Genomic DNA, 56,105 nt, shown 5'->3' with positions numbered 1-56,105 from the left:
TGCGAGCTGTTAATTTGCATTAAACCGACATCGCGCGTTCCGTCATGATTAATGCCAATGGCGTACGGGTTCATTCCCGATTCCACATTGGCGATGGCATAGAGTAAAAACGGATCAATATGATAATAATGCGCCGCTTTATTCCAGCAATTCGCAAATGCGCTTTGGCTTAATATCAATAACAGAAACAAAAACCTTTTCATGATTCACCTGTGTGGCCGTTTATTATTCTCCTCAAACACGTCCTGTTAAAGTATTCGAATTTACTGACCACACCCGAAGCGGGGTGTGGTCAATGATTGTGGATGGATATCACACCCACAATTTCAGGTTCAGAAGATTATTTGCACTCTGAGGATGCGCCTTCTTTCACCCATACATCGCTGTTGCCTGGTTTGTCACCTTTTGTCCACCATTTCGCGCGGTACTCGAAACCTTGATAGGTTGTCTTGTCACCACCGAGGTAAACCATATCGGCACGCCAGTTCATTTTCACCTGGCTGACCAGTTCCCATGCGTCGGCGTTGAAGCCAGGTTTGTTGCCCTGAGTCCAGTACTTCGCTTTCCATACCAGATTATCGGAGCTGAACATATCGCCGTTGTTGTAGATTTTGCTGGATTCCCATGCCGCGTATTTGCTGGCGTTGGCGTCTACCGGGTTATCACAGCTGCCGGTTGCAGTGCCTTCATCAGACGGAGTATTACCTTCATCAGATGGCGTGTTACCTTCGTCAGACGGGGTATTGTCTTCATCAGGCACAACCGGGGTGGCTTTCGGCGTTACGGTAACCTGTACGTTAGACTGTACGCTGGTTTTGCCGTCGCTCACGACAACGCTCACGGTATAGGTAGAGTCCGTTGTCACGTCCGGCGCGGTGATCTGTACGCTGGCGGTATCAGTACCGGTCGCGTGCATATCCGATGGCACGCTCCAGGCGTAGGTCAGTGCATCACCGTCTGGATCTGCCGCCTGCACGTTCAGGGCGTAGGTCTGACCGGCTTCCAGAGTGACGTTCTGCATCGGGTTAACCACCGGGGCCTGGTTCGCTTTCGGTGCTTTGTTCACAACCTGCACGTCAGCGGTGCTGCTCAGGCCTTTCGCATCGGTCACGGTCAGACGGAATGCCAGGGTCTGGTTGCTGGTGACAGCGCCGACGGAGAAGGTCGCTTTCGCTTTGGTGCTGTTGGTCAGCGTGACGGTTGGGCCAGAGATTTGGGTCCATTTGTAGGTCAGCGCATCGCCATCAGGGTCGGTGGAGGCAGAGCCATCCAGGGTCACGGTCGCCGGGCCGGTCACGGTTTGATCCGCTGCGGAAGCAACCGGCGCATGGTTGGTCACCACCGGCTCTGGCGTGGAGCCTCCCAGCAGGCTTTCGTTCATCGCATTGAGGATATCGCCGTTATCGGAGTCGATAGACCATGCGAACAGGCCGCCCAGGTTTTTTGCCAGAACGTATTTACCTTTTGCGGTTGCAGAACGGGCATCTTCATAGGAGATCAGCTCGCCGGTAGATTTGTTGAAGACATATGGCGCTTCAGCGTCTGCATCATAGCCATATTCCCAGCCCGGTTTGCCTTTGTACTCGTTCACAATCTGACGATAGTCAACAACGCCGGGTTCCCAGGTACCTTTCACGCCGTCGGTCGCCGTACCGGTGAACGGGTTGTCGCCGGTATAGCCGTGAACGCCAGTCCAGCCACGACCGTACATGCCGGTACCCACCACGATTTTGCCTGGCTGTACGCCCTGCTCCAGCAGCGCGTTAACGCCATTTTCCGTGGTGTAGTTGGTGTCCGGACGCCATGCTGGCGCACGCAGCGCCGCCTGGTGACCCAGATCGGTCATGCTCCACGCGCCGTAGAAGTCGTAGCTCATCAGGAAGATGTGATCGAGATACTGCTGCGCCGTGGTGTAATCCACGTCTTCAATCTTATCTTTACCTGCACCGATGGCGCTGGTCAGTTCATAGGTGCGTCCAGTTTCAGCAGACAGCTCGTTCAGCATGGTACGCAGATCGTGCATCAGCGCGGTGTAGGTTGCTTTATCCACCTGCGGGTTGCCCAGCGATTCATTCACGCCGCCGCCGCCCGGGAATTCCCAGTCGATATCCACGCCGTCGAAGAATTTCCAGGTTTTCAGGAAGTCTTTAACAGAAGCGACGAAACGAGCGCGGATTGCGGTATCGTTCATGTGATGGAACGGATCGGACATGGTCCAGCCGCCAATGGATGGCAGGATCTTCAGGTCAGGATGGGCTTTTTTCAGCGCCATCAGCTGGCCGAAGTTACCTTTGTACGGGTCGTCCCAGTTAGAGACGCCGGACTGTGGTTTTTGCAGCGCAGCCCATGGGTCGTGGATCGCCACGGTGTAGTCAGGGCGGCCAGCACAGGCCTTTTGCAGGTTGGCGAAGCTGTTGCCGTTTTCCACGGTTTTCAGACCGTCGTTGATGCCGTCGCCGCCACAGATTGGAATGAAGCCGTACAGGATATGGTTCAGGTTAGCGGCTGGGATTTTGTCTACCGGGAAGTTACGGCCGTAAACGCCCCACTCAGGGAAGTAGGCGGCAACCACTTTATCGGTATGTTTTGCAAAGGTTTTGTTGTTTTCCTGCAGAGGCGCATTCAGCGGCAGCAGGTGGCTACCGTCAGTATCCGCCACGATGATCAGCTTGCTTGCGCTTTTGGTGCAGCCGCTGTTGTTACAGAGTTCAACCTGCTCCTGGTAGCGACCGCCTTTTTTCACTTTAAAGGTGGCAGAACCGGATGCACCGGCAGCACCGGACCAGACGGTCTTGCCGTCCAGCAGCACTTTACCGGAAGTCGGCGCGTCGCCGCTCCAGACGTTCCACTCGACTTTTACGTCGACACCGTCGTTGTGAACCTTAACAAGATTACCGTAGTCCACTACGGCCTGGTCCACTTCAACGATGGCAAATTTATCGTTACCGCTGCTGATTGAAGGCGTACCTGGCGCTGCGGCGAACGCGGAGCCGGAAACGGCTGCGACAAAGAGTGCCAGATAAGTTGGCTTCATAAATTTCATTATTAATTCCTGATAATCTTATTTGTGACAAATGAAAAGAACCATGTATTCCATATAACATGGGCGAGTACTGAATACGTTATTTAACTAAAACCACGAACCATATTTAATTTTACTAAACATGTATTTTGCTAAAACACCCTCCATAAATAGACATGAGCAGTAATTTTTACAGCTTATGTTTATTACAATACTCCGGGAATGTATTTATGTCCTTTCATTCCCTCAGCGAAAAAATTTCAAAAAAAACTTGACCGCAAAAATCAAAATATGAATTGAAAGGTCTGAAGGATAAAAATAACCAAACCTGCCAGTGACAACAGCGGGCCAAAAGGAATAACGCTATTTTCTTTAACCGCTTTATAAAAAACAAAATACAACGCGATACCGCTTAACGCAGCCGCCAGTAACAATGATGGCAAAGCCTGCCAGCCGCACCACGCGCCCAGCGCAGCCAGCAGCTTAAAGTCACCGTAGCCCAGTCCCTCGCGACCCGTCGTCAGGCGAAACGCCCAGTAGAGAAGCCACAGCGACAGGTAGCCCGCCGCCGCGCCATACAGGGCGTCCGACAGGGGTAAGGAATGAAAAAACGCATGATTCAGCAGGCCCGCCCACAGCAGCGGTTGCGTCAGACAGTCCGGCAGCAGCAGGTGTTTTGCGTCTATCGCCGCCAGCGGCAGCAGCCCGCACCAGAGGATCCACAGCGACATCAATGCGGCCGCAGACGGGGCATACGCCGCCGTCAGGGCAAAAAACAGGGCACTGGAAAGCTCAAGTAACAGCAGACGCAGCGGGATCGCGCTTTGACAGCAGCGGCAGCGTCCACGCAGGCAACACCAGCTCAGAACAGGGATATTTTCCCACCAGGAGAGCGTGTGGGAGCACGCCGGACAGTGAGAGGCCGGAAACAGCAGATTTCCGGCTCCCGCCTCCTCTTTAATGAGCGGGGGAATGCGTTCGACCACCACGCCCAGAAAGCTGCCGATAATGCCGCCAAGCGCACCGCTCAGCAGGCAAAGGGCGGGCATCTGGCTGCCCTGAAGCAGCGTCAGCGAGTTCATGCCACTTTCGCCCAGGAGAGTTTAATCTGGGCCTTTACATCGCTAAGGTGATCAACCGGCGTGAGATCCATTTTCTCCAGACGAACCCCGGTGGTTAAATTGACCTCCCGAAGCCAGTTTTTAAGCTCATAGACGTTGACCCGATCAATATTAAACGTCAGAGTTTGCCCGTCCTGCTGAATATTACTCAGCGCAACGTGGATCTCTTTGGCACTCTCTTCCACCACGCTTCTCGGGTTACTGTTTTTTAATACTTTGGCCTGAAGGTGATTTTTATTAATTTCCGCCCGCATCCAGTTCAGGGTCTGTTTCTGTTTTTGCAGCGTGCTTTTCTCATTTTTAATAATATTATCCAGCGGGGTCATTACACCGTACCAGATAATGGCGCAACAGAGCGCCGAACCACAGATTTTAATCAGCGTTCGTTCGCGCGGGCTGTAACCCAGATAGCGTGCTTTTAATTGCCCTATTTTTTCTTTCATTTATATTTCCCTGTGATGATAGCGGTATAAGGCGCTTCACTGGAGACCGGCTGCAGCGTAAAGTCGAAGGTATCACTCGCCTTATTAACGAACGCCTGCAACGCCGTGGGATCCATCGAACGGATGTTCAGCGTAAGCTGATTCCGGGTGTCGTCGTATCCCACTTCACTCAGTTCGACCGCCGGGAGCGATTGCCTGATCTGCTCCAGCGCGTCCAGTTGAAGAAAGATCCCTTTCTTCTCTTTCCTGATGTTCTGCCCGAAGTGGTACTTCAGGTTGGTGGTCTGGCGCAACGTGGGGAAATAGTGCCGGGCCAGCTCCACCATCTGCTGCTGGGCCAGGTTTTCCTGGTTAGAGAGCATCCAGGCCATGCCGATGCGAGGGCCAATCAGCAGCCCGAGGCTCAGCATCGCCATGGCGGCAATGGCCGGTTTTGCATAACGGAACTCGGAGTGGGCGCCACAGGCAGCAAAAACGCCGTGCAGCAGGTTCGCTTTGCAGCTTTTCCACTGGGGCTGGATCAGCACCAGCGGATGCTGCCAGACCCGTTGCTCATCCACCTGCACGCCTGCGGGCGCCTCGCCGTAGCAGACGAGGTTACTGGCGCACTGCTGGCTCAACAGCAGCGGCAACAGCGCGGCGTCGGTTTCACAGGCACCAGACGGCGAATAGCGCATCCAGTAGCCGCTGTCGGTGGAGACCAGCGTGCTGCCGCCCTCAGTCACCGGCAGAAGAATGGCATCGGGCAGCACCTGCACCACCGTCAGCCCGGCATCGGCACAGCGGTCCAGCCAGTACTGCAGACGCGCCGCCTCAATGGCCACCGCGTCCACTTCCCGCCCTTTCCTGTTGAGCACCGTCCAGTGCAGCGTGTCCACGTCGCCAATCAGCGTCTCCTCTGCCAGCCAAGAGAATTCAACGCCGCCTTTTTTGGGCAACGTGAAGTGACGGAAGATCATTTCGCTGGCCGGCAGGAGCAGGCAGACGCGGGCGGCTAACGCGTGACCGGCAAGCGCCGCCAGTGACGTCCCACCCTGCCGTTGCTCAACCTGGTCGCTACCGGACTCACACCACATTATGTTCCCGTCCTCATGCGTGTCGGGACGAATAAAAAGCACCTGTTTCATAGAGTTCGTCTTGTGTTATTCAACCATTCGGTAGCGACGTTGCCAGGTAATCACCTTCCCGGCTTCATCATCAACATGAAGCTGGCTGACGACGCGCAGCGTTAAATCATCGGTATTGCCGGTACTGTTGACCCGGAAATAGTGACTGTTGACCGCAAGAAACGCCTGTACCTGCTTCAGCGCGTCTTTGGTCTGCGGATAATTTGTCTCAAGCGCTTTCTGGAACGCCTCCATCGACTCCCAGCCCTCTTCCGGGCGGGAGGCGATCAGGCGGGCGGCCTCGTCCTCGCTCAGCGAGCCGATAAACAGGGCTGCCAGTAGCGGTGCCTGTTCTTCAGTCAGGGTGTTTACATCCACCTTGCTGGCGGTGTCGGGTAAGGCGCAGAGCACTTTACTGACCCTGCCGTAAGCCGCCACCGGAAACGCGGGCAGCAGCTTCAGCTCGCCCGGGGTGCGCATCATCTGATTCGCAGGCAGCCGTGCGGGCTCAACGCCGGCCCAGGCATCCGATTCCATCCCCTCTTTGGCCGTTGTGGTATCGCCGTCGAGATAGTCCATCAGCTGCTGGTAAATCTCTTCTGCGTCACCAGTGGAAATACCGCTGTCGGTCAGGAGCTGTTCGACGATGCGCGCTTTGACCGGTTTTTCCGGCAACGCCCCTGCGGTCTGTACCGCGGGGGTCGGATCGGCCGCCAGCAGGTTATTGACGTTAAAGCAGGTCTGGGCATCCTCAATCTGGCTTACCACGGTGTAGTGTTCCCCCTCTGTCTCCACCGGCTCTGTCCACTCCCCTTTCGGCGACAGGCCTTTGCTCTCGCCGCTGGCGTAGGTCTGAAGCAGACCTTCAATGGTTTTTTGCTGGCTCTGAATGGCCCAGCGCAGCTGCTGCTGACTCACCTGATAGCGGGTTTTCTGCAGATTGCGGCAGAACTGCTGGCTGATTTTGGCCGCCAGCGCCGACATCATGACCAGCAAAATTAGCACCACCAGCAGCGCGACACCGCGCTGTTTTCGAACCGATTTTCCGCTCATTTGTTCTCTCCTGACGGAGCGGGCACCGGCTGCGCTGGCGCGACCGTATCGCCAGGTGGCGCTGGCGTGTGTTCGGTAGGTGCCGCCGGGGCGACTGGCATATCACCCGGCGTGGTAAATACCCAGCGCCAGGTCTCGCCATTCTCCATGGTCAGCAGAAGCGCTACGCCGTCCGGCTGATGCGCCGTGTCGGTCCATTTGTTCTGCCAGCTCGCTTTCCAGAAGCGCCACGTCATCTCTTTTACATCGCTGAGGATCGGCACCTCTTCCGGCTTCACATCGGCAGGGCTGTCGATAACCGGCCAGATATCGCGCCACAGTTTTTTGTCCTCAAGCCGCCAGCGCACGCGCTCCAGCTGGATCTGACCGCTCACGCCGTTCAGCGTGGTCAGCTCCAGCGCATCGTCATGCTGGACAAAGACATCAGGCTCGTTGCGTGGCGCGCGTGCCTGAAGCTGAAAGAAATCCCGCTCCAGCAGGTTATAGGCGCGCTGAAGCTGGTTGAGTTGCGTCGCCGCCACGTCGGTGGCGTTCGAGGTGCGCATCGCCCCGTCCAGGATTTGCCAGGCAAGCAGGCTGATAACCGCGAAGATGGTCAGCGCAATCATGATCTCCAGCAGCGTAAAGCCCTGCTGACGCTGAATGTGCTTACTCATTTCACCTCTCCGGGTTCTGGTATCTGCAGGGTCAACACCGGTTTGTCTTCATCATCCTCGGCGTAAACCCGCACTTCATCGGCAAAGCGATTTTCAGCGGTTTTCACCCGCTGCTTGCGCCAGATCCAGCTTCGTCCCCCCATGATTTCTGTGCCCGTCTGCAGGGCATCCGGGAACGGCGTGTTGCTCAGCTTTGCTTCCGCCAGCTGGTTTTCCGCCACCCAGCTCGCCTGCAGCGAATCGCCCAGGCCATGGGTAAAGCGCACGTTCAGCGAGACGGAGTTCATCAGCGCCAGCGCGGCGGTGGAGAAGATGACCAGTGCGACCATCACTTCCAGCAGGGTCATCCCCTGTTCTTTGCGTTTAGTCATCGTTCTCTACCGAAACCGGTGATGCCCCCTGCGACACCACGCGAAAGCGCTGCTTTTTATCGACACTCTGCAGGGACAGCGTGAAGCGGCTTATCTCCCCGTCCGGCAAAAAGACAATCTGCGGCGTAGCGTCGGTTGTGGCAGCAATGCGCTGCGGTGAGAGCGACACGTGCATCTCTTCCGGGAACTGGCCGTGGGTGACAATGCGCCCGGCGGTTAAGGGTTCCCAGTGTCGTTCGCCCTCTTTTTCGGCCCAGGTCACCAGCTGATATTCTGAGGTGGTGATCACCAGCCCAACGATATTGCCGTCCATTACCGCACGGTCTGAACCATATTCAACGAGGGCTTTTAACTGCTGACCGAAAATATCCGCGCCGCTACGCGAGGGGATTGTCGACACCACCATCATGGCGCAGGAGGCAAATATCACCAGCGCCAGAATAATTTCCAGTAAGGTAAACCCACGTTGCTTATTCATTACTTCTCTTTTTTATCTAAAGACCAGTTGGTAATATCATCCGCGGTATTCGCTTCGGCATCCGGGCCCGCAGAGAAAACATCCACTGCGCCATGTTCACCCGGGCTGACCAGAATATAATCATTGCCCCATGGATCTTCCGGCAGTCGGCGAATATAGCCATCATCACGGTAGTTTTTCGGGATTGGCGCGATATCAGGTTTGGTGACCAGCGCCTGCAAACCCTGCTCCGTCGTGGGGTAACGGTGGTTATCCAGCTTGTACATATCCAGTGAACCTTCCAGCGCCACAATATCGCTGGTTGCTTTCTGGGCATCGGCTTTTTCTTTATTCCCCATTAAATTTGGTACCACCATACTGGCGAGCACACCGAGAATAACGATCACCACCATTAATTCGAGCAAGGTAAAACCAGCCTGACCTTTCAGGCTATTTCGTTTTAAAGACATATTTAACCCACCATATTATTGAGCTGAAGAAGCGGTTGTAATATTGACAGCACGATAAATAAAACCACTGTCGCCATTGTCACCACCAGTGCCGGTTCAAATACCGACAGCGTTAACGTAATGCGATGCTGTAATGCCGATTCCTGGTTTTCCGCGGCGCGATCCATTAATGAACCCAATTCCCCGCTCTCTTCGCCGGAGGCAATCATGTACAGCATGGTCGGCGGAAAGAGCTTCGCCTGGTCCAGCGCGTTATACAGAGAAGCGCCCTGACGTACAGTATCCGCCGCCTGCTCCAGCACCTGCCGGGCATAGAGGTTTTCGATCCCGTCCATCGCGATATACATCCCCTCCAGCAGCGGGACGCTACTGGCCTGCAGGATGCTGAGCGTGCGGATATAGCGGGCGCTGTTGATGGCGCAGACCAGCTTTTTGATCGGCGAGCCATTCACCAGCCAGCTGTGCCAGCGAAAGCGGTTCGCGGTTTTCTTCACCCACGCCTTAAAGCCGACGATTGCGCCGAACAGCCCCCCGGCAATGTAGATCCCGTACGCCTGCAGAAAATCGCTTACCGCAATCAGCGTGCGGGTGGTGATCGGCAGCTGCTGTTTCATGTGCACGAACTGCTCGATCACCTGCGGCACCACCGCCACCAGCAGGATGCTGATCACCGCCACGGCGACCACCGTCAGGGTGATCGGGTAGACCATCGCCTGCGTCAGCTTGCTTTTCATCTTCTGGCGCTGCTCGTTGTACTCCGCCAGTTTCTCCAGCACATCGCCGAGGTGGCCGGTCTTTTCCCCGGCCATCACCAGCGTGCAGTACAGCTTGTCGAAGGTGCGCGGAAACTGGCTGAAGGCATCAAACAGCGTATGGCCTTCCACCACTTTCTCGCGGATCTCTGTCACCATCGCCGCCAGCTTTTTGTCTTCCGTCTGCTTTGAAATGGCCTTGAGGGCGCTTTCCAGCGGCAGCGACGCGTTAACCAGCGTTGACAGCTGACGGGTGAACATCGACAGCACCGGCACAGAGAGTCGGGCGCCGGTTCTGGCTTTAGCGCTGGCTGCATTTTCACGGGTTTCGGTGATGGTGAGCGGCATCAGCTTCTGCTCACGCAGCGACTGGCGCACCTGTTTTGGTCCTTCCGCCTGCAGCGTGCCGCGCCGGGTTTTCCCGGCGGCATCGGTCGCGGTCCACGCGTAGAAAGCCATTACTCATCGCCTCCACGCTCGGCGGTCACGCGCATCACCTCTTCAAGGGAGGTGATACCGCTGATAACCTTCATCAGCCCGTTTTCGCGCAGGCTGTAGGCCTGCCTGAACAGCTCGGTCTCAATGGACATCTCATCTTTATCTTCATGAATGGCGCGGCGCATGGCGCTGTCGACCACCAGAAACTCGTGAATGCCCGCGCGTCCCTGATACCCGCTCTGGCGGCACTGGTCGCAGCCGACGGCGCGATAGATGGCCTTTGGTGGCTTATCCATAAAGCTAAACAGCGCTTTTTCATTGTCATCCAGCGGACTGGTGGTACGGCAGTGCGGACACAGCCGACGCACCAGACGCTGGGCAATGACGCCGAGTAGCGACGAACCGATCAAAAAGGATTCCAGCCCCATATCCCGCAGACGGGTGATGGCCCCCGCCGCACTGTTGGTGTGCAGCGTCGACATGACCAGGTGACCGGTGAGCGACGCCTGCACCGCGATTTGCGCGGTTTCGCCGTCACGAATTTCTCCGATCATCACCACGTCCGGATCCTGACGCAAAATGGCGCGCAGGCCGCGGGCAAAGGTCATGTCCACGCGCGGGTTGACCTGCGTCTGCCCCACCCCTTCCAGCTCATACTCAATCGGATCTTCGACGGTCAGAATGTTGCGTTCATGTCCGTTCAGGGCCGACAGAATGGCATACAGGGTGGTACTTTTACCGGAGCCTGTCGGCCCGGTGACCAGGATGATGCCGTGCGGGCGGTTAATCAGCCCTTTCAGTTTTTCCAGCTCTTCATCAATGAGTCCGAGCTTGTTGATATCCGGTTTCAGGTTGCTCTTGTCGAGCAGACGCATCACCACGCGCTCGCCGTACTGCGACGGAATGGTCGAGACACGCACATCAATCGCCTTGCGGCCAATGCGCAGGGAGATACGGCCATCCTGCGGCAGACGTTTTTCGGCAATGTCGAGTTTTGACATCACCTTAATACGCGAGACCAGCAGCGGAGCCAGTTTACGCGCGGGCTGGAGCACCGGGCGCAGCACGCCGTCAACGCGAAAACGGATGCTCAGCGTGCGCTCAAAGGTTTCGATATGGATATCCGATGCGCCGTCTTTTACCGCCTCGCCGAGAATGGCGTTGATCAGGCGGATCACCGGCGAGTTTTCGTCGTTATCCAGCAGATCTTCGTTGTCCGGGATCTCCTCGGTTAACGCCATCAGATCGATATCCGCATCCATATCGTCCACCAGCTGCTGCGACACGCCGCTGTTCTGCTGCCAGATTTTGGCCAGCATCTCATCAAACGCTTCCGCGCTCAGCGTCTGGGGCACAAAGGTGCGCCCCAGTACCCGGCGCATCTCCAGCAGCGCAAACGCGGGGACGTCGTCACGGATATAGACCGTGTCGTTCCAGAACAGGATGCCGTTCTCCTTCGCAAAGCCGCTGGTACACAGCTGTTTTGTCAGTTCATCCACGCGTCACCTCCCGTTACTCTTTGAAGGGGTTGCGCGTGGCGGCAGGTGCGCTCACGCCGACCGGCATGGAATGGTCCTGCTTTGGATAGGCAGGCAGGACGGCGTTATCGGTGTTCTCAACGATGCCGAGTTTTTTCTCCTCCAGACGCTGCTGTTGACGGGCGCGGATCTGGTCGTATTTCTCCTTCGTCGCCGCGCTGTAGTTGTCGTCATCACGCAGGACGGTGGTATGGATAAAGACCATCAGGTTGCGCTTCGACGTATCCTCCGAGGTATAGCGGAACAGCTGTCCCACCAGCGGCAGATCGCCGAGCAGTGGCACTTTCGACACGTTCTGTTTGCTGACGTTTTCCATCAGACCGCCCAGCACCACCGTCTGGCCACTGTGGACCATCACTTCGTTGTTGATGGTACGGGTGTTGAAGGTTGGGCCGAGGCTGGCGTCTTCGGTGGCGCTGGCATCGACGCTGGAGACCTCCTGTTCAATCTTCAGGTGGATCATGTCCCCGTCGTTGATCTGCGGAACAATCTTCAGCTTGGTACCGACGGTTTTACGCTCAACCGAGTTAAACACGTTGTCGCCGCTGGTGGTCTGAGAACCCGACAGCACCGGCACATCCTGGCCCACGTTGAATGACGCCTCTTTGTTATCCAGCGTCACCACGCTTGGCGTGGAGAGAATATCGTTCTTGCCGCTGGTGGAAAGCGCGGTCAGCAGTGCGCCATAGTCACCGTTGAAGAAACCGGTCGCGAGGCCAGTAAAGGAAGCTCCTTTGATCGTGCCGTTTTTGATCTGGCTAATGGGCAGACCGGTCGAGCCGAACTGTACGCCGCCGTGTTTGCCGGTCCACTGCACGCCGAGATCCATGCCGTTACCGTCCTGCACTTCCGCGATGATGGCTTCCACCAGCACCTGCGGGCGGCGTATATCCAGCTTGTCGATCACCTTCTCCAGCGAGTTCATGACGTTTGGCTGGGCGGTGATCACCAGCGAGTTGGTTGACTCATCGGCGGTGATATTCAGTTCGCTGTTGGTTGTCGCAGTTTTGCTTTTCGCCGCACCGGCTTTGTCTTTCAGCTGTTCACCGATACCGGTCAGCACCGGCACCACTTTCGAGGCGTTGGCGTATTTCAGGTAAAAGACGCGGGTATTGCCCTCGTTGTTCTGCTCGCGATCGAGCTGGCCTATCAGTGAACGGGTGCGCGCGCGCGCATCTTCGGTCCCGCTGATCACCAGGCTGTTGGTTTCATCATCGGCCACCACTTTGGTCGCCAGCTGCGGGGCGTTCTGCCCTTTCTGCTCTTCATTGTTGAGGTTGTTCAACATATCGGAGAGCTCTTTGGCCGAGGCATAGCGCAACGGTACGATTTCACGACGCTGCATACCGGAACGGTCCACGCGCTCAACCAGATCCACCAGGCGGTTCACCACCGAGGCTTTACCGGTTAACAGCAGCACGTTAGAGGGTTCAAAATGGACCACGTTGCCGATCCCCGAGGCGTCGTTCAGCTGGCGCAGCAGCGGGGCCAGCTCGCGTACCGGCACGTTCTCCATGCGCACCACGCGGGTGATGATCTCATCCCCTTTGCCCGGGTTTTTGCTGTCGGCCACCGGCACGCCAGCGGTACGCGCCACGCTGGAACGCACCACTTTGATCATGCCGTTATCCATTGGGATCACCGACAGACCGTAGAGATCCAGCACGCTCAGGAAGAACTGATAATATTCATCTTCCGACAGCACGTTATAGGTTCTCACCGATACCGTGCCCTGAACGGAGGGATCGACGAGAATCGTTTTATTCAGATTGCGACTTACCGTATCGATAAATTCGCGAATATCGGTATTTTTAAAACTGGCGCTAAAGTTGGCTGCAAACAGCGAACCGGAATATAACGACAATGCGGTCAGCGCCACGCACGCCCATGGAAATTTCTTCATGATGTACACTTGTTAATTGTTTAAAACATTAACCCGAATATTTTCAAGGTGAGCATGCCGCCTGACGACGACGTCCGCCTCTTTCATTTTCGACCAGTTGGCGATGATATTTTTCGCCTGCGCTTCTTTCGTCATATCGACGTCATTGACTCTCACCACCACATCGCCTTTTTCCAGTCCTGCGTCACGGTAAAAAGGAGACATATTCCGTGGATTAATATTAAAGCCTTCCAGTTGGCCATTATCGATTAACGGTTTTAACACCAGATAATCATCGAGATGCAGACTGTCAGCGCCGGCATCATTTTTCGATTTCGTCACCGGGCTATTGCCTGCATCGCCCTTAAAATAAGGCGGCTGTTTGAGGGCGAGCGTTTGCTTCGTGCCTTCATACTGAACAACCACGTTATCTTTATTAATTTCATCCACATAGGCATCGTCGAACCCCACCAGCGGTTCCCCTTCCCGGTAGCTCTGCTGCCCGGCGGGGGTCTTAATCACGGCGAACGACAACCACGACTCATCGCTGCGGATGATGCCTTCAATTTCTGCAGACAGCGGCGCTTTTACCGCCGCCGGAACATCGGCCTGACGGACCGCAGCCGTAAAAAGACCAAACGTTTTGTCACTGTTACGCGGTTTTAGCGGCGTCTTATCAGCATTCGCTAACTTATTCGTAACCTTTTTATAATCTTTAAAAACGACATAACCCTGCTGGCTGCAAAATATCAGCATGAGAAGCATGATGCAGGGCGTCATTAGCCTGGAAAGGAATGCGTTCCTCATTATTATCGGGCCTTTTAGCAAAGCAGGAATTCGCAGCGGTATGCTGCATAACTGAGTGAGCAAATAGTAATAAGCGTGACCAGTGCAAACCACCGGCTTCGCTATTAACTTTAATGAAGAAAATGATTGACCGGAAAAAAAGGGAATGTTAGATGCAGCCAGAAAGGTTATTTTTACTCTGGTGTTAAATTGACCATGACAGGGGCTTACCGTACTTTTCGCCCATTGCTATTAAAGAGAAGAGACGGTAAGTCGTTATGTATCAGAGCCATTTTAAATTCAGTACCCCGCCGTTCAGAAATATCACCCGCAAGTCGGGCGATTTTCTGGTGCCTTATCATCAGGATGTATTTAATCTTCTGAAAGAGAAAAGCCAGCAGGCAGGGATCACCGGGCTCTTTTACCACGACAGCGAACTGCTGGGGCAGTTCAGCGATGCCCTCAAAGCCCACAGCAAATCGGTGCTCTGTATTAATGCCTTTCCAAAGCTGAGCGCCAGTAGCCTGCTCTTCAAACTCAACCCGGTAGCGAAAGAGAAGAACAAGCTCCAGGCGGTTGACGCCATTATTCGCCAGTGGCGCGATACAAAGCCGACCCACAAGGTGCTGGTGATCTCTCAGGCGCAGGCGATGAAAGCCAGCGGCTATGACGTGCTGGGTATACTGCTTACCCGTGCGCAGGAGCTGGATGTTCGCCTGTCGATTGTGCTGATGGGTACGGCCGACCAGGAAGTGATGCTGAAAGCCTCTGCCCTGCAGGAATATGTGCTGACCTGCCATACCCTGCGCAACCTGACCTGCCGTGAGTGCCTGAGCTACGTTGACGCCCAGTGTGAAGAGCACGGCGCGGACGTCTCTCCGTTGACGCCCGCTCGCGTGAAAAAAATCCACGCCCTGACCAAAGGCCACATCAGCAAGCTGAACGAACTGGCCCATCTTTCCCTGCTGGCCGCCTGGACCGAACGCGCGCCCAACGTTGGACCGCGTCATTTGCGTCTCGCGAGCGGTGAAGCCCTTCCAGCGGCAAAACGTGGTAAAACGCTGGCCTCCATCGGGTTATTGGCCTCTGTCCTGTTCGCCGCCTGCGGCTGGATGATGACGTCCTCTATTACGGCAAAACTGCCGGTGGCGCTGCCGGTACCGGCCAGCTGGAAACAGCAGGTTAAAACGCCAGACGCACCGGTATTACCGGTAATCGACAACGAGGTGGTAAATCAGCCCGATGCCATGCACCAGCTTTACGCCATGTGGGGGTATGACGCTTCTGCCGACGATGCGCTGTGCCAGAATGCCGCAAAAGTGAATCTGATGTGTAAACAAGGCAATGCCCCCCTGGACGCGCTGGCAAATGACGGTTACCCGTGGGTGAGCGAGATTAAGACCGGCGATCACATCAATTACGCCGTCGTGGCGCGTGCCGGGAAAAATTCCCTCGATCTACTGATGAACAACCGCACCTGGCAGGTGAGCCGCACGTGGTATAACCAGCACGCGACGGGCAATTACACCCTCCTGCACCGCCTGACACCGTCAGGAAAAGACGAAATCACCGCCGCCAGCGACCCTAAAGATCTTGCGTGGCTGGATCAGCAGCTGAGCGTGGCGCTGGGCGAAAGCGAAACGCACGATAAGAACTGGACGGCGGAGCTGATGAAACGCACCCGCGAATTCCAGGAAAAAATGCACCTTCATGTTGACGGTATTGCGGGTGAAGACACCCTGATGCAGTTGATGCGCGAAACCCATACGACGCCGAGCGTGCTGATCCAGACCACCCAGGCTACCCCGACTACGCAAGAGAAACACGCATAATGTCTACCATCTGCCTCGCTGCCCAGCGCAGCTATACCACCGGCGAACCGGTCTGGTTCTCATGGCGTTTGCCGTCATTCAGTAAAATACTCAGCGTGGTGACGCTCTGGTGTCTGGGGCTGTGCGCGCTGATCGTCGCCGGGCTTTATGCCCATGTGTACTGGAATTTACGCCATCCGGCACCGGTGGTGAAAAAAGTGAGCGTCGTAAAAGCACAAACCAGTCTGTCGGATATGCACTATGTGTATGTGACAAAACCATTCCCCCATCTGCAGCCTAAACCGCAGCAGGTGAAAGTGCAGGACGATTTACCGCCGATGGAGAATATGCCGATCAACAATGATGAAAATGACTGGCAGCAGGCCCCGGAGGGTGCATTACCGGATAACCCCGTCACCCAGGATACCTCACGCGATACTTTGCCCGGCACCGGGGCACACGAACAGGCGATGAAATCTGACGATGAGGGTTCGTTAAAAGCCCTGTTTATGCAGGCGCTAAAACAGCAGCAGGATGATATGGCGAAGGGAAAAATGCCTGCGCCACCGGTTGATGAAACGCCGAATGCGTCTCCTTCCATAATAAAAGGAGACGCCGGAGGAGATTAATATTTTTCCGGTAAATTGGTCAGGCTAATCAGTCGTCCTTTTTCGACCACTATGTATTGCCCTTTTTTCAGATCGGAGAGGATTTTAATAATGGTGCTGCGTGCCAGGTTGGTGTATTCCTGAATGTAATCATAAATATTAATATCGCGCTGATGCTGAATAATCAGTTCATTAATTTCAATCAGGAATTCACGTACAACGGAATAGGCACTACGGGCAACTAAAACATCATCGCGTTTGCTGAGCAAACAGATATACCATGCCAGCACTTTGGTAAGCTCAGGCCACAGCCCGAGCCGGGACATTAACTGCTGGAATTCATCTTTATGGATGGTACGCACTACGGTGTTACTGCGCACCACGCCCTGCATATGTGCGGAATTGTAGAATATGGCGGAGAGACCGAAGATGCATTGTCCCTGCAGCGTAAACATACATAAATCATCAGAACTTCGGCGGAACTCCACTTCACCGCTGACAATAATGTGAATATTATCTGAGTTGCAGGTGGATATTTTTTGCCATTTCCTCAACGTTTTTTCTTCATAACCAACCGTTGCAGAAATAATGGCTTCCATTTCATGATGGGGACGTGTTTTTTTACCAAAGATGCTTAACATTATTATACCCAATTAAGATGTTTAAATAAGAAGTGATCCGGCACAGTGTTACATTGCCGTAAAAATGAATTCTGTATTTTTTAAATTAATTAAATCAGCCCGGAACGGGGGATTTATATTTGATTCATGCTGTGAATCGATGAAGCAATCTTAATTGAGGGCGATTTTAAATCAATTTACTTAAAATGAATTGAGAATGTACTTAAGATTAATCTTACGACTGATTCCGTTAAAGTGAGGCGTTCGGGGGTATCCGAAGGATTACCCCTGCCCGTATTTCTCTAAAAGTGCTTCGGCAATGGCCATCGTTTCCACATCCGCGACACCGTTCCACAGCTGCGGCCTGAAGTGCATCTGGAACACCATAATGATGCGCTTCTGCTGGGCGGGAGTGCTATTGGCCGGTACGTCGTAACCGTAACGCGCGAGCAAATCGAGTAACGCTGCGGTGTCCACGGCCTGATACCGTGGCCGTCCGTTCATATAGAACGCCACGCGGGACGCGTCTGGCCAGGCACCAATCCCCTGCTCTGCAAGCTCGCGCCACGGGAACAGCGGGCCGGGATCGTCCTTACGCTGGGGCGCAATATCCGAATGGGCCACCACATTCTCGGGCTTAATGTTGTAGCGGGCGATAATGTCTTTTGCGAGCGGCACCAGGGCCGCAATTTGCGCAGTCTCAAACGGCGTAAAGTGCTTCACCCCGGCCGTTTTTTGCCAGCCACGGTTCTCCAGCTCTATGCCGACCGACGTATCATTAATACGGTTGGTGCCGCGCCAGAAGCTGATGCCCGCATGCCAGGCCAGTTCGTTCTCAGGTACCAGCTGCCAGATGCGCGGCTTGCCGTCCGGTGCGGGCGGGTTGGCAGGGATCAAATAGTGGGAGCTGACGTTTTTGTCCGTTAGCGTGGCCAGCGAGCTGTCAAAATCATCGGCAGTATAGTGGATAACCAGCACCTTAATACGCGGGTACGCCGCCTGCGCCTGATGACGGGTATCGAGCTCATAGGCGCCTTTATCGACAATGCCTTTTTCCGTGGCGCACCCTGCCAGCAACAGCGCCAGCAGGAGTGTTGAAAACGCGCGTTTCATCGACGGGTTTTCACCGCCGTACCGCTTACGCTCACCATCAGCATGCTGGCATCTTTACCGACGGTTTCGTAGTCGATATCAATCCCCACGACCGCATCGGCCCCCAGCGCTTTGGCCTGCTCGCCCAGCTCTTTAAAGGCAATTTCGCGGGCTTTACGCAGCTCTTTTTCATAGGCCCCAGAGCGACCGCCGACGATATCGCGGATCCCGGCAAAGAAGTCGCGAAAAATGTTGGCCCCCAGGATGGCTTCCCCCGTGACCACACCGCAATACTCGGTAATCGGCTGCCCTTCCAGGGTTGGCGTTGTTGAAAACTGCATGGTTTCTCTCCTTCTTTAGCGTTCAATGCCTTAGCCCATAACTTCACCAGCATTATCGGTCCGTTACGCTATGATTGAAAGGATAGTTAATAAATAAGGAAATCAACATGCGCTACTCTGCTTTAACGCTTTTGGTGCCCTGCGCGCTGGTGCTCAGCGCGTGTACCACCACGGTCACGCCAGCCTTTAAGGATATCGGTACCCGCAGCGGCCCCTGTACAGAGGGTGGCCCGGATACCGTGGCGCAACAGTTCTATGATTATCGCATTCAACACCGCAGCAACGATCTCACCGGCCTGCGTCCGTACCTGAGCGATGGGCTGGCAAAACTGCTGAACGATGCCTCGCGCGATCCGCAGCATAATGCGCTGCTGAAATCCGATCCGTTCTCCAGCCGCGCCACACTGCCGGACAGCGCCGAGGTGGCCAGCGCCTCGACCATCCCGAACACCGATGCGCGAAACATTCCTCTGCGCGTGAAGCTGACCCAGGGAACCCAGACCTGGCAGGATGAAGTGCTGATGATCCGCGAAGGTCAGTGCTGGGCGGTGGACGACGTACGCTATGTCGGCGGCAGCGTTCATGCCCCGGCAGGCACGCTGCGCCAGTCGATTGAGAATCGTTAAACCTTCTGTTTCAGAATTGTAAACCCCGAAAAATGTGCGGCATTTCATGCGGAATGCCGACATTTATACTCGCCGCCCCTGGCCTTCGCTATTTTGTGCTATGTTTAAGGGGTATTACGGGTTATATTTAACTTTTAACGCAGAAATATTGCATAACTATTCTGTCAACGGTACTATCTGCGGCCTCAATTGCTATAGATTGCCTGGATGAGTAAAGACTGCCCCGATGAGTATTAAACTAAACGGCATTAACTGCTTCTACGGCGCACACCAGGCGCTGTTCGACATCACGCTCGAGTGCCCCGAAGGCGAAACGCTGGTTTTGCTTGGCCCAAGCGGCGCGGGTAAAAGCTCCCTTCTGCGTGTTCTTAATCTGCTTGAAATGCCCCGTTCGGGTACGCTGGCGATTGCCGGTAACCATTTTGATTTTGCGAAAACGCCGTCCGATAAAGCGATTCGTGAACTGCGTCAAAACGTTGGCATGGTCTTCCAGCAATACAACCTCTGGCCGCACCTGACTGTCCTGCAAAACCTGATTGAAGCGCCGTGCCGCGTTCTCGGTTTGAGCAAGGATCAGGCGATGGCGCGGGCTGAAAAGCTGCTGGAGCGTCTGCGCCTTAAGCCCTACAGCGATCGTTATCCGCTGCACCTCTCCGGGGGTCAGCAGCAGCGTGTGGCCATTGCCCGTGCGCTGATGATGGAGCCTGCGGTGCTGCTGTTTGATGAACCCACCGCCGCGCTGGACCCGGAAATCACCGCCCAGATCGTGAGCATCATTCGTGAGCTGGCGGAAACCAACATTACTCAGGTCATCGTTACCCATGAAGTGGAAGTGGCGCGTAAAACCGCCAGCCGTGTGGTCTACATGGAAAACGGGTATATCGTTGAGCAAGGTGATGCGAGTTGCTTTACCAACCCGCAAACTGATGCCTTCAAAAACTACTTATCTCACTGATTGTGCTAGGGAAAATGATAATGAAAAAAGTATTGATTGCCGCGCTGCTCGCTAGCGTCAGCCTTTCCGCTACCGCAGCCCAGACCATCCGTTTCGCCACCGAAGCGTCTTATCCTCCGTTTGAATCTATCGACGCCAACAACAAGATTGTGGGCTTCGATGTCGATCTGGCTAACGCGCTGTGTAAAGAGATCGACGCGACCTGTACCTTCAGCAACCAGGCGTTTGACAGCCTGATCCCAAGCCTGAAGTTCCGCCGTATCGACGCCGTGATGGCCGGTATGGACATCACGCCAGAGCGTGAAAAGCAGGTGCTGTTCACCACGCCGTACTATGACAACTCCGCCCTGTTCATTGGTCAGAAAGGGAAATATACCTCTGTTGACCAGCTGAAAGGCAAGAAAGTCGGCGTGCAGAACGGCACCACCCACCAGAAATTCATCATGGATAAACATCCGGAAATCACCACCGTGCCTTACGACAGCTACCAGAATGCGAAGCTGGATCTGCAGAACGGCCGTATCGATGGCGTGTTTGGTGACACCGCGGTGGTGACCGAATGGCTGAAAGCCAACGATAAACTCGCGCCAGTGGGCGACAAAGTGACCGATAAGGACTACTTCGGCACAGGTCTGGGGATTGCCGTACGTCAGGGCAACACTGAGCTGCAGCAGAAATTTAACGCTGCGCTGGAAAAAGTGAAGAAAGACGGCACCTACGAAACCATCTATAAAAAATGGTTCCAGAAGTAATTCCTGATGAATGAAATTCTTCCTTTAGCAAGCGCCGCCGGGATGACCGTCGGCCTTGCCGTTTGCGCACTGATTATCGGCCTGGTGCTGGCGATGTTCTTTGCGGTATGGGAATCTGCAAAATGGTTCCCTGTCGCCTGGACCGGCTCCGCACTGGTCACCGTGCTGCGTGGGCTACCGGAGATTCTGGTGGTCCTGTTTATCTATTTCGGTTCCTCACAGCTGCTGTTAACGCTGTCGGACGGCTTTACCCTCAATCTTGGCGTCGTGCAGATCCCGGTGCAGATGCAGATTGAAAACTTCGACGTCAGCCCGTTCCTCTGCGGCGTCATTGCCCTTTCCCTGCTCTATTCTGCGTATGCGTCGCAAACCCTGCGCGGTGCGCTGAAAGCGGTACCGCAGGGACAATGGGAATCCGGCCAGGCGCTGGGGATGTCGAAAGCGGCGATCTTCTTCCGTCTGGTGATGCCGCAGATGTGGCGTCATGCCCTGCCGGGTTTAGGTAACCAGTGGCTGGTGTTGCTGAAAGATACCGCGCTGGTGAGCCTGATAAGCGTTAACGACTTAATGCTGCAGACCAAAAGCATCGCCACCCGCACCCAGGAGCCGTTTACCTGGTACATTGTGGCGGCGGCTATCTACCTGGTGATCACGTTGCTGAGTCAGTACATCCTTAAGCGTATTGACCTGCGTGCGACGCGCTTTGAACGGAGACCAGGCTGATGCTGGAGTATTTACCCGAGCTGATGAAAGGGCTGCACACCAGCCTGACGTTGACCGTGGCGTCCATCATCGTGGCGCTGATCCTGGCACTGATCTTTACCATCATCCTGACGCTGAAAACGCCGGTGCTGGTGTGGATTGTGCGCGGCTATATCACCCTCTTTACCGGTACGCCGCTGCTGGTGCAGATCTTCCTGATTTACTACGGCCCGGGTCAGTTCCCGTCGCTGCAGGAGTATCCGGTTATCTGGCACCTGCTCTCTGAGCCGTGGCTGTGTGCCCTGATTGCCCTCTCACTGAACAGCGCGGCGTACACCACCCAGCTGTTCTACGGGGCGATCCGCGCCATTCCGGAAGGGCAATGGCAGTCCTGCGGGGCGCTCGGCATGAGCAAGAAAGACACGCTGGCCATTTTGCTGCCGTACGCCTTTAAGCGCGCCCTCTCCTCTTACTCCAACGAAGTGGTGCTGGTGTTCAAGAGTACCTCGCTGGCCTACACCATCACCCTGATGGAAGTCATGGGCCACGGGCAGTTGCTGTACGGGCGCACCTACGACGTGATGGTATTCGGCGCCGCAGGCGTGGTCTATCTGGTGGTTAACGGACTGTTGACGCTGATGATGCGCCTGATCGAGCGTAAAGCGCTGGCGTTTGAGCGCAGAAATTAATCACGCGAATGCATAAAACGCAATTAAGGGAGCGGGTAACCTGATGGGTTATCCGCTTTTTTTTATTCTTTAATAAATATTTAATCATTTATATTGAATACAAATTCATTAAATGGCATTGTACCTTCATAAGACCTACAGACGGGAGTATGATAATGAAAAAGTTAGTTCTGGCCGCATTACTGGCAACCTTTGCCGCAGGCGCAACAGCAGCAGATAAAATCAATTTCGGCGTTTCTGCCACTTACCCGCCATTTGAATCGCTGGATGCCAGCAATCAGATCGTGGGGTTTGATATCGATCTGGCGAAAGCGCTGTGCAAACAGATGCAGGCCGACTGCACATTTACCAACCACGCCTTCGACAGCCTGATCCCGTCCCTGAAATTCAAAAAATACGACGCGGTGATCTCCGGTATGGACATCACGCCAGAACGTAGCAAGCAGGTAGCCTTCACCGACCCGTACTACGCCAACTCGGCGGTGGTGATTGCGAAGAAGGGGGCTTATAAATCCTTTGATGAGCTGAAAGGCAAACGCATCGGGATGGAAAACGGCACCACGCACCAGAAATACCTGCAGGACAAACATCCTGAAGTGAAAACCGTGGCCTATGACAGCTATCAGAACGCAATCATCGACCTGAAAAATGGCCGTATCGATGGCGTCTTTGGTGACACCGCCGTGGTGAACGAGTGGCTGAAAACCAACCCGCAGTTGGGTACGGCGACCGAGAAAGTAACCGATCCGCAGTACTTCGGTACGGGTCTGGGCATCGCGGTACGTCCGGATAATAAAGCATTGCTGGCAAAACTGAATGGCGCGCTGAAGGCGATTAAAGCTGACGGTACGTATCAGAAAATCAGCGACCAGTGGTTCCCGCAGTAATGGTTTTTGCCGGGTAAGGCGCTGCGCCACCCGGCACTCTCTCACAACGGCACGAAGAACCTGAACCGCGCCCCACTCACCGACTCCATCAGCCTGATCCCGCCCCCGTGCAGCTCCAGCATCCGTTTGACAATCAGCAGCCCTAACCCGCCGCGATTTTCCCGCGACGCCTGCAGATTTAACGCCGAAGGCCGCTGGAACAGATCGTCACGCAACGCGGCATCCACCCCTGTTCCTGAGTCAGCCACCTCAACCTGCAGCTTTTCATTCTCCTGCCACACGGCGAGACGGATCCTGCCACCGGTTGGCGTGTGGCGGATCGCGTTATCCAGCAGATTGGTCACCACGCGCTCAATCATTGAAACATCGGCGTACACCAGCGGCAGCGGCCCGGGAACGTCAATCTGCAGCTGTAGTTCGCGGGTGCGCGCCGTGAGCTCAAACTTTTGCGCCACGTCGGAAATAAGCTCTCCCATTGCGAAGCGTTCACGCTGCGGTTTAATGCCGCCGTGCTCAAGACGCGCCAGCTCAAACAACTGTTGCGACAGATGACGCACCTTCTGCCCCTGACGCAACGCCGTGGCGAGGTATTGCTGATGCTCCTGCGGTGTCAGCGTGGCGGATTTCAGCGACAGCGTTTCCAGATAGCCCAGCAGCGAGGTCAGCGGCGTGCGTAAATCGTGCGAGATGTTGGCGATAAACTCCCGGCGCTGACGATCGCTGTCGGCCAGCTGATCCCACTGGGAGGTGATTTTGCGCGCCAGCTCAATAAAGCTGTTACGCAGCAGCGCCACTTCATCCTGTGCCGCGACCTCCAGCGGCTGTGCCGCCAGCTGTTTGATCGTACTGATGCTGTCCTGGTCCAGCCCGGCGACCTCCTCGGTGAGACGTTTAACCGGACGTGTCACCCAGTACCAGACCAGCAGCCCCGCCAGCAGGCCAAACAGTGCCACCCACAGCAATGACCAGAGCAGCGTACTCCACAGCGCCTTGTGCCACGCCATCTGGGCCAGCGCGTTCGACTCTTCGCCCTGCAGAACAATATACAGATAGCCTTTAAGTTCGCCGTCCTGACGTAACGGCGTCGCGCTGAACACTTTTTTGTTCTGGCTGCGCGGATCGTCGCCAAAAACTGGCATCGCCGCCCCGCTGAGGAACTCCTGTACCGGCGCAAGATCGATGCTTTGTCGCTGAATATGGCCCGGCGGTGCGGCATCGGCGAGGATATCGCCATCCGGGGAGACGACGTACAGCTCAACGCTCGGATTGAAGGTCATCAGCCTGTCAAACAGCGGTTTCAGCGCGTTGCGATCAACCCTGCCCTGTGCGTTCAGAATCGCTTCGCGCTGCACGATCTGTTGCGCCAGGCCACCAGAGAGACGCTGCACCATGGCGTTGCCATACTGCATGCTGCTGTAGAGCTGTACCGCGCAGGCGACGGTGGCACAGAGCATCATCAATAAGATGAACAGCAGCGTCAGGCGCTGGCTCAGACTAAAGCGGCGCATCTGGGTTCAGCTCCGCGAATTTGTAGCCTTTGCCCCACACGGTGCGAATGATCTCCGGCTCGGCTGCGTCTTTTTCAATCTTGATGCGCAGGCGATTGATATGGGTGTTAACGGTATGCTCGTAACCTTCGTGCTGATAGCCCCACACCTGCTCCAGCAGCGCTAGGCGCGAGAAGACCTCGCCAGGATGGCGGGCAAAGAAGTACAGCAGTTCAAACTCGCGCGGGGTGAGATCCACCATCTGGCCGTGAAGCAGCACGCTGCGGGCCAGCGGATCGATCGTCAGGCCATGCGCCTGAATATTCCCGGTACTCTGCGCCTGCCCCATCGCCTGCTGGCGGCGGAACAGTGCTTTGATGCGGGCAATCAGTTCCTGCACCGAGAACGGTTTTGCCAGATAATCATCCGCGCCGGTTTCCAGTCCGGTAATTCGATCGGTTTCGCTGCTGCGAGCGCTGATAATGATCACCGGCAGGTAGCGCGTCATCTGGCGAATACGACGGCAAATCTCCAGGCCGTCGACGTTAGGGAGCATGAGATCGAGGATCACCGCGTCCCACGGCTGTTTTTCAAGGCACTGTAACGCGTTGCCGCCGTCGGGCTCGTGGGTGATGGTGTAGCCTTCATCTTCTAAATTGAGTCGCAGAAGTGCCGCGATATCGTGGTCATCTTCCACCAGCAGGATCTGCTTCATGGGTAAGCCTTATTTCATCTCTTATGACGTAAGCTTACCTGATTTCGCAGGGTTGAAGAGTTCACATTTTGTTGAAGATTTTGCGGATGTCATGCCGGGTGGCGGCTACGCCTTACCCGGGATGCGGATCAGCAACGTCAACACTTCATAATGCGCAGTATGCGGGAACATATCGAAAAGCTGAACGCGTTCAACGCGGTAGCCCGGCAGGTGAGCGATATCTGTCGCCATGGTGCGGGCGTTGCAGCTGGAGTAAATAATGTAATCCGGCGCCATCTGGCTCAGATAGTCGCACAGCACCTTGCCAATGCCCCGGCGTGGCGGATTGACCAGCACCAGCTCCGGCACGTTGCCCTGCCCGGTCGCGAACTGCGTGGAGTCCAGCGCCTGGAAGTGCAGATTGGTTAATCCGAGCTCAGCGGCAGACTGTTTTGCGCAGGCAATCGCTTCGGCGGAGATCTCAATCCCGGTCAGCTGCATCTCCGGCGTGGCGCAGTGCAGACCAAAGCCCCCGACACCGCAGAACAGATCCCACATATGATGGATGTTTAACACCCGAACCCAGTCGCGGGCGGTGGCATATAACGCACTCGCCACCGTCGGGTTGGTCTGGAAGAAACTTTGCGGGCGGATCCACAGCGGCACATCGTTGAAGGTTTCCGCCAGTGCATGCTGCCCGGTGAAGAAGATCTCTGTCTCCCCCTCCATGATCGCCATATGCACCGGCTGAATGTTGGCGGTAATGACCTTCAGCTGCGGAAGCTGCTCCTGCAGCCATGGCAGCGCCGCGCGAAGCTGCTCCAATTTAGCGTCCGAGCGCAGCACGAAGCGCAGCATCATACCGCCGTCCATCTGGCTTTCGGTCAGCAGGAGGTATTTCAGCTCGCCGCGCTTGCGGGCAACGTTATAAGGGGTTAATCCTGCCCGGGCAATAAACGGTTTTAACGCCGCAAAGACCGGCTCAAACGAGGCAGGATACAGCGGGCAGCCGGTGAGATCTTCCGGCGTGCCGTCGCGATGCAGCATGCCCAGCAGCGGTTTTTCAACGCTGCCGCTGACCACCATTTTGGCTTTATTACGAAAACCCTGCTCCGGGCCGCTGACGGGTGCGCACCACTCGCCCACCGCGTATTCAGCCAGCAGTTGTTGCAGGTCGGCCATTTTGGCGGTGAGTTGTTGAGAGACCGGCTGTTCTATCCACTGACAGGAGCGACAGCGTCCGGCGTCATAGAGTGCGCACTGCATAGGAAAACCTTAAGAATAACGAGGGCTGCGATTATACACATTATTGCAGGCGGAAGAACCGTCGGCTGGACGCAGGAACAAAGAGCAGGCAGAGCACCAGCAGATCTGGCAGTTTTTGCATAAACAGCGCGCGCAGGATCTCGCGTTTCGATTCGCCCGCGATGCTGAACAGCTCAGGGTAGCCGTAGCCCAGCGAGGCGGCCCACAGATAACCCGCCGCAATCACCTGCGTCAGCAGATAAATCCAGCGCGCCCAGTTGCGCCCTTTCACCAGCGAAAACGCGCAGTAGATTTCGATAAATACCAGCACAAGGCTGCTGAGGAAAACCAGCGTCAGGTTCCAGGTTTGCACGCTGCGGTGAATGAATTCACCGATGCCGCGCGCCCCCAGGGTGTTGAGGATCATCAGAACATCAAGACAGCGGATCATAATAATAGCGAGCGCCGCCACCTGCACCAGCGCAGGAACGTTTGGACGAGCGTGCGTAAGACGTGATTTTTTTAATAATCCCAATGTTTTACTTCCCTGAAAAACAGTGCCGCGTCATGCGCGGCACATCACTGGAAATAATAATTCCTTCAGCCGCGTCTTGCACGCTGGATATCGCGCACGCGCTGCTTTTCCGCGCGCGCCATCAAATACCAGGCGATAAATCCGACAATTCCGACCACGCCGAGGATAATCGACGCCAGGGCGTTGATCTCCGGGTTCACCCCCATGCGCACGCTGGAGAAGACCAGCATTGGCAGCGTCGTCGCCCCTGGCCCGGAGACAAAGCTGGCGATCACCAGATCGTCGAGCGACAGGGTAAAGGCCAGCAGCCAGCCGGAGATCACCGCCGGCATAATCATCGGCAGCGTAATGATGAAAAAGACCTTCACCGGCGTGGCACCGAGATCCATCGCAGCCTCTTCAATGGAGCGATCCAGCTCGCGCAGACGCGAGGAGATGACCACCGCCACGTACGCGGTACAGAAGGTCACATGCGCCAGCCAGATGGTGAGCATGCCGCGATCCGCCGGCCAGCCAATGGCATGCGCCAGTGCCACAAACAGCAGCAGCAGCGACAGCCCGGTGATCACGTCCGGCATCACCAACGGCGCGGTGATCATAAAGGCAAAGCCGTTCGAACCGCGAAAACGTCCGAAGCGCACCATCACCAGCGCGGCGATGGTCCCCAGCACTACGGCCATCGTGGCCGCCAGCGCCGCGATGGTCAGGCTCAACCCCACCGCGCTCATCATCGCATCGTCGTGGAACAGTTCGCTGTACCAGCGTGTCGACCAGCCAGCCCATACGGTGACCAGTTTGGAGCTGTTGAACGAGTAGATCACCAGCATCAGCATCGGCGCATACAGGAAGGTAAAGCCGATCACCAGAATCGCAATTCGCCACGGAGAGCGCACTACCGGTAAGTTGTTCATCCGTGATCTCCCATCTGTTTCTGCTGATGCTTGTGGAACCACATGATCGGCACGATCAGCAGCAGCAACATCACGATAGCCACCGCAGAGGCCACCGGCCAGTCGCGGTTATTGAAGAACTCCTGCCACAACACGCGGCCAATCATGATGCTGTCCGGGCCGCCGAGCAGTTCAGGGATCACAAACTCCCCCACCGCCGGAATAAACACCAGCATCGACCCGGCGATAATCCCGCCTTTGGTCAGCGGCACAATCACGCTGAAGAAGGTCTTCAGCGGACGGGCGCCCAGATCCAGCGAGGCTTCCACCAGCGAGTAGTCGATACGCGTCAGCGCCGTATAGATCGGCAGCACCATAAACGGCAGATAGGCGTACACAATCCCGATATAGACCGCGAGATTGGTATGCAGGATCGTCAGCGGCTGATCGATAACCCCTAACCACATCAGGAAGTTATTCAGCACCCCGTTATTTTTCAGGATCCCCATCCACGCGTAGACGCGGATCAGGAACGAGGTCCACGACGGCAGGATCACCAGCAGCAGCAGAATGTTGCGCGTCGAGGGCTTACTGTGCGCCACCGCCCATGCCAGCGGGTAGCCCATCAGCAGACAGCAGAGCGTGGAGATCGCCGCCACCTGCAGCGACTGCAGATAGGCCTCGAAATAGAGCGGATCCTCCGTCAGCTGCAGGAAGTTGCCAACATTTAGCGTCAGCGTCAGCTGACCGTCGGCCCAGTCCAGCAGGTTGGTATACGGTGGGATGGCCCGCGCCATTTCCGCCAGGCTTATCTTGAAAACGATCAGGAACGGCAGCAGGAACAGCAGGATCAGCCAGATATACGGCATGGCGATCACCAGCTTACGGCCGTGGTTCATCTGCATGCGCGCCAGCCAGTGGGCAAAACCGCCCGGTTTTTTGACGCGGGCTGGAGGTTCAAGTGTACTCATTGGCCGCTCCTTAAACCGTCAGCACAACACAACTGTCCGCATCCCAGCACAGACGCACTTCGTCGCCCCAGGTCGGCAGTCCTTTACGGTAGCGATGTTCGTTTTGCAGCTGGGCGCTGAGCATCTGCCCGCTCTTCAGACGGACATGGTAGATAGAGAGATCGCCCAGGTAGGCAATGTGCACCACTTCGCCCACGGCAAAGTTAAAGCCATCGGCCGGAGGGTCTTCACAGAGCATGATCTTCTCCGGACGCAGGGCGATATAGACCGGCACGTTGTCCACCACGGAGTTATCCGGATCGACCTTCAGCGGATGCTGCAGCCCTGGCGATTCAATGATCAGCCCGTCTTCTTCACGCGCTTTCAGCAGCCCTTCGAAGACATTCACCGAGCCGATGAACTCCGCGCTGTAACGGGTGGTCGGGTGTTCATAAATCTCTTCCGGCTCGCCAATTTGCACGAACTTACCGCGGTTCATGATCGCGATACGCCCGGCCATGGTCATGGCCTCTTCCTGGTCGTGGGTGACCATCACGCAGGTCACGCCCACGCGCTCGAGGATATCCACCACCTCGAGCTGCATACGATCGCGCAGTTTTTTATCCAGGGCACCCATCGGCTCATCAAGCAGCAGCAGTTTCGGGCGCTTCGCCAGGCTTCGGGCCAGCGCCACGCGCTGACGCTGGCCGCCGGAAAGCTGGTGCGGTTTACGCTTCGCGAACTCCTGCATATGGACCAGATTCAGCATCTCGGCCACGCGCGCGGTGATTTCGGCTTTCGGCAGCTTGTCCTGCTTCAGGCCAAACGCGATGTTCTGCTCCACCGTCATGTGGGGGAACAGCGCGTAAGACTGGAACATCATGTTTATCGGACGCTGATACGGCGGTACGCTGGAGAGATCCACGCCATCCAGCACAATCTGCCCGGCGGTAGGTTGTTCAAACCCGGCCAGCATGCGCAACAAGGTTGATTTACCGCAGCCAGACGCCCCCAGAAGGGCAAATATTTCGCCTTTGTAGATAGTCAGGCTGACGTCGTCCACGGCATGCTGGCCATCGAAAGATTTGGTGAGGTTACGAATTTCAAGTAGCGGGGTCAGCGCTTTACGGACTTTCGCCTGCGGGCGGGGGATCGCGTCATTCACGGGGTGTTCTCCGGCATAGATCAAAACTGGTGCAAACGCACCGTCAGGGTGCGCATCGCCGGGCGGCGCGAACGCTTGCCCGGCCTACGGGTTGCGTAGGCCCGGTAGGCGATAGCGCCACCGGGCAACGTTACCAAACGCCGTTATTTACCGCTTTTCACCTTGGTCCACGCACGGGTGCGTACACGGTCAATTTTTGGATCCTGAACTTTCAGGGTGAACAGTTTGGCAAACACATCCGCTGGCGGATAGATAGCCGGATTTTTACGGATCTCTTCGCTGATAAGTGGCAAAGAGGCCTTGTTACCGTTGGCGTAGTAGACATGGTCGCTGATATGGGCAATCACTTCCGGACGCATCAGGTAGTTAAGGAACTGATACGCTTCGTCTTTGTTTTTCGCATCGGCAGGCATGGCGAAGACATCAAAGAAGGCCAGCGCCCCCTCTTTAGGAATGAAGTAGGAGACATTCACGCCGTTTTTCGCCTCTTTCGCACGGTTAGCCGCCTGCCAGACGTCCCCTGCCCAGCCAATTGCCACGCAGATATCGCCGTTTGCCAGGTCGTTAATGTACTGTGAAGAGTGGAAGTAACGGATATTCGGACGCAGCTTCAGCAGCAGATCGGTCGCCGGGCCAGTGTAGTCATCCGCCTTGTTGCTGTTCGGATCTTTGCCGAGATAGTTCAGCACGGTGGCAAAAATCTCTTCCGGGGCATCCAGGAAGGAGACGCCGCAGCTTTTCAGCTTCGCGAGGTTTTCCGGCTTCAGCACCACGTCCCAGCTGTCCAGCTTGACGTCCGGGCCCAGCGCCGCTTTGACTTTATCCACGTTGAAGCCAATACCGGTGGTTGCCCACAGATACGGCATAGCGTATTTGTTCTCCGGGTCATGCTTGGCCACCAGCTTCAGCACTTCCGGGTCGAGGTTTTTCCAGTTTGGTAATTTGCTCTTGTCCAGCGGCTGGAAAACGCCTGCGGTCAGCTGACGCTCAAGGAAACTTGCGGACGGTACCACCAGGTCAAAACCGGTGCTGCCTGCCATCAGTTTGCCTTCCAGCACTTCGTTGGAATCGAACACGTCATAGACCACTTTAATACCGGTCTCTTTTTCAAAATTAGCCACCGTGTCCGGTGCAATATAGTCAGACCAGTTATAGACATGCAGCGTTTTTTGTTCCGCAGCGAGCGTGCCGGCAGAGACGGCCATCAGAGCACCCGCAACCAGACCCGATAACCATTTTTTATTCAAGGCGATCATAGTGTTATTCCTTCTGAAAGCTCGTTAACAAACGAACTAAAACTGTGCAATCTGGATATATGCAAAAATCATGCATAGTTTGTCGCTCTGCTCAAAATAAAAAGAAACCTCTTTACCCGGCAGGATCCGCTCGCTTTTTTAAGCATCGCAAGAATAACTGTAGCCCGTGTCTCCGGCTATAGCCCAGACGAAAAAACGCCTTTTATCAATTTTTTATGCAGGTTATGTCTACGTGATAAGCCGAAATGGCCTTTGAGGAGGTGAAAAATTCTTTAAAGAAAGGTTAAAAGCAGCAGAAAAAATGGCGTTATGCAGCCGCTCTGGCAGCGACTGCGCAAAAGTCAGACAGGCTTAGTGAAGAAAATTGGGAGATGCATCATTATTCTCTGCATCGTCTTCCGCGCTGTACAGCAAATGATGTGCATTGGCTTCCATCATTACCATCGAAATTTGCTCTTCACTCAAACGCATAAACCAGGCGAACTGCTTGAAGGAGAGGCCAGCGCCGGAGAACAAAGACTGGCAAACGACCAGTTTTGGCAGATTATCATCCTGTATATCGAGAAATGCTTTCACCGTCAAAGAACTGGCGTTGATCGCAGAGAGGTCAGAGGCCAGCGCCAGCAGCGCAGACGGCTTAACTTCTGCCAGCGCAGAGAAGAGGATCACGTCGTTAATGAGATCGATTTTGGCATCAAAAATACCATCGAAATTCTGCATGTGAGGCAGATGCAGCGCCTGGCAGGAATCACATTCAAAGAAGGTGATCCCGGCATCATCAAGCCATTGACGTAACGTATCCAGTGTAGGAACGACCTGTAAATCCATCGCGGTGGAGCCTCTTTAGTAAAAACTTCGCATAGGGTACTCAAAAAGTGCGCGGTAATCCATTTAACCACCCGTTTTAAGACAGTAGCCCGGGGTGGCATGACGCTCAATCCATGCGATCATTTTACCTGCAATATCGACACCGGTGGTTTTTTCTACGCCTTCCAACCCGGGCGAGGCATTCACTTCCATCACCAGCGGCCCGCGTGTCGCACGCAGAAGATCCACACCCGCCACATCCAGCCCCAGCGTTTGCGCGGCCTTTACCGCTATTTCCCGCTCGCGATCGCTGATCGTCGCGACCCGTGCAACGCCCCCACGGTGGAGGTTGGAGCGAAAGTCACCCTCTTTCGCCTGGCGTTCAATCGCGGCCACCACCTCATTGCCCACGACAAAACAGCGGATGTCGCGCCCTTTGGCTTCTTCGATATACTCCTGGACCAGGATATGCGCATTCAGGCCGCGAAAGGCGTCAATCACGCTCTCCGCCGCCTGTCGCGTCTCTGCCAATACCACGCCAATGCCCTGCGTGCCTTCCACCAGTTTGATGACCAGCGGCGCGCCGCCGACCATGTCGATCAGATCGCTGGTGTCGTCCGGGGAGTGGGCTATTCCGGTGACCGGGAGATCGATACCCTGGCGGGCAAGCAGTTGCAGCGAACGCAGCTTATCCCGGGCGCGGGAAATGGCGACAGATTCGTTGAGAGGATAGCTGCCCAGCATTTCAAACTGGCGCAGCGCGGCCGTACCGTAATAGGTGATCTGCGAGCCGATGCGGGGGATCACCGCATCAAAATGCGGTAGCTTACGGCCTTTGTAATGAATCGAGGAAGCCGCGGGGTCAATGTTCATATAACAGGACATCGGGTCGAGGATCTCAACCTGATGTCCGCGTTTTGCCGCCGCTTCTCGCAGGCGTTTGCATGAATAGAGCGTTCCATCCCGGGACAAAATGGCAATTTTCACCCTGCACCTCTCTAAAGACATGGGAAAAGCCTGCGTATCATACCGAATGGACTATCGCGTCGCCCAGCCCTGTTTATGCAGATAATCGAGAATAAACGGGCGATTTTCTTTAATGATGGTGCGGCGGATGTGGTCGCTCCAGGTATCGCGGCGGTTATTGCTACCGCGCGTCATGTAGTAATGCGCCAGCTCTTCATCGTATTGATTCAGAACCTCCTGGTCGACCGGCTGATAGTGGTTTTCATGCACCAGCATCGCCGCAGGCAGACGCGGCTTGAGATCCGGGTTGTCAGCCGGCCAGCCGAGGCAGAGGCCGAACAGAGGCAGAACGTGTTTCGGCAGCTTCAGCAGTTCGGTTACGCTTTCAATATTGTTACGCAACCCGCCGATATACACGCCGCCTAATCCCAGTGATTCCGCCGCCGTAAAGGCATTTTGCGCCATCAGCGCGGTATCGACCACGCCCAGCAGCAGCTGTTCCGCCAGCCCCAGTTCAGCTTCGGGGCAAATTTGCAGGTGGCGGTTAAAGTCAGCGCAGAAGACCCAGAACTCGGCGGCCTGCGCCACATGCTTCTGGCCGCCCGTGAGCGTCACCAGCTGCTCGCGCATGGCCTTGTCGGTAATGCGAATAATTGAACTGCACTGCAGGAAGCTGGAACTGGAGGTGGCTCTGGCGCTGTCGATAATGGCTTCACGCTGCGCCTCGGTGATGGGCTGATCGGTGAAGTGGCGGATGGAACGGTGGGAACGGAGCAGGTCAATAGTTGGCGTCATCGTCTCTCTCTTTGTCTTGCTTAACACATGTGGCAGCCAGTATAGGCAATGATGCACGGCATGTAATTGGCGAAACATAGCTCAAGGGTATTAAAGCGACAGGCGAAACCTACTTTTATGACGGCAGGTTATGGTGCACTATACCTGTCATTCGCCGTCAGGCTTGTTTTTTGAGGAGAGAGAAATGTTTGCAGTAATTTTTGGTCGTCCAGGATGCCCTTACTGTGTGCGCGCAAAAGAGCTGGCAGAGAAACTGACTGAAGAACGTGATGACTTTAACTTCCGCTATGTGGATATCCACGCCGAAGGTATCACCAAAGCCGATCTGGAAAAAACCGTGGGTAAACCGGTTGAAACCGTACCGCAGATTTTCCTCGATCAGAAACACATTGGCGGCTGCACTGATTTTGAAGCCTACGCCAAAGAACATCTGGGCCTGTTTGCCGCTCAGTAATGTGACGTTAAGACGCCCTCAGCACGAGGGCGTTTTTATTTGTGGTGCCTGCGGTGGTTTATCACGCTTTGCACAAATAAAAAGCACAGCGCGCCAAGCGCGCACCAGAACACGGCACTCAACAGCCACGCCAGCTCCTGCCAGAAACTTCTCGTCGATACGTACAGTAACCGCATCAGCAGCAGACATAGCGGCGCCGCCAGCATTGCGCCGATAAGCGGCTTGACCACCTCCCCTTTACGGGAGAGAAAACTGGCTGCCGCTCCCGGCAGGGTAAAAAAGAGCAGCCCCAGCTCCGGGTGACCGGCAGCTCTGAACGCTCCTTTCACATTAAAAGCGAGCGACATGCACACGACGATAAACAGCAAAAAGCAGCTGATCACCCCCGCCCAGTTCCGTTTAATGTTCAAACTATCCTCCTGACTTCATCTCTATCAAATACAGCTTCGTCCAGTGGACGCCCGGTCAGATAAAGCAATGCGGCAATCCTTGCCAAAGCCCGCACAGGGTTATGCGATAATAGGTAGCTGTCAGTAGCTAATACGATTAAACTATCGGCCAGCTAATGTTTTAGGGAATAAATCAGGAAACAGGGAGTGTTAGACGCGTTCCCTGACCCAGAAAACAGTAGCCCAAAATGTCCTTTCATTCAACAACTTACTGGTAAACAAGAAGTTAGCCTCCGTGAATATAAACGTCGCAGACTTGTTAAATGGGAATTACATCCTGTTATTATTTGTGGTACTGGCGCTGGGCCTTTGCCTGGGTAAATTGCGCCTGGGTTCGGTTCAACTTGGTAATTCCATTGGCGTTTTAGTCGTCTCCTTATTATTAGGTCAGCAGCATTTCAGCATTAACACGGACGCGCTTAACTTAGGTTTTATGCTGTTTATTTTTTGTGTTGGTGTGGAAGCGGGTCCTAACTTTTTTTCCATTTTCTTCCGCGACGGCAAAAATTATCTGATGCTGGCGCTGGTGATGGTCGGCAGTGCGCTGCTGATCGCGTTAGGGCTGGGTAAACTGTTTGGCTGGGATATTGGATTAACGGCCGGTATGCTGGCTGGCTCCATGACCTCGACGCCGGTTCTGGTGGGTGCGGGCGATACCCTGCGCCATTCCGGTATGGCCGGGGCACAGCTTTCTACCGCCCTCGATCACCTGAGCCTGGGCTATGCCCTGACCTATCTGATTGGTCTGGTGAGCCTGATTGTAGGCGCGCGCTACCTGCCGAAACTGCAGCATCAGGATCTGCAGACCAGTGCCCAGCAAATCGCCCGCGAGCGCGGTCTGGACACGGACTCCAAACGTAAAGTTTATCTGCCGGTGATCCGCGCTTATCGCGTCGGGCCAGAGCTGGTTGCGTGGGCGGACGGCAAAAATCTGCGCGAGCTGGGGATTTACCGCCAGACGGGTTGCTATATCGAACGTATCCGCCGTAACGGCATTCTGGCGAACCCGGACGGCGACGCGGTACTGCAGATGGGCGACGACATCGCCCTGGTGGGTTACCCGGATGCCCACGCGCGGCTCGACCCAAGCTTCCGTAACGGTAAAGAGGTCTTCGACCGCGACCTGCTCGACATGCGTATCGTCACCGAAGAGATTGTGGTGAAAAACCATAACGCCGTCGGCCGCCGTCTGGCGCAACTGAAGCTTACCGACCATGGTTGCTTCCTGAACCGCGTGATCCGCAGCCAGATTGAGATGCCTATCGACGACAACGTCGTCCTGAATAAAGGTGACGTGTTGCAGGTCAGCGGCGACGCTCGCCGCGTGAAAACCGTCGCCGACCGCATCGGCTTTATCTCCATTCACAGCCAGGTCACCGACCTGCTGGCCTTCTGTGCCTTCTTTATTGTTGGCCTGATGATTGGGATGATTACTTTCCAGTTCAGCAACTTTAGCTTTGGCATCGGTAACGCCGCCGGGCTGCTGTTTGCCGGGATCATGCTGGGCTTCCTGCGAGCGAACCACCCAACCTTCGGCTACATTCCGCAGGGCGCGCTGAACATGGTGAAAGAGTTCGGTCTGATGGTCTTTATGGCGGGTGTCGGCTTAAGCGCCGGTAGCGGCATTGGCCACAGCCTGGGCGCCGTCGGCTGGCAAATGTTGGTTTCCGGACTTATCGTCAGCCTGGTACCGGTGGTGATCTGTTTCCTGTTCGGTGCCTACGTGCTGCGCATGAACCGCGCCCTGCTCTTCGGAGCCATGATGGGTGCGCGTACCTGTGCGCCGGCAATGGAAATCATCAGTGATACTGCCCGCAGCAACATCCCGGCGCTGGGTTATGCGGGCACCTACGCTATCGCGAACGTACTGCTTACGCTGGCAGGTACGCTGATTATCATCATCTGGCCTGGACTCGGATAACTCTTAACTTTGCGCGTAACGAAAAAATTTTTGTTACGCGCAGAACTTTTTTATCAGGGGGCAGTCATAACTAGTGCCACTGCTTTTCTTTGATGTCCCCAATTTGTGGAGCCCATCAACCCCGCCGTTTTGGTTCAAGGTTGATGGGTTTTTTGTTGCCTGAAATTCTCTGCTCCATCATCCCCCTCTTCCCTCCCCCGCCTCAAACATATATGATTAAACAAATATGTATCAACTACCCGCAGGATTCGACCATGCTCCATCCGCTCCAGCTTTTCAAAACCCTCTCCGACGAAACGCGGCTCTCCATCGTCATGCTTCTGCGTGAAGCGGGCGAGCTATGCGTCTGCGATCTCTGTTCCGCAACCACGGAGTCACAGCCGAAAGTCTCGCGCCATATGGCCTTACTTCGCGAGTCCGGGCTGGTTATCGATCGTCGTGAGGGGAAGTGGGTCTATTACCGTTTGTCTCCGAACATGCCTGCGTGGGCAGCTACCGTCATCGATAACAGCTGGAACTGCCTGCGGGAAGAAACGCGTGCCAGGCTAAAGAACAGCCTTCCAGGGTCATGTTAAACACATTCATAAAAACAGATATAACGGAGTAGAAGATGTTTCTGGCAGGGGCAATTTTTCTGTTTACGCTGGTACTGGTCATCTGGCAGCCCAGAGGGCTCAGTATCGGCTGGAGCGCGACGATTGGCGCCGGACTGGCGCTGGCCTGCGGTGTGATCCACCTTAACGATATTCCGGTGGTGTGGAATATCGTCTGGAATGCCACGGCGACGTTTATCGCCGTTATTATCATCAGCCTGCTGCTGGATGAGTCCGGCTTTTTCGAGTGGGCGGCGCTGCACGTCGCCCGCTGGGGAAACGGTCGGGGGCGTTTGCTGTTTACTTATATCGTACTGCTGGGTGCGGCCGTCGCGGCGCTGTTTGCCAATGACGGTGCAGCGTTGATCCTGACACCTATCGTCATCGCCATGCTGCTGGCGCTGGGGTTCAGCAAGCAGGCCACGCTGGCGTTTGTGATGGCGGCAGGTTTTATCGCCGATACCGCCAGCCTGCCACTGATTGTGTCGAACCTGGTCAACATTGTGTCGGCAGACTTCTTTAAACTGGGGTTCGGCGAATACGCCTCGGTGATGATCCCGGTTGATATCGCCGGGATTGCTGCCACGCTGGTGATGCTGCATCTGTTCTTTCGCAAGGAAATTCCACCGGAATATGATCTTGCGAAACTCCGTGAGCCCGCCCGGGCCATTCACGATCTCCCGACGTTCAGAACAGGCTGGATTGTGCTACTGCTTCTTCTCGTCGGCTTCTTTGTGCTTGAGCCTCTCGGCATTCCGGTCAGCGCCATTGCAACAGCTGGCGCGCTGATTTTATTCGCCGTTGCAAAACGCGGACACGCGATTAATACCGGAAAAGTGCTGCGCGGCGCACCGTGGCAGATCGTCATCTTCTCACTGGGGATGTATCTGGTGGTCTACGGATTGCGTAACGCCGGGTTAACCGAATACCTTTCAGGCGTGCTGAATGCGCTGTCCACCCACGGTTTATGGGTAACCACTCTGGGAACCGGGTTCATCACCGCCTTCCTGTCATCCATAATGAACAATATGCCCACGGTGCTGATTGGCGCGCTCTCTATTGATGGCAGCACGGCAACAGGATTGATTAAAGAAGCGATGATTTACGCCAACGTGATTGGCTGCGATCTGGGGCCAAAAATCACGCCTATCGGTAGTCTCGCCACCCTGCTCTGGCTCCACGTGCTGGCGCAAAAAAACATGACCATTACCTGGGGCTACTATTTCCGGACGGGCATCATCATGACGCTGCCGGTTCTGTTTGTGACGCTCGCCGTGCTGGCGTTACGTCTCTCCTTCACACTGTAATGAGCCACTGATATGACCAACATCACCATTTACCACAATCCCGCCTGCGGCACCTCGCGCAACACGCTGGAGATGATCCGCAACAGCGGCACCGAGCCAGAGATCATTCTGTATCTGGACAATCCGCCGTCACGCGATGAACTGATCAAACTGATTGCCGACATGGGCATTTCGGTGCGGGCGCTGCTGCGCACAAACGTGGAGCCCTATGAACAGCTGGGCCTGGCAGAGGAGACATTCACTGACGACCAGCTTATCGGTTTCATGCTGCAATACCCGATCCTGATTAACCGTCCGATTGTGGTGACGCCGCTGGGCACCCGCCTGTGCCGCCCGTCTGAAGTGGTCCTCGATATTCTGCCAGATGTGCAGAAAGGGGCTTTTACGAAAGAGGACGGTGAAGCCGTGGTGGATGCGAGCGGGAAAAAAATCACTCAGAAATAGAGGCGGGCCTGCAGGCTAGCGGTCCCCCTCGCCTGCAATCCTTCCCACCATCGCCCGGATCTCCTCGCGCGTTAGCGGCGCTCTGTCGGTGACAAAGTGCAGCGTCATTCCTTCGATAAAGGCGTCCAGCGCGCGGGTGGTGACCGGGTCGAACCACTGCTCAAGCGTTGTCTGGCTCATCTGCATCCAGTCCTGCATCACCGTTTTCAGCGCCGCGCTGCGGTGCATAAAAGTGTAGAGCTGATACATCAGCGCCATGTTGTGCGGCGTCGTTACCTGCGAGCTGTGGATTAGCATGGTGATAGATTCACACGCCATCTCCGGGCTGGTTACCCCCGCGAAGAAGTCACGGTACTGCTGCGACATCTGCCGGGTAAACCACGTGAAAGCCTCTTCCAGCAGCGACTCCATGCCGTCAAAATAGTAGGTCATCGACCCCAGCGGAACCCCGGCACAGCTGGCGATTTTACGGTGCGTCACGGCATGGATCCCGTGCTCAGCAATGGTGTCCAGCGTCGCCTGCAGGATCTTCTCCCGGCGATGCGGGTCGTTTGGTGGTCTGCTCATACATGCCTCATCTGATTTGTGTACAAATGTACACAAACTTGCTAGTGTTGTCGCTATTGTTGTGCTTCTGGTGCTTATCTCAATGACTCTGACCTCATCCCGTAAGGCCCTGCGGTTGCGCATGTGGGCGCTTTTCATGTTCTTCTTTATTCCGGGTCTGCTGATGGCGTCCTGGGCCACGCGTACCCCGGCGATCCGCGACATTTTGTCGGTCTCCACCGCTGAGATGGGCATTGTGCTGTTTGGCCTGTCGATAGGATCAATGAGCGGCATTCTCTGCTCGGCGTGGCTGGTGAAGCGCTTTGGTACCCGGGCAGTGATCCGCACCACCATGTGCTGCGCAATACTGGGGATGCTGGTGCTCAGCGTGGCGCTGTGGTATGCCTCGCCGGTCCTGTTTGCCCTGAGTCTGTTGATCTTTGGCGGCAGTTTTGGCGCGGCGGAAGTGGCCATTAACGTTGAAGGGGCTGCGGTCGAGCGCGAGATGAATAAAACCGTGCTGCCCATGATGCATGGCTTTTACAGCCTGGGCACGCTGGCCGGTGCGGGCGTGGGCATGGCCCTGACGGCCTCCGGCGTTAGCGCGAATCTGCATATCCTGCTGGCCGCGCTGATCTCTGTTGTGCCGGTGCTGACCGGCATCCGGGCGATCCCGGACGGCACAGGTAAGAACACCTCTGATGAACACAAAACGGCGGAAAAAGGGCTGCCGTTCTACCGCGATTTCCAGCTGATGCTGATCGGCGTGGTGGTGCTGGCGATGGCGTTTGCCGAAGGCTCCGCCAACGACTGGCTGCCACTGCTGATGGTGGACGGACACGGGTTTAGCCCGACCTCTGGCTCGCTGATCTACGCCGGGTTTACGCTGGGGATGACCGTCGGACGCTTTACCGGCGGCTGGTTTATCGACCGCTACAGCCGCGTGGCGGTGGTGCGCGCCAGCGCCCTGCTCGGCGGGCTGGGCATTGCGATGATCATCTTCGTGGATGTGGACTGGATTGCCGGCGTGTCGGTGATCCTCTGGGGCCTGGGTGCCTCACTTGGCTTCCCGTTGACCATCTCCGCCGCCAGCGATACCGGCCCGGATGCCCCGACGCGCGTCAGCGTGGTGGCGACTACAGGCTATCTGGCCTTCCTGGTCGGGCCGCCGCTGCTGGGCTTCCTGGGTGAGCACTACGGGCTGCGCAGCGCCATGCTGGTGGTGTTAGGGTTGGTCATGATTGCCGCACTGGTGGCGCGCGCCGTGGCGAAGCCGGAAAAAGAACAAACGACACTGGAGAAGGGATATGAGCGTTAAACTGATTGCAGTCGACATGGATGGCACCTTCCTGAGCGACGCGAAAACCTACAATCGCGAACGTTTTCTGGCGCAGTATGCGCGTATGAAGGAGCAAGGTATTCGCTTTGTGGTGGCCAGCGGTAACCAGTATTACCAGTTGATCTCCTTCTTCCCGGAGATTACGCATGAGATTGCGTTTGTCGCCGAAAACGGTGGCTGGGTGGTCAGCGCCGGGGAAGATGTCTTTAACGGGGAACTGTCGAAAACGCACTTCGACACCGTTGCTGCCGTGCTAAACGACGTTCCCGGCATTGAGATTATCGCCTGCGGCAAAGGCAGTGCCTATACGCTCAAAGCCTATGACGATGAGTTCAAAGCTATCGCCGCGAAGTACTATCATCGCCTCGAAATGGTAAGTGATTTCGACAACCTGAACGATATTTTCTTCAAATTCGGGCTCAACGTTTCTGATGATGAAATCCCGCGCATACAGGCTATGCTGCACGAAAAACTCAACGACATTATGGTGCCCGTCACGACCGGCCACGGCAGTATTGACCTGATTATCCCCGGCGTGCATAAAGCCAACGGCCTGCGGATCCTGCAACAGCGCTGGGGCATTGACGACAGCGAGGTGGTCGCTTTCGGTGACAGCGGGAACGATGTGGAGATGCTGCGTCAGTCAGGCTTCAGTTTTGCGATGGCGAATGCCAGACCACATATTAAAGCGGCGGCCCGCTTTGAAGCGCCGCATAATAACGAGGAAGGCGTACTGGATGTGATTGATAAGGTGCTCAACAGAGAAGCACCGTTTAATTGACACGTGCGGTCTGGTGCCCTCACCCTGACCCTCTCCCACCGGGAGAGGGAAGAAAGATTAAGGCTGCAGGGCGTTCCCGACGCGTTTGTCTTTCAGGAACATCACCATCAGGATAACCCACAGCACGCCGTTGGCGAGGTTAAACAGGCTGAACAGACCGTTGCCGCCTAGCGCATAAGCGTGTTTGCTCACCTCGATCCCGACGGTAAAAATCAGCATCTGCAGCATCCCCATCGCCGCCGAAACGGTGCCTTTACTCATTCCGCTGGCGAAGAGCGTCAGACGCACCAGCCCCGCATTCGCCACACCAATACCGAAGGCGTAAATACTCAACCCCGCCGTCATCCACAGATAGGCATGAGATGATACCACCGTCGCCACCGCGGCCACGGTAAGGCCCGCCGCAATCGGCCAGCCGCCCATGATGATGAGCGAGCGCACCGTGCGTCGTGATGTCAGACGCGCCAGCACCAGATTACCGATAATCAGTGCACCAAAAATCGGCACCTGCAGCAGCCCGTACTCGTAACTGCTGAGCTGTTCACCGCTGATGATAATGACCGGTGACTGGGCGATCCACGCCAGCAGCGGCAGGCTAACAAAGCCCGTCGCCAGCGCGCCGGCTACAAAGCGGCCGTTTTTCAGGACCGCTTTATAATCCCGTCCCAATTCTTTCAGCGACAGCGTCTCACCCAGTCGGGTGGCCGTTTCCGGCATTGCGCGGTGCAGGCCAAAGAACGCGATGGCGGCCAGCACGGCGAAGAGCACAAACATGCCTTCCCACGGTGCCACATGCACCCACGCGGCGCCCACCAGCGGCCCCAGCAACGGAGCAATCAGCGCCACGTTCGCCATCAGCGCGGTGATTTTGATACACACCGCCTCCTCAAAGGACTCCTGAATGGCGGCATACCCCACGGCACCGATAAAGCACAGACTGACCCCCTGCAGGAAACGCAGCAGGGTGAACTGTTCAATGTTTTGCGCCAACAGCGTGGCGAGACAGGTCACGATAAACCACACCACGCCCGTCAGCATCACCGGACGGCGGCCAATACGATCCGACAGCGGCCCTAACAGCCACTGTAAAAACATGCCGCCAGCCAGATAGGCGGTCATGGAGGTCGGCACCCATTCAATACCTGCGTTGTATTGCGCCACCACGGCCAGCATGCCGGGCTGGATCATATCGTTGCCGATATAGGTAGAGAACTCGTAAAGCACCAGACACAGAGGGAAAAGTAACGCCTGACGACCCAGACGCGTACCCGAAGAAGAACGGTTTAACATGCAATCTCTTTATGATGAAAAAATCGCGATGAGTGTAATGAATTGCCGCTGTCTGAGATAGCAAATTATCCAGAAGAAACAGAAATAAAGCATTTATCGTCGTCGTTTAAGGTTTCCTTAAGTTGACACCAATATGATAGCCCTATTTCATGTTGCCAACCAACTCTATGACCCGCATATCCCCTCGTTCAGAATTGTCTAAGTTACCGACAAATAAGACAAAACAACTTTACCGCCTGCCTGTGCGCTTTTATGGTTATCAGCTTTTAGTGCTGATCGCCCTTGCCGTGGTGTTTACCTGGCTTTCTCGCGGCGAAACGCTTGATAAATGGATCACCGGCTTTTGGTATGACGCGGCAACCCACCGTTTCCCGCTGCAGAAAAACCCGCTGCTGGATCTGCTGAATCACCGGCTGGCGAAGTACCTCGCCATCGCCATGGCGGTTGGGGCGCTGTTTTACGGTGCCTGGAAGCGCAATGCGAGACTGGTTACAGCCGCACTGCTGATGGGGCTTGGCACGCTGGTGGTTGGCGTGCTGAAAAGCCTGAGTCATCACAGCTGCCCGTGGGATCTGGTGGAGTATGGCGGTAAGGCCGTCTCTTACCCCCTGTTCAGTTCCGCTCCGGCAGACAGCGGTCCGGGCCGTTGCTTCCCCGGCGGCCATGCGTCCAGCGGCTTTATGGTGATGGGTCTGTTCTTTGCCTTCTGGCGCGAACGTCCGCGTCTCGCCTGGGGCTTTGTGGCCTTCGGTGTGGTGTTAGGTCTGGCGATGGGCTTTGGTCAGGTCATGCGCGGGGCGCATTTTTTCTCTCACAACCTGTGGGCTGGGTGGTGGGTCTGGTTTTCCCAGGTAGCGGTCTACGGCCTCGTTTCTGCCTGGTTTGCTAAAGAGTAAAAACACTATGTTAGAGAATCTGAATTACCAGCTGTTTTATCTGATCAACGCCACCCCGGCCTCGCCTGAGTGGATGATCGATCTGGCCACTTTCCTGGCAAAAGATCTGATCAGTATTGTGCCGGTGCTGGCGGCCATCCTCTGGCTGTGGGGACCGCGCAACCAGGTCAACGCGCAGCGTCAGCTGGTGATCAAAGTGGCGATGACGCTCGGGGTCAGCGTGCTGGTCAGCTATGTTCTGGGTCTCGCCTTCCCGCACGATCGTCCTTTTGTCGAACACGTCGGCTATACCTTCCTGCACCACGCGCCGGATGACTCGTTCCCAAGCGATCACGGTACGGTGATCTTTGCTTTTGCGCTGGCCTTCCTGTTCTGGCATCGCCTGTGGTCAGGTGCACTGCTGATGGCCATTGCGGTCGCCATTGCCTGGTCTCGCGTGTATCTGGGTGTACACTGGCCGCTGGATATGGTTGGCGGCTTCCTGGTGGGGCTGATCGGCTGCGTCAGCGCGGCGATCCTGTGGAACCTCTTCGGGCTGACGCTGTACCGCGGACTCTCGTCTCTCTATCGCACCCTTTTCGCTATCCCGATCCGCAAAGGCTGGATACGTGACTAACCCCGGTATGACAGGTTACACTTGAGCCCCCGCCCTGCGGGGGCTCACTTTTTCATCCTGAGGATCTATGGAAACACGCCGCGATGACCGCATAGCTCAGCTGATACAGGCGCTGAAGCGCAGTGATAAGCTTCATCTTAAGGAAGCCGCTACCCTCCTCGGCGTTTCAGAGATGACCATTCGCCGTGACCTGAACAGCGAGAGCGCGCCCGTCGTGCTGCTGGGCGGGTATATCGTGCTGGAGCCGCGTAGCGCCAGTCATTATCTGATCAGCGATCAAAAGACGCGCCTGGTTGAAGAGAAACGCAAAGCCGCACGCCTGGCGGCCTCTCTGGTACAACCCCACCAGACGCTGTTTTTTGACTGCGGCACCACCACGCCGTGGATAATCGAAGCCATCGACAGCAGCATCCCCTTTACCGCCGTGTGCTACTCGCTGAACACCTTCCTGGCCCTTCAGGAGAAACCCGAGTGCCGGGTGATCCTCTGTGGCGGTGAGTTCCACGCCAGTAACGCCATTTTTAAGCCGCTCAATCTTCAGGATACGCTCAGCAATCTGTGCCCGGATATTGCCTTTTACTCCGCGGCGGGCGTCAGTACCCGTCAGGGGGCAACCTGTTTTAACCTGGAAGAGCTGCCGGTAAAACACTGGGCGTTAAGCGCCGCGCAATACCATGTGCTGGTGGTGGATCACAGCAAGTTCGGCAAGGTGCGTCCGGCACGGATGGGCGAGCTGGCACAGTTCAATGCCATCGTCAGCGATTGCCGCCCGGATGAAGAATACGTGACCTACGCGAAGGCGCAGCAGGTGAAGTTGATGTATTGAGAGGGGTGCGGTCTGATGCCTCACCCCGGCCCTCTCCCACTGGGAGAGGGTGAAAAGCTGGAAGACTTAACTAAACCAGCTGCCAAACCAGCTATGGAATTTCATCATCACGAAGTCCCACATCCGGCTGAAGAAGCCGCCCTCTTCGACCGCTTCCATTACAATCAGCGGACGCTGTTCAATCGACTTACCGTTTAACTGGAAATCAATCGTCCCGACCACCTGGCCTTTTTTCAGCGGCGCGGTGAGCTGTGGATCGGTCAGGGTATAGCTCGCTTTCAGGTTTTTCAGCTGACCACGTGGAATGGTCACCGACCCGGCTTCACCGGCCCCCAGGTTCACCTCACTCTTGTCACCAAACCAGACGCGCTGGCTGACGAACGTGGCATCCGGTTTAATCGGCGTCACGGTTTCAAAGAAGCGGAAGCCCCAGGTCAGCAGTTTTTCTGACTCGTTAAAACGAATACGGTCGGTTTTGGTGCCCAGCACCACCGAGATCAGACGCATGTCACCCTGGGTCGCAGAGGCCACCAGGTTATAACCCGCCCCGGCCGTGGTGCCGGTTTTCATCCCGTCAACGTTGACGTTGCTGCTCCACAGCAGACGGTTGCGGTTCGGCTGGCGGATTTTATTAAAGGTAAACTCTTTCTCTTTGTGGATGGCATATTCGTCCGGCACATCGTGGATGAGCGCCTTGCCGAGCAGCGCCATATCGCGCGCGGTACTGAACTGGCCCGGCGCATCCAGGCCGTGGACGGTTTTAAAGGTGGTATTGGTCAGACCCAGCTTTTGCGCATAGCCGTTCATCAGGCCAATAAACGAGTCCTGGCTTCCCGCGACATAATCTGCCAGGGCGATACAGGCATCGTTGCCGGACTGGATAATCACCCCTTTATTCAGATCGGAAACGGAAACCTGATCGCCGGGTTTCAGGAACATGACCGATGACCCGCGCAGCGCCGGGTTACCGGTCGCCCAGGCGTCTTTCCCGATAGTGACCATATCGTCCAGCTTGATCTTACCTGCCTTCAAGGCCTGGCCCACCACGTAGCTGGTCATGATTTTGGTCAGGCTGGCCGGGTCGAGTTTCTCATCCGCATTGCCTTCCGCCAGCACTTTACCGCTGGAGTAATCCATCAGGATCCAGGCACGCGCATCTACCGGCGGCGCTTCGGGCGCAGCCTGCTCAGCCGCATAGAGAGTTGGTGCAAACAGGAAAAGGAGCGCAGAGCCTGCCGCCAGGCTGCGCAGAGAAGTCATTTTTCGCGTCATAAATGCCACCCGAGTGTCCATTCAAAAATTACGTCACATCACCGTGTCGCAAGAAGCGATGAGTAATAGCGCACTAAAACGGTTAATGAAACCCAACGAGGGTAAAGTTATTAAAGTTTATGCAATAACATTCAGATACGCTTTGATTAAGGCGATTTTTTTCTCTTCTGTTGCGTAATTGTTAGGTTTATCTCACCATGGCGAAAAGCTGACTCGGATTCACATCTATCGGGAGTAATTATGATTACGCTGTGGGGCAGGAATAATTCGACCAACGTCAAAAAAGTGCTCTGGACGCTGGAGGAGCTGGATTTACCGTTTAACCAGATAATGGCGGGTTTGCAGTATGGGGTTAATAAAGACGCCGACTACCTGGCGATGAACCCGAACGGCCTGGTGCCGCTGCTGCGCGATGATGAGACGGACGCCACACTGTGGGAATCCAACACCATTGTCCGCTATCTGGCCGCCCAGTATGGGCAAGGCCGTCTGTGGGTAGAAAATCCGGCCCGCCGCGCGCAGGGGGAAAAATGGATGGACTGGGCCAACCAGACGCTCTCCCCCACGCACCGCGTGATCCTGATGGGGCTGGTCAGAACCCCGGAAGCCGAGCGCGACTATCCCGCCATTCGTGCGGCGCAGGACGCCTGTGAACATCTGTTTGCGATGATGGACGATGAGCTGGCGAAGCACGCCTGGTTCTCGGGTGCGGACTTCGGCGTGGGCGATATTGCCGTTGCGCCATTTGTCTGGAACCTGACCAACATCGGTCTGACGTGGATGCCGCGCCCACACCTGGATCGCTGGCGTAAACAGCTGAGCGAACGCCCGGCGTACCGTAACGTGGTGATGATCCCGGTAAGCTGATCACGTCCCGGACGGGCTGACTTTCAGCAACTGCCCGTCCGTTTCATCGGTCAGAACATACAGATAGCCGTCCGGCCCGACGCGCACATCGCGGATACGCTGATCCCGGTCGCCCAGGATCCGCCCGTCCTCGGTCACCGTGTTGCCGTTCACGCTCAGGACGATCACGTCCTTCTCCTTCAGCGCCCCGATAAACAGCTTGTTTTTCCACTGCGGGAATACGTCACTGTCATAAAACGCCATCCCGCTCACGGCGGGTGAGACTTTCCAGACAAACAGCGGTTTTTCGGTTCCTTCAACGTGTTCACCTTTCGCCTCAGGGATTTTTAATCCGCTATAGTTGATACCGTGGGTCGCCAGCGGCCAGCCATAGTTTTTCCCTTTCTCCGGGATGTTGATCTCATCCCCGCCCCGCGGGCCGTGTTCGTTAAGCCACAGCGTGTCGCTCCACGGGTTCATCGCCATCCCTTGCGGGTTACGAATGCCATAAGACCAGATTTCCGGCCGCGCACCGGCGGTGTTTACAAAGGGGTTATCCGGCGGGACTTTGCCATCCTCCGTCAGGCGCACCACTTTCCCCTGGAGTTTATCCAGATCCTGCGCCGTCGGGCGCTTGTTGTTTTCGCCCAGCGCAATAAACAGATAGCCTTTGCCATCAAACACCAGTCTTCCGCCAAAGTGGTTACCGGTGGAGAGTTTCGGCATCTGACGGAACACCACCTGGAACGCCTCAAGGCGGGAAAGATCGTCGCTTAAGCGCCCATAACCCACCGCCGTTCCGGCTTTGCCGTCAGCGCCTGCCTCGGCGTAGCTCAGCCAGACGCGGCGCGAGGTGGCAAAATCCGGCGCCAGCACCACGTCCAGCAGTCCTCCCTGTCCGTTGGCCCAGACTTTGGGCACCCCTGTTATCGGGTCTGACAGCCCTTTTCCGGCCTGCCAGTGTTTCAACTGGCCGCCCTTCAACGTCACGAGCAGCCCTTTATTATCCGGCAGGAACGCCAGCGACCAGGGGTGTTCGAGTTTGTTCTGCAATACCTCAACCTTGACCGCATCAGGCGCAGCAAGGAGCGAAAACGGAAATAACAACGCAGGCAGGAAAATCAGCGAGGATCGGTGCATAACGCGCTCCTTTATCGGCATATGGCATAAAGATTAGCCACTACGTCCGGGCGCGTTATCACTTTTACAAAAGCTTAATCAGAAGGGGGAGTTGCCTCCCCCGGAATCAGTGCTGTTCAAGCTTCGCGTGCTCGTTCAGACACATGATGCATAGAGAGAGCGTTGTCAGGCAGTTTTCAAGCTTCTCCGCGTTTACAGCGATAAAAGTTGGGCAGTCATGGCGTCCGTTCATCAGACAAACCCCGGCAATGGAGAGCACCTCGGCGGCGCGGCGCAGCGCAATACATTCGCTTTCGGCGTATTCCGCTTTCAGGATGGGTGCTTTTTCACGCATGAAATTGCAAAGTTCAAAGAAATTATCACGCAGATGTTCGCTTTCGCTGACTGACATATACCCTTTCGCCTTCCTCAGTTGCAGATATGCGGCAAGGTCGATTCGGGCGTTGATCAGCTTGTTCAGCAGATCGCGTTTCAGTCTGTCAACGGACATGCTCATTCCTCCTCTGTCAGCCCCTGTGCACAGTCAGAATAAGGTTATTTTTTGTACAGTTTAATGCCTGAGATCAATTATTCTTAACTGATTAACATTCTTTACAATGTTACAACCTTCGCGGGCACCATCTGCACTGCAAAGAGTGTATAAATCCCCCGCGATACGCTGTAAAATCCCGCCCTGATAACTCCATAATTGATGAATTTTTAACCTATGAGCAATGTTACGCACCCGCCGAAAATCGGCTTTGTCTCCCTGGGCTGCCCGAAAAACCTGGTGGATTCTGAACGCATCCTGACCGAACTTCGCACCGAGGGCTACGACGTGGTGCCAAGCTACGACAACGCCGACATGGTGATCGTGAACACCTGCGGGTTTATCGACAGCGCGGTTCAGGAATCCCTGGAAGCCATTGGTGAAGCCCTGACGGAAAACGGCAAAGTGATTGTGACCGGCTGCCTGGGCGCAAAAGAAGACCAGATCCGTGAAGTGCACCCGAAGGTGCTGGAGATCACCGGTCCACACAGCTACGAGCAGGTGCTGGAACATGTTCATCACTACGTACCCAAGCCTAAGCACAACCCGTTCCTGAGCCTGGTGCCGGAACAGGGCGTGAAGCTGACACCGCGTCACTACGCTTACCTGAAAATTTCCGAAGGCTGCAACCATCGCTGCACCTTCTGCATTATCCCGTCCATGCGTGGCGATCTGGTGAGCCGCCCAATTGGCGACGTGCTGGCAGAAGCCAAACGTCTGGCGGACGCGGGCGTGAAGGAGCTGCTGGTGATCTCCCAGGACACCTCTGCCTACGGCGTGGATGTGAAGCACCGTTCCGGTTTCCACAACGGCGAGCCGGTGAAAACCAGCATGGTCGGCCTGTGCGAACAGCTCGCTAAACTGGGCATCTGGACGCGTCTGCACTACGTCTACCCTTATCCGCACGTTGATGACGTGATCCCGCTGATGGCCGAAGGCAAAATCCTGCCGTACCTGGATATCCCGCTGCAGCACGCCAGCCCGCGTATCCTGAAGCTGATGAAACGCCCAGGCTCCGTTGACCGCCAGCTGGCGCGCATCAAGCAGTGGCGTGAAATCTGCCCGGATCTGACCCTGCGTTCGACCTTCATCGTTGGCTTCCCGGGTGAAACCGAAGAAGACTTCCAGATGCTGCTCGACTTCCTGAAAGAGGCCCGTCTGGACCGCGTGGGCTGCTTCAAGTACAGCCCGGTTGAAGGCGCGACCGCTAACGAACTGGCGGATCAGGTGCCGGAAGAGGTGAAAGAAGAGCGCTGGAACCGCTTCATGCAGCTGCAACAGCAGATCTCTGCTGAACGTCTGCAGGAGAAAGTGGGCCGCGAAATTATGGTCATCATCGACGAAGTTGACGAAGAAGGCGCGATTGGCCGCAGCATGGCGGATGCCCCTGAAATCGACGGCGCGGTGTACCTGAACGGCGAAACCAGCGTCAAGCCGGGTGACATCATTCGCGTGAAAGTGGAAAACGCCGACGAGTACGATCTCTGGGGTAGCCGGGTTTAATCTCGCTGCACCTCATTTTCAGGCCGGGTAAGGCGTAGCCGCCACCCGGCACATTCCACTGCCCTACCCCTTAATCCGCGGATCCAGCGCATCGCGCAGCCCATCCCCCAGCAGGTTGAACGCCAGCACGGTCAGGAAAATCGCCAGACTCGGGAATATCGCTACATGCGGCGCAATCACCATATCTGCCCTCGCCTCGTTGAGCATCGCGCCCCACTCCGGCGTCGGTGGCTGTGCGCCTAGTCCCAGAAACGACAGGCTGGCGGCCGAGATAATCGACACGCCGATACGCATGGTGAAATAGACCACAATCGACGACACCGTCCCCGGCAGAATATGGCTGAAGAGGATGTTGGCGTCGCTGGCCCCCATACTGTGGGCGGATTCAATAAAGGTCTGCTGCTTCAGTACCAGCGTATTGCCGCGCACCAGGCGGGCAAACGCCGGGATCGAAAAGACCGCGACGGCGATGATGACGTTCGCCATGCCGCTGCCCATAATGGCGACAACCGCAATCGCCAGCAAAATGCCGGGAAAGGCAAACAGCACGTCGCAAATGCGCATAATGATCCGGTCCCACCAGCCTTCGTAATACCCCGCAGCCAGGCCCAGGACGGTGCCAATCACCGCACCGATCAGAACCGCAAACACCCCGGCGGCGAGCGATATCTGCGCGCCCATCAGCACGCGGCTAAAAATATCGCGCCCCAGAGAGTCCACACCGAACCAGTGCATCATCGACGGTCCGTCATTCAGGCGGTCGTAATCAAAGTAGTTTTCCGCATCATACGGTGCCACCCACGGCGCAATGGCCGCCACCACAATCAGCAGCAGTACAAACAGCCCCGCCGTCATGGCGACAGGCTGGCGACGAAAGCGCCGCCAGAATTCAAACCATGGGGTGCGGATATGGTCCGGCTTCAGCCCCGGCATAGCGTTTACAATGGCCTGACGACGCCAGTTCAACAATCGCATCTTACTTATACCTGATGGCCGGATTAATGGCGGCGTACAGCACATCCACCACTAAATTGATAAGAATAAATTCCAGCGAGAAGAGCAGGACTTCCGCCTGAATGACCGGATAGTCGCGCATCTCGACCGAATCCACCAGCAGGCGCCCCAGCCCCGGCCAGTTGAAGACCTTTTCCACCACGATAGAGCCACCCAGCAGGAAACCAAATTGCAGCCCCATCATGGTCACCACCGGGATCATCGCGTTGCGAAAACCGTGCTTGAGGATGACCCACTTCTCGCTCACCCCTTTCGCCCGTGCGGTGCGGATGTAGTCCTCACTCAACACGTCAACGAACGAGGCGCGGGTAAAACGTGCCATCACCGCTGAAACGGCCGCGCCCAGCGTCATGGACGGCAGGATGTAGTGCTTCCAGGTGTCGGCTCCGACGGTGGGCAACCAGCCCAGCTCCACGGAGAAAATCTGCATCAGGAGCATCCCCAGCGCAAAGGCCGGGAAAGAGATCCCGGTCACCGCCAGCGCCATGCCAAGCTTGTCCGGCCAGCGGTTGCGCCAGACGGCAGCGACAATCCCGGCGCCAAGCCCAAACACCACCGCCCAGCTCATGCTGGCTATCGTTAACCAGAACGTGGGCATAAAGCGGCTGGCAATCTCTTCCGACACCGGACGACGCGACACCATTGAGATACCAAAATCGCCCTGCAGAACGTTGCACATATAATGGAGAAACTGCATATACAGAGGCTGGTCGAGGCCCAGCTGTTTACGCACCAGCTCTATCACCGTCGCGTCCGCTTCTGGCCCTGCGATCAGCCGTGCCGGATCGCCTGGTAACATATGAACAAACAAAAACACCAGCACCGCCACAATCAGCAGCGTCGGGATAAGCCCGAGCAGGCGTTTACAAACATAATTGAGCATGAGTGTTATTTTAAATCCGCATCGTCAAAGCTAAAGCCCGTATCCGGCATGATGTAGAACCCGGTCAACGCTTTGTTATGCGCAGAAACCAGTTTTTCCACCACCAGCGGTACCCACGGCGACTCTTTCCAGATGATATCCTGAGCGTCTTTGTAGAGGCGCGCTTTCTCGTCTGGTTTCGTGGTTTTCAGCGCATCGGCAAGATCTTTGTCCACCTGCGGATTGCTGTAGAATGCCGTGTTGAACAGGGTCGGCGGCCAGTTCTGCGAGGCGAACAGCGGCGACAGCGCCCAGTCGGCCTCACCGGTAGAGGCCGACCAGCCGGTGTAGAACATCCGCACGCCGCTCTCTTTCTGGCCTTTACCTTCCACTTCAGCCGCACGCTGTCCGGCATCCATTGCGGTGACCTGCACCTTAATACCGACCTGCGCCAGCTGCTGCTGGGTGAACTGCAGCACCTTCTGCGCGGTACTGTGATTATGTGACGACCACAGCGTGGTGCTAAAGCCGTTCGGGAAGCCCGCCTCTTTTAACAGTTCACGGGCTTTCGCCGGATCGTATGGCCACGGCTGATAGCTTTGCGCATAGGCAATAGCCGGCGGCAGGACGCCGGTGGCCGGGGTGGCGAAGCCCGCGAAGGCGACTTTTACCAGCGCCTGACGGTTAATGGCGTAGTTAATGGCCTCGCGCACTTTGGGATTATCAAACGGTTTTTGCGTTACGTTCATACTGATGTAACGCTGCATAATGGACGGACTGGCCACCAGCTCCAGCTTGCTGTTCTTCTGCAGGATCGCCGCCTGCTCGTACGGGATCGGGAAGGCAAACTGCGCCTCGCCGGTTTGCAACATCGCCGCGCGGGTGTTGTTGTCCACCACCGGACGCCAGGTAATGGTGTCGAGCTTCGGCAGCCCCTGCTGCCAGTAGCCGGCGAATTTCTTCACCTTCACAAAGTCCGTCTGGTTCCAGGTAACCAGCTCATACGGGCCGGTCCCGACCGGATGGAACCCAATCTCACTGCCGTATTTTTTCAGCGCAGCAGGCGAGATCATCGCCGTCGCCGGATGCGCCAGAATATTGATAAAGGCTGAGAACGGCTCTTTGAGGGTGATTTTCACCGTTGTCGGGTCAACCACTTCAGTGCTGGCGATATTTTTATAAAGGTTGTAGCGCTTGAGGCTGTTTTGCGGGTTGCTGGCGCGATCGAGGTTGATCTTCACCGCCTCCGCGTTGAAATCGGTGCCATCCTGGAACTTCACGCCGGTTCTGAGCTTGATGGTATACACCAGCCCGTTATCCGATACGGTGTACCCTTCCGCCAGCACATTTTTCAGCTTCATCTCTCTGTCCAGGCCAAACAGCCCCTGGTAGAACGATTTGGCGACCGCCTGCGACAGCGTATCGTTGGCGTCATAGGGATCGAGGGTAGTGAAATTGGAGCCAACGGCAACCACCACATCTTTGGCAGCGAACGCGGGGGACACGGCCAGGGCTGCCGTCACGCTCGCGGCTAACAGCCATGTACGAGCAACAAATTTAACCATTGTGTTCTCCTGCCTGTTATAGGTTATAACCGCGAAAATGCATTGTCCTGACGCGGTGGGGCAACAAAATGACCGGGGCCCACCTCACGCAGCGTGACCCGCTCCATGATCTCGCCCCGTTTACGAATATTGCTCGGCATCTCATCCTGCAGCAGCACGCGCTGGCCGTGACGATGGGCGGGATCAGCAACCGGTACCGCTGCCATCAGCTTACGGGTGTACGGGTGCTGCGGGTTCTCAAACACCGCCCGCCGCGGACCAATCTCGACGATTTGCCCCAGATACATCACCGCCACACGATGGCTGATGCGTTCAACCACCGCCATGTCATGGGAAATAAAGAGGAAGGCAATCCCCATATCCCGCTGTAAGTCGAGCAATAAATTGATGATTTGCGCGCGGATAGAGACATCCAGCGCCGAGACGGACTCGTCCGCAATCACCACTTTTGGATTCAGGGCCAGCGCGCGGGCAATACAGATACGCTGTCGCTGGCCACCGGAAAACTCATGCGGGTAACGCCAGGCATGTTCCGGCTTCAGGCCCACGCGTTCCAGCAGCCACGCCACCCGACGCTGTGCGGCGTCGCCGTCGAGCAGGTTATGCACCCGCAGCGGCTCCATAATCGAATACCCCACCGTATGGCGCGGATCCAGAGAGGCATAAGGGTCCTGAAAAATAAACTGGATATCCCGCCTCACCGCCTGAAGTTTGCTGTCCGCAAGGGTATCGATCCGCTCACCGTTAAAGGTAATGGTCCCTTCCTGCGACGCCACCAGCCGGAGTAACGCGCGCCCGGTGGTGGATTTGCCGCAGCCCGACTCTCCCACCAGCGCCAGCGTTTCGCCTGGCCACAGATCAAAACTGACGTTTTCCACCGCATGGACTTCACGCTTCACACGGTTGAAAATGCCGCTGCGCAGAGGAAAACGGGTCACCAGACCCCGCACTTCCAGTATGGGCTTGCCGGGCACCACGGTGTCCTGCTCGGTTTCGTCTTCCTGACGGCCCGCCGCCTCAAGGGAAATCAGCGGGAAACGGCGCGGTAGCTCGCTGCCGTTCATCGCTCCCAGACGCGGAACCGCCGCCAGCAGCGCTTTGGTATAGGGATGCGCGGGCGCATGGAAAATCTGCTCGACCGTGCCGGTTTCTACCGCCTTGCCCTGGTGCATCACCAGCACGCGATCGGCAATATCGGCGACTACGCCCATATCGTGGGTGATAAAAATCACCCCCATCTCCATCTCCTGCTGCAGCACTTTGATAAGCTGCAGGATCTGCGCCTGGATGGTGACATCCAGCGCTGTCGTCGGTTCGTCGGCAATCAATACCGCCGGACGGCAGGAGAGCGCCATGGCAATCATTACCCGCTGACGCATCCCGCCGGAGAGCTGATGCGGATAGCGCCCGAGGATCGCCTGCGCCTCCGGAATGCGAACCAGCTCCAGCATCCGTTTGGCTTCCAGGAGCGCTTCATCGCCGCTCAGCCCTTGATGCAGACGGATGGACTCAGCAATTTGTTCCCCGACCGGGAAGACCGGGTTCAGCGAGGTCATCGGCTCCTGGAAGATCATCGCGATATCCGCCCCGCGCACGCCCTGCATCTGTGCTGCGCTCAGCTCGTTTACATCAATGACCTGACGATTGCGACGGCGCAGGAGCATCTTCTCGCTGCTGATTTGCCCGCCCGTCTGTTCCAGCAGGCGCATCAGCGCCAGTGCGGTGACCGATTTCCCGGAACCGGACTCACCCACAATCGCCAGCGTTTCGCCGCGGTTGAGCGAGAACGATAAATTCTCAACTGCGGGGATGAACTGCTGCTCTTCCTGAAACGCAATATTCAGCTGATGGACAGCCAGCACTTCGCGGTTATCCAGCTCTTCACTGTGCGGCACGCGTTGCCCCCTTATTCACGATAGATCCCGGTACTGGGTTCGTCACCAG

General features: G+C 56.1%; 58 protein-coding genes and 1 pseudogene (2 of these 59 running past the window's edge). 20 read left to right on the top strand and 39 right to left on the bottom strand.

Annotated elements, in window-relative coordinates; genetic code table 11:
- The 14 genes from iagB to gspC all read right to left on the bottom strand — a co-directional run.
- Positions 1-203, bottom strand: partial view of a type III secretion system invasion protein IagB gene (iagB, locus tag ACTJJI_RS03295; RefSeq protein WP_323281501.1) — the start only. 250 nt of this gene lie to the left of the window's left edge; 203 of the gene's 453 nt are visible here — the first part of the coding sequence; its start codon is at positions 201-203; the stop codon falls past the left edge of the window.
- A gap of 137 nt (positions 204-340) precedes the next feature.
- A complete protein-coding gene (locus ACTJJI_RS03290; protein WP_440653028.1) occupies positions 341-3,043 on the bottom strand; it encodes a glycosyl hydrolase family 18 protein in 2,703 nt (900 codons plus the stop codon).
- Between the two features lie 263 nt (positions 3,044-3,306).
- Positions 3,307-4,104 carry a prepilin peptidase gene (locus ACTJJI_RS03285; protein ID WP_014831252.1) on the bottom strand — a complete coding sequence of 266 codons (798 nt, stop codon included), beginning with the start codon at positions 4,102-4,104 and terminating at the stop codon, positions 3,307-3,309.
- Complete coding sequence (locus tag ACTJJI_RS03280) at positions 4,101-4,586, bottom strand: type II secretion system protein M (protein ID WP_440653026.1); 486 nt, start codon at positions 4,584-4,586, stop codon at positions 4,101-4,103. Before ACTJJI_RS03280 ends, ACTJJI_RS03285 begins: the two co-directional genes overlap by 4 nt.
- Positions 4,583-5,713 (bottom strand): type II secretion system protein GspL, encoded by a 1,131-nt coding sequence (gene gspL, locus ACTJJI_RS03275; protein ID WP_440653024.1) that lies wholly within the window; start codon positions 5,711-5,713, stop codon positions 4,583-4,585. Before gspL ends, ACTJJI_RS03280 begins: the two co-directional genes overlap by 4 nt.
- 15 nt (positions 5,714-5,728) lie before the next feature.
- Positions 5,729-6,745 (bottom strand): type II secretion system minor pseudopilin GspK, encoded by a 1,017-nt coding sequence (gspK, locus tag ACTJJI_RS03270; RefSeq protein ID WP_163281309.1) that lies wholly within the window; start codon positions 6,743-6,745, stop codon positions 5,729-5,731.
- The gene (gene gspJ, locus ACTJJI_RS03265; RefSeq protein WP_440653022.1) at positions 6,742-7,401 is read right to left on the bottom strand and encodes a type II secretion system minor pseudopilin GspJ; all 660 of its coding nucleotides are present in this window, start codon (positions 7,399-7,401) and stop codon (positions 6,742-6,744) included. The genes gspK and gspJ overlap by 4 nt, the downstream gene beginning before the upstream one ends.
- A complete protein-coding gene (gene gspI, locus ACTJJI_RS03260; protein ID WP_440653020.1) occupies positions 7,398-7,772 on the bottom strand; it encodes a type II secretion system minor pseudopilin GspI in 375 nt (124 codons plus the stop codon). Before gspI ends, gspJ begins: the two co-directional genes overlap by 4 nt.
- A complete protein-coding gene (gene gspH / locus ACTJJI_RS03255; RefSeq protein ID WP_014831246.1) occupies positions 7,765-8,250 on the bottom strand; it encodes a type II secretion system minor pseudopilin GspH in 486 nt (161 codons plus the stop codon). Before gspH ends, gspI begins: the two co-directional genes overlap by 8 nt.
- A complete protein-coding gene (gspG, locus tag ACTJJI_RS03250) occupies positions 8,250-8,699 on the bottom strand; it encodes a type II secretion system major pseudopilin GspG (RefSeq protein ID WP_013097349.1) in 450 nt (149 codons plus the stop codon). Before gspG ends, gspH begins: the two co-directional genes overlap by 1 nt.
- A 2-nt stretch (positions 8,700-8,701) precedes the next feature.
- Positions 8,702-9,910, bottom strand: coding sequence for a type II secretion system inner membrane protein GspF (gspF, locus tag ACTJJI_RS03245; protein ID WP_348579862.1), 1,209 nt, complete (start codon positions 9,908-9,910; stop codon positions 8,702-8,704).
- Complete coding sequence (gene gspE, locus ACTJJI_RS03240; protein ID WP_014831244.1) at positions 9,910-11,388, bottom strand: type II secretion system ATPase GspE; 1,479 nt, start codon at positions 11,386-11,388, stop codon at positions 9,910-9,912. The genes gspF and gspE overlap by 1 nt, the downstream gene beginning before the upstream one ends.
- A 13-nt stretch (positions 11,389-11,401) precedes the next feature.
- Positions 11,402-13,330 (bottom strand): type II secretion system secretin GspD, encoded by a 1,929-nt coding sequence (gene gspD, locus ACTJJI_RS03235; protein ID WP_014831243.1) that lies wholly within the window; start codon positions 13,328-13,330, stop codon positions 11,402-11,404.
- Between the two features lie 12 nt (positions 13,331-13,342).
- A complete protein-coding gene (gspC, locus tag ACTJJI_RS03230; protein WP_043951590.1) occupies positions 13,343-14,074 on the bottom strand; it encodes a type II secretion system protein GspC in 732 nt (243 codons plus the stop codon).
- Between the two features lie 299 nt (positions 14,075-14,373).
- Between gspC and ACTJJI_RS03225 the strand changes: the two genes are divergently transcribed.
- Together ACTJJI_RS03225 and ACTJJI_RS03220 are read left to right on the top strand one after the other, a co-directional pair.
- Positions 14,374-15,927 carry a peptidoglycan-binding protein gene (locus tag ACTJJI_RS03225; RefSeq protein WP_440653016.1) on the top strand — a complete coding sequence of 518 codons (1,554 nt, stop codon included), beginning with the start codon at positions 14,374-14,376 and terminating at the stop codon, positions 15,925-15,927.
- Positions 15,927-16,535 (top strand): hypothetical protein, encoded by a 609-nt coding sequence (locus ACTJJI_RS03220; RefSeq protein ID WP_368278133.1) that lies wholly within the window; start codon positions 15,927-15,929, stop codon positions 16,533-16,535. Before ACTJJI_RS03225 ends, ACTJJI_RS03220 begins: the two co-directional genes overlap by 1 nt.
- Here the strand turns inward: ACTJJI_RS03220 and ACTJJI_RS03215 are convergent.
- From ACTJJI_RS03215 to ACTJJI_RS03205, 3 genes are all read right to left on the bottom strand, one after another.
- A complete protein-coding gene (locus ACTJJI_RS03215) occupies positions 16,532-17,155 on the bottom strand; it encodes a helix-turn-helix domain-containing protein (RefSeq protein ID WP_125365175.1) in 624 nt (207 codons plus the stop codon). The genes ACTJJI_RS03220 and ACTJJI_RS03215 overlap by 4 nt on opposite strands.
- Before the next feature lie 261 nt (positions 17,156-17,416).
- Positions 17,417-18,247 (bottom strand): N-acetylmuramoyl-L-alanine amidase, encoded by an 831-nt coding sequence (locus ACTJJI_RS03210; protein ID WP_014831238.1) that lies wholly within the window; start codon positions 18,245-18,247, stop codon positions 17,417-17,419.
- Positions 18,244-18,567 (bottom strand): heavy metal-binding domain-containing protein, encoded by a 324-nt coding sequence (locus tag ACTJJI_RS03205; RefSeq protein WP_006174327.1) that lies wholly within the window; start codon positions 18,565-18,567, stop codon positions 18,244-18,246. Before ACTJJI_RS03205 ends, ACTJJI_RS03210 begins: the two co-directional genes overlap by 4 nt.
- 107 nt (positions 18,568-18,674) lie before the next feature.
- Between ACTJJI_RS03205 and ACTJJI_RS03200 the strand changes: the two genes are divergently transcribed.
- From ACTJJI_RS03200 to artJ, 6 genes are all read left to right on the top strand, one after another.
- Positions 18,675-19,193 carry a lipoprotein gene (locus tag ACTJJI_RS03200; protein WP_014831237.1) on the top strand — a complete coding sequence of 173 codons (519 nt, stop codon included), beginning with the start codon at positions 18,675-18,677 and terminating at the stop codon, positions 19,191-19,193.
- Positions 19,194-19,419: 226 nt separating this feature from the next.
- The gene (gene artP / locus ACTJJI_RS03195) at positions 19,420-20,148 is read left to right on the top strand and encodes an arginine ABC transporter ATP-binding protein ArtP (protein ID WP_013097360.1); all 729 of its coding nucleotides are present in this window, start codon (positions 19,420-19,422) and stop codon (positions 20,146-20,148) included.
- 20 nt (positions 20,149-20,168) lie between these two features.
- On the top strand, positions 20,169-20,900 hold the full coding sequence (gene artI, locus ACTJJI_RS03190) for an arginine ABC transporter substrate-binding protein ArtI (protein WP_014831236.1): 732 nt from the start codon (positions 20,169-20,171) through the stop codon (positions 20,898-20,900).
- A gap of 6 nt (positions 20,901-20,906) precedes the next feature.
- The gene (gene artQ, locus ACTJJI_RS03185) at positions 20,907-21,623 is read left to right on the top strand and encodes an arginine ABC transporter permease ArtQ (RefSeq protein WP_013097362.1); all 717 of its coding nucleotides are present in this window, start codon (positions 20,907-20,909) and stop codon (positions 21,621-21,623) included.
- On the top strand, positions 21,623-22,291 hold the full coding sequence (gene artM / locus ACTJJI_RS03180) for an arginine ABC transporter permease ArtM (RefSeq protein WP_440653012.1): 669 nt from the start codon (positions 21,623-21,625) through the stop codon (positions 22,289-22,291). Before artQ ends, artM begins: the two co-directional genes overlap by 1 nt.
- 155 nt (positions 22,292-22,446) lie before the next feature.
- Positions 22,447-23,178: an arginine ABC transporter substrate-binding protein ArtJ gene (gene artJ / locus ACTJJI_RS03175; protein WP_013097364.1), complete on the top strand. Its 732-nt coding sequence runs from the start codon at positions 22,447-22,449 to the stop codon at positions 23,176-23,178.
- A gap of 41 nt (positions 23,179-23,219) precedes the next feature.
- Here artJ and ACTJJI_RS03170 read toward each other — a convergent pair whose 3' ends face one another.
- From ACTJJI_RS03170 to nfsA, 11 genes are all read right to left on the bottom strand, one after another.
- Complete coding sequence (locus ACTJJI_RS03170; RefSeq protein WP_334751724.1) at positions 23,220-24,686, bottom strand: sensor histidine kinase; 1,467 nt, start codon at positions 24,684-24,686, stop codon at positions 23,220-23,222.
- Complete coding sequence (locus ACTJJI_RS03165; RefSeq protein WP_014831233.1) at positions 24,673-25,380, bottom strand: response regulator transcription factor; 708 nt, start codon at positions 25,378-25,380, stop codon at positions 24,673-24,675. Before ACTJJI_RS03165 ends, ACTJJI_RS03170 begins: the two co-directional genes overlap by 14 nt.
- Before the next feature lie 105 nt (positions 25,381-25,485).
- Positions 25,486-26,625, bottom strand: coding sequence for a 23S rRNA (uracil(747)-C(5))-methyltransferase RlmC (rlmC, locus tag ACTJJI_RS03160; protein WP_257256100.1), 1,140 nt, complete (start codon positions 26,623-26,625; stop codon positions 25,486-25,488).
- A 40-nt stretch (positions 26,626-26,665) separates the two neighbouring features.
- A complete protein-coding gene (locus tag ACTJJI_RS03155; RefSeq protein ID WP_096928627.1) occupies positions 26,666-27,139 on the bottom strand; it encodes a YbjO family protein in 474 nt (157 codons plus the stop codon).
- Between the two features lie 65 nt (positions 27,140-27,204).
- A complete protein-coding gene (gene potI, locus ACTJJI_RS03150) occupies positions 27,205-28,050 on the bottom strand; it encodes a putrescine ABC transporter permease PotI (protein ID WP_014831230.1) in 846 nt (281 codons plus the stop codon).
- Complete coding sequence (gene potH, locus ACTJJI_RS03145; protein WP_014831229.1) at positions 28,047-29,000, bottom strand: putrescine ABC transporter permease PotH; 954 nt, start codon at positions 28,998-29,000, stop codon at positions 28,047-28,049. Before potH ends, potI begins: the two co-directional genes overlap by 4 nt.
- Before the next feature lie 10 nt (positions 29,001-29,010).
- Positions 29,011-30,144 (bottom strand): putrescine ABC transporter ATP-binding subunit PotG, encoded by a 1,134-nt coding sequence (gene potG / locus ACTJJI_RS03140; RefSeq protein ID WP_046888122.1) that lies wholly within the window; start codon positions 30,142-30,144, stop codon positions 29,011-29,013.
- Between the two features lie 143 nt (positions 30,145-30,287).
- The gene (potF, locus tag ACTJJI_RS03135) at positions 30,288-31,400 is read right to left on the bottom strand and encodes a spermidine/putrescine ABC transporter substrate-binding protein PotF (RefSeq protein WP_014831227.1); all 1,113 of its coding nucleotides are present in this window, start codon (positions 31,398-31,400) and stop codon (positions 30,288-30,290) included.
- Between the two features lie 351 nt (positions 31,401-31,751).
- The gene (locus ACTJJI_RS03130; protein ID WP_003858385.1) at positions 31,752-32,228 is read right to left on the bottom strand and encodes a YbjN domain-containing protein; all 477 of its coding nucleotides are present in this window, start codon (positions 32,226-32,228) and stop codon (positions 31,752-31,754) included.
- 63 nt (positions 32,229-32,291) lie between these two features.
- The gene (gene rimK, locus ACTJJI_RS03125) at positions 32,292-33,194 is read right to left on the bottom strand and encodes a 30S ribosomal protein S6--L-glutamate ligase (RefSeq protein ID WP_014831225.1); all 903 of its coding nucleotides are present in this window, start codon (positions 33,192-33,194) and stop codon (positions 32,292-32,294) included.
- Positions 33,195-33,245: 51 nt separating this feature from the next.
- Positions 33,246-33,968 carry a nitroreductase NfsA gene (nfsA, locus tag ACTJJI_RS03120; RefSeq protein ID WP_083021171.1) on the bottom strand — a complete coding sequence of 241 codons (723 nt, stop codon included), beginning with the start codon at positions 33,966-33,968 and terminating at the stop codon, positions 33,246-33,248.
- 184 nt (positions 33,969-34,152) lie between these two features.
- Here nfsA and ACTJJI_RS03115 point away from each other — a divergent pair, with 184 nt between their 5' ends.
- The gene (locus ACTJJI_RS03115; protein ID WP_006809455.1) at positions 34,153-34,422 is read left to right on the top strand and encodes a GrxA family glutaredoxin; all 270 of its coding nucleotides are present in this window, start codon (positions 34,153-34,155) and stop codon (positions 34,420-34,422) included.
- A gap of 35 nt (positions 34,423-34,457) precedes the next feature.
- Here the strand turns inward: ACTJJI_RS03115 and ACTJJI_RS03110 are convergent, their stop codons facing one another.
- Positions 34,458-34,832 (bottom strand): inner membrane protein YbjM, encoded by a 375-nt coding sequence (locus ACTJJI_RS03110; RefSeq protein WP_014831223.1) that lies wholly within the window; start codon positions 34,830-34,832, stop codon positions 34,458-34,460.
- Positions 34,833-35,106: 274 nt separating this feature from the next.
- Here ACTJJI_RS03110 and ACTJJI_RS03105 point away from each other — a divergent pair, with 274 nt between their 5' ends.
- The 4 genes from ACTJJI_RS03105 to arsC all read left to right on the top strand — a co-directional run bounded on the left by ACTJJI_RS03105 (position 35,107) and on the right by arsC (position 39,136).
- The gene (locus ACTJJI_RS03105) at positions 35,107-36,792 is read left to right on the top strand and encodes an aspartate:alanine antiporter (RefSeq protein ID WP_014169303.1); all 1,686 of its coding nucleotides are present in this window, start codon (positions 35,107-35,109) and stop codon (positions 36,790-36,792) included.
- 254 nt (positions 36,793-37,046) lie between these two features.
- Positions 37,047-37,367, top strand: coding sequence for a metalloregulator ArsR/SmtB family transcription factor (locus ACTJJI_RS03100; RefSeq protein WP_044158760.1), 321 nt, complete (start codon positions 37,047-37,049; stop codon positions 37,365-37,367).
- A 35-nt stretch (positions 37,368-37,402) separates the two neighbouring features.
- The gene (locus ACTJJI_RS03095) at positions 37,403-38,692 is read left to right on the top strand and encodes an arsenic transporter (protein WP_440653002.1); all 1,290 of its coding nucleotides are present in this window, start codon (positions 37,403-37,405) and stop codon (positions 38,690-38,692) included.
- A gap of 12 nt (positions 38,693-38,704) precedes the next feature.
- Positions 38,705-39,136 (top strand): glutaredoxin-dependent arsenate reductase, encoded by a 432-nt coding sequence (arsC, locus tag ACTJJI_RS03090; protein ID WP_046888116.1) that lies wholly within the window; start codon positions 38,705-38,707, stop codon positions 39,134-39,136.
- Positions 39,137-39,151: 15 nt separating this feature from the next.
- Here arsC and ACTJJI_RS03085 read toward each other — a convergent pair whose 3' ends face one another.
- Positions 39,152-39,703 (bottom strand): TetR/AcrR family transcriptional regulator, encoded by a 552-nt coding sequence (locus ACTJJI_RS03085; RefSeq protein WP_440653000.1) that lies wholly within the window; start codon positions 39,701-39,703, stop codon positions 39,152-39,154.
- 82 nt (positions 39,704-39,785) lie between these two features.
- On the opposite strand from ACTJJI_RS03085, the gene ACTJJI_RS03080 reads away from it, so the two are divergent.
- A complete protein-coding gene (locus ACTJJI_RS03080) occupies positions 39,786-41,000 on the top strand; it encodes an MFS transporter (protein WP_440652998.1) in 1,215 nt (404 codons plus the stop codon).
- Entirely contained in the window at positions 40,990-41,802 is an 813-nt protein-coding gene (locus ACTJJI_RS03075) for a Cof-type HAD-IIB family hydrolase (RefSeq protein ID WP_440652996.1), read from the top strand. Before ACTJJI_RS03080 ends, ACTJJI_RS03075 begins: the two co-directional genes overlap by 11 nt.
- Before the next feature lie 57 nt (positions 41,803-41,859).
- Here ACTJJI_RS03075 and ACTJJI_RS03070 read toward each other — a convergent pair whose 3' ends face one another.
- On the bottom strand, positions 41,860-43,092 hold the full coding sequence (locus ACTJJI_RS03070) for an MFS transporter (RefSeq protein WP_262762440.1): 1,233 nt from the start codon (positions 43,090-43,092) through the stop codon (positions 41,860-41,862).
- 167 nt (positions 43,093-43,259) lie between these two features.
- On the opposite strand from ACTJJI_RS03070, the gene ACTJJI_RS03065 reads away from it, so the two are divergent.
- The 3 genes from ACTJJI_RS03065 to deoR all read left to right on the top strand — a co-directional run bounded on the left by ACTJJI_RS03065 (position 43,260) and on the right by deoR (position 45,430).
- Positions 43,260-43,988 (top strand): phosphatase PAP2 family protein, encoded by a 729-nt coding sequence (locus ACTJJI_RS03065; protein ID WP_043951588.1) that lies wholly within the window; start codon positions 43,260-43,262, stop codon positions 43,986-43,988.
- A 7-nt stretch (positions 43,989-43,995) separates the two neighbouring features.
- Entirely contained in the window at positions 43,996-44,604 is a 609-nt protein-coding gene (gene ybjG, locus ACTJJI_RS03060) for an undecaprenyl-diphosphate phosphatase (RefSeq protein WP_440652993.1), read from the top strand.
- Between the two features lie 67 nt (positions 44,605-44,671).
- Positions 44,672-45,430 carry a DNA-binding transcriptional repressor DeoR gene (gene deoR, locus ACTJJI_RS03055; protein ID WP_013097425.1) on the top strand — a complete coding sequence of 253 codons (759 nt, stop codon included), beginning with the start codon at positions 44,672-44,674 and terminating at the stop codon, positions 45,428-45,430.
- A gap of 66 nt (positions 45,431-45,496) precedes the next feature.
- Here deoR and dacC read toward each other — a convergent pair whose 3' ends face one another.
- Positions 45,497-46,702, bottom strand: a complete 1,206-nt coding sequence (gene dacC / locus ACTJJI_RS03050; protein WP_014831210.1) for a serine-type D-Ala-D-Ala carboxypeptidase — start codon at positions 46,700-46,702, stop codon at positions 45,497-45,499.
- Positions 46,703-46,942: 240 nt separating this feature from the next.
- Here dacC and ACTJJI_RS03045 point away from each other — a divergent pair, with 240 nt between their 5' ends.
- Positions 46,943-47,569 carry a glutathione S-transferase family protein gene (locus tag ACTJJI_RS03045; protein ID WP_047362345.1) on the top strand — a complete coding sequence of 209 codons (627 nt, stop codon included), beginning with the start codon at positions 46,943-46,945 and terminating at the stop codon, positions 47,567-47,569.
- Here the strand turns inward: ACTJJI_RS03045 and ACTJJI_RS03040 are convergent, their stop codons facing one another.
- On the bottom strand, positions 47,570-48,688 hold the full coding sequence (locus tag ACTJJI_RS03040) for a PQQ-dependent sugar dehydrogenase (protein ID WP_262787727.1): 1,119 nt from the start codon (positions 48,686-48,688) through the stop codon (positions 47,570-47,572).
- 106 nt (positions 48,689-48,794) lie between these two features.
- A complete protein-coding gene (gene bssR, locus ACTJJI_RS03035; protein WP_013097430.1) occupies positions 48,795-49,178 on the bottom strand; it encodes a biofilm formation regulator BssR in 384 nt (127 codons plus the stop codon).
- A gap of 216 nt (positions 49,179-49,394) precedes the next feature.
- Between bssR and rimO the strand changes: the two genes are divergently transcribed.
- Positions 49,395-50,720: a 30S ribosomal protein S12 methylthiotransferase RimO gene (gene rimO / locus ACTJJI_RS03030; RefSeq protein ID WP_050859835.1), complete on the top strand. Its 1,326-nt coding sequence runs from the start codon at positions 49,395-49,397 to the stop codon at positions 50,718-50,720.
- Positions 50,721-50,783: 63 nt separating this feature from the next.
- Here the strand turns inward: rimO and gsiD are convergent, their stop codons facing one another.
- The 5 genes and pseudogenes from gsiD to iaaA form a co-directional block, all read right to left on the bottom strand.
- Positions 50,784-51,695 (bottom strand): glutathione ABC transporter permease GsiD, encoded by a 912-nt coding sequence (gsiD, locus tag ACTJJI_RS03025; protein ID WP_440652989.1) that lies wholly within the window; start codon positions 51,693-51,695, stop codon positions 50,784-50,786.
- 1 nt (position 51,696) lies between these two features.
- Positions 51,697-52,617, bottom strand: coding sequence for a glutathione ABC transporter permease GsiC (gene gsiC / locus ACTJJI_RS03020; protein WP_063425750.1), 921 nt, complete (start codon positions 52,615-52,617; stop codon positions 51,697-51,699).
- Between the two features lie 5 nt (positions 52,618-52,622).
- Positions 52,623-54,161 carry a glutathione ABC transporter substrate-binding protein GsiB gene (gsiB, locus tag ACTJJI_RS03015; protein WP_046888109.1) on the bottom strand — a complete coding sequence of 513 codons (1,539 nt, stop codon included), beginning with the start codon at positions 54,159-54,161 and terminating at the stop codon, positions 52,623-52,625.
- A 23-nt stretch (positions 54,162-54,184) separates the two neighbouring features.
- A complete protein-coding gene (gene gsiA / locus ACTJJI_RS03010) occupies positions 54,185-56,056 on the bottom strand; it encodes a glutathione ABC transporter ATP-binding protein GsiA (protein ID WP_440653540.1) in 1,872 nt (623 codons plus the stop codon).
- Positions 56,043-56,105, bottom strand: a pseudogene (iaaA, locus tag ACTJJI_RS03005) (beta-aspartyl-peptidase); it runs 901 nt beyond the window's last position. Before iaaA ends, gsiA begins: the two are co-directional and overlap by 14 nt.

Source organism: Enterobacter sp. 22466 (genome assembly GCF_052044775.1).
Taxonomy (GTDB): Bacteria; Pseudomonadota; Gammaproteobacteria; order Enterobacterales; family Enterobacteriaceae; genus Enterobacter; species Enterobacter dissolvens.
The sequence above is the reverse complement of the archived record's forward strand: the minus strand, read 5'-3'. Positions and strand labels throughout refer to the sequence as shown.

Excerpts from the sequence above, each read along its gene's own strand:
- ACTJJI_RS03290 (WP_440653028.1), bottom strand. The coding sequence starts at position 3,043 with ATGAAATTTATGAAGCCAACTTATCTGGCACTCTTTGTCGCAGCCGTT.
- ACTJJI_RS03285 (WP_014831252.1), bottom strand. The coding sequence starts at position 4,104 with ATGAACTCGCTGACGCTGCTTCAGGGCAGCCAGATGCCCGCCCTTTGC.
- ACTJJI_RS03280 (WP_440653026.1), bottom strand. The coding sequence starts at position 4,586 with ATGAAAGAAAAAATAGGGCAATTAAAAGCACGCTATCTGGGTTACAGC.
- gspL (WP_440653024.1), bottom strand. The coding sequence starts at position 5,713 with ATGAAACAGGTGCTTTTTATTCGTCCCGACACGCATGAGGACGGGAAC.
- gspK (WP_163281309.1), bottom strand. The coding sequence starts at position 6,745 with ATGAGCGGAAAATCGGTTCGAAAACAGCGCGGTGTCGCGCTGCTGGTG.
- gspJ (WP_440653022.1), bottom strand. The coding sequence starts at position 7,401 with ATGAGTAAGCACATTCAGCGTCAGCAGGGCTTTACGCTGCTGGAGATC.
- gspI (WP_440653020.1), bottom strand. The coding sequence starts at position 7,772 with ATGACTAAACGCAAAGAACAGGGGATGACCCTGCTGGAAGTGATGGTC.
- gspH (WP_014831246.1), bottom strand. The coding sequence starts at position 8,250 with ATGAATAAGCAACGTGGGTTTACCTTACTGGAAATTATTCTGGCGCTG.
- gspG (WP_013097349.1), bottom strand. The coding sequence starts at position 8,699 with ATGTCTTTAAAACGAAATAGCCTGAAAGGTCAGGCTGGTTTTACCTTG.
- gspF (WP_348579862.1), bottom strand. The coding sequence starts at position 9,910 with ATGGCTTTCTACGCGTGGACCGCGACCGATGCCGCCGGGAAAACCCGG.
- gspD (WP_014831243.1), bottom strand. The coding sequence starts at position 13,330 with ATGAAGAAATTTCCATGGGCGTGCGTGGCGCTGACCGCATTGTCGTTA.
- gspC (WP_043951590.1), bottom strand. The coding sequence starts at position 14,074 with ATGCTTCTCATGCTGATATTTTGCAGCCAGCAGGGTTATGTCGTTTTT.
- ACTJJI_RS03225 (WP_440653016.1), top strand. The coding sequence starts at position 14,374 with ATGTATCAGAGCCATTTTAAATTCAGTACCCCGCCGTTCAGAAATATC.
- ACTJJI_RS03220 (WP_368278133.1), top strand. The coding sequence starts at position 15,927 with ATGTCTACCATCTGCCTCGCTGCCCAGCGCAGCTATACCACCGGCGAA.
- ACTJJI_RS03215 (WP_125365175.1), bottom strand. The coding sequence starts at position 17,155 with ATGTTAAGCATCTTTGGTAAAAAAACACGTCCCCATCATGAAATGGAA.
- ACTJJI_RS03210 (WP_014831238.1), bottom strand. The coding sequence starts at position 18,247 with ATGAAACGCGCGTTTTCAACACTCCTGCTGGCGCTGTTGCTGGCAGGG.
- ACTJJI_RS03205 (WP_006174327.1), bottom strand. The coding sequence starts at position 18,567 with ATGCAGTTTTCAACAACGCCAACCCTGGAAGGGCAGCCGATTACCGAG.
- ACTJJI_RS03200 (WP_014831237.1), top strand. The coding sequence starts at position 18,675 with ATGCGCTACTCTGCTTTAACGCTTTTGGTGCCCTGCGCGCTGGTGCTC.
- artP (WP_013097360.1), top strand. The coding sequence starts at position 19,420 with ATGAGTATTAAACTAAACGGCATTAACTGCTTCTACGGCGCACACCAG.
- artI (WP_014831236.1), top strand. The coding sequence starts at position 20,169 with ATGAAAAAAGTATTGATTGCCGCGCTGCTCGCTAGCGTCAGCCTTTCC.
- artQ (WP_013097362.1), top strand. The coding sequence starts at position 20,907 with ATGAATGAAATTCTTCCTTTAGCAAGCGCCGCCGGGATGACCGTCGGC.
- artM (WP_440653012.1), top strand. The coding sequence starts at position 21,623 with ATGCTGGAGTATTTACCCGAGCTGATGAAAGGGCTGCACACCAGCCTG.
- artJ (WP_013097364.1), top strand. The coding sequence starts at position 22,447 with ATGAAAAAGTTAGTTCTGGCCGCATTACTGGCAACCTTTGCCGCAGGC.
- ACTJJI_RS03170 (WP_334751724.1), bottom strand. The coding sequence starts at position 24,686 with ATGCGCCGCTTTAGTCTGAGCCAGCGCCTGACGCTGCTGTTCATCTTA.
- ACTJJI_RS03165 (WP_014831233.1), bottom strand. The coding sequence starts at position 25,380 with ATGAAGCAGATCCTGCTGGTGGAAGATGACCACGATATCGCGGCACTT.
- rlmC (WP_257256100.1), bottom strand. The coding sequence starts at position 26,625 with ATGCAGTGCGCACTCTATGACGCCGGACGCTGTCGCTCCTGTCAGTGG.
- potI (WP_014831230.1), bottom strand. The coding sequence starts at position 28,050 with ATGAACAACTTACCGGTAGTGCGCTCTCCGTGGCGAATTGCGATTCTG.
- potH (WP_014831229.1), bottom strand. The coding sequence starts at position 29,000 with ATGAGTACACTTGAACCTCCAGCCCGCGTCAAAAAACCGGGCGGTTTT.
- potF (WP_014831227.1), bottom strand. The coding sequence starts at position 31,400 with ATGATCGCCTTGAATAAAAAATGGTTATCGGGTCTGGTTGCGGGTGCT.
- ACTJJI_RS03130 (WP_003858385.1), bottom strand. The coding sequence starts at position 32,228 with ATGGATTTACAGGTCGTTCCTACACTGGATACGTTACGTCAATGGCTT.
- nfsA (WP_083021171.1), bottom strand. The coding sequence starts at position 33,968 with ATGACGCCAACTATTGACCTGCTCCGTTCCCACCGTTCCATCCGCCAC.
- ACTJJI_RS03115 (WP_006809455.1), top strand. The coding sequence starts at position 34,153 with ATGTTTGCAGTAATTTTTGGTCGTCCAGGATGCCCTTACTGTGTGCGC.
- ACTJJI_RS03100 (WP_044158760.1), top strand. The coding sequence starts at position 37,047 with ATGCTCCATCCGCTCCAGCTTTTCAAAACCCTCTCCGACGAAACGCGG.
- ACTJJI_RS03095 (WP_440653002.1), top strand. The coding sequence starts at position 37,403 with ATGTTTCTGGCAGGGGCAATTTTTCTGTTTACGCTGGTACTGGTCATC.
- arsC (WP_046888116.1), top strand. The coding sequence starts at position 38,705 with ATGACCAACATCACCATTTACCACAATCCCGCCTGCGGCACCTCGCGC.
- ACTJJI_RS03085 (WP_440653000.1), bottom strand. The coding sequence starts at position 39,703 with ATGAGCAGACCACCAAACGACCCGCATCGCCGGGAGAAGATCCTGCAG.
- ACTJJI_RS03080 (WP_440652998.1), top strand. The coding sequence starts at position 39,786 with ATGACTCTGACCTCATCCCGTAAGGCCCTGCGGTTGCGCATGTGGGCG.
- ACTJJI_RS03075 (WP_440652996.1), top strand. The coding sequence starts at position 40,990 with ATGAGCGTTAAACTGATTGCAGTCGACATGGATGGCACCTTCCTGAGC.
- ACTJJI_RS03070 (WP_262762440.1), bottom strand. The coding sequence starts at position 43,092 with ATGTTAAACCGTTCTTCTTCGGGTACGCGTCTGGGTCGTCAGGCGTTA.
- ACTJJI_RS03065 (WP_043951588.1), top strand. The coding sequence starts at position 43,260 with ATGACCCGCATATCCCCTCGTTCAGAATTGTCTAAGTTACCGACAAAT.
- ybjG (WP_440652993.1), top strand. The coding sequence starts at position 43,996 with ATGTTAGAGAATCTGAATTACCAGCTGTTTTATCTGATCAACGCCACC.
- deoR (WP_013097425.1), top strand. The coding sequence starts at position 44,672 with ATGGAAACACGCCGCGATGACCGCATAGCTCAGCTGATACAGGCGCTG.
- dacC (WP_014831210.1), bottom strand. The coding sequence starts at position 46,702 with ATGACGCGAAAAATGACTTCTCTGCGCAGCCTGGCGGCAGGCTCTGCG.
- ACTJJI_RS03045 (WP_047362345.1), top strand. The coding sequence starts at position 46,943 with ATGATTACGCTGTGGGGCAGGAATAATTCGACCAACGTCAAAAAAGTG.
- ACTJJI_RS03040 (WP_262787727.1), bottom strand. The coding sequence starts at position 48,688 with ATGCACCGATCCTCGCTGATTTTCCTGCCTGCGTTGTTATTTCCGTTT.
- bssR (WP_013097430.1), bottom strand. The coding sequence starts at position 49,178 with ATGTCCGTTGACAGACTGAAACGCGATCTGCTGAACAAGCTGATCAAC.
- rimO (WP_050859835.1), top strand. The coding sequence starts at position 49,395 with ATGAGCAATGTTACGCACCCGCCGAAAATCGGCTTTGTCTCCCTGGGC.
- gsiD (WP_440652989.1), bottom strand. The coding sequence starts at position 51,695 with ATGCGATTGTTGAACTGGCGTCGTCAGGCCATTGTAAACGCTATGCCG.
- gsiC (WP_063425750.1), bottom strand. The coding sequence starts at position 52,617 with ATGCTCAATTATGTTTGTAAACGCCTGCTCGGGCTTATCCCGACGCTG.
- gsiB (WP_046888109.1), bottom strand. The coding sequence starts at position 54,161 with ATGGTTAAATTTGTTGCTCGTACATGGCTGTTAGCCGCGAGCGTGACG.